Genomic DNA, 56,579 nt, shown 5'->3' with positions numbered 1-56,579 from the left:
AGCCAGTTGCACAGGAATGCCTGATACATTTTTTAAAGCCCAGTTTCTGATCTCATCTTCCTCGTTGGGCCAGGCCATACCCGCCCATATGGTGAGGTAGCGACTCGAGAGCGGATCATCCGAATAGAAAAGAAATCCGCTTTCCGAGACTGGTGTACTCACATAAATGATGCTCCATTGGTCGAGGCGGAAAGAGCGCAGTACCTCAACGGACGGTACGCGCAGCAGCTGTCTGGTGATCGCAGGTGCAAGCACGGCCTTGCGGGCGGCGGTGATGTCACGATTCACGCTGTCGCAGGGTGCCGCGAGACAGGTTGAACAGATCAGTGCCATGGTGGCAAAAAGCATCCGGTACATGAATTACCCTGCAGTTAGCAGCTCGGTTCGCGCGCACGTCGGTAGCGGAGGCGATGGGCTCCGCGATGATGTCGGACGATTCACTGTTCGCCATCTTTGCGGGCTGCGTATGGGTGAAGAATTTCGCGCGTCCGGTGTAAGTCGACGTAGCGACCGATCCCGTTGACGGAGGAAGAACAACGCAGGTTGCGCTCCGGCAGCACGGGATCACTTGATGCACGAAGTAAGTATCGTCGAGATCAGCGTCGCGCCACATGAGGTTCGGTGGCCGTTGAGCGCGACGGCGCGTCCCTCGGTGTGCAGGTACGGGTGACCCTCGACGATCACGCATTCCTCGTGCCCGGGTATCGGGCACGTGCAGCGATCGCCCACGCGCGCGACACCGCGATCCATGACCTTTGATAGTTCGCTGCCCGTGACCACTACACCACCGTGACTTGTTTTATCGCCCACGCGGATAACGCCTTGCATTGTGCTGCTCCATTCAGATAAAAAATATCGATTCCTGGCAGAGTCCAGCTCCGCCTGCCTTTCGCCAGCAGGGTAAACGGTCCTTCCAGTGCACTGCCTGCCCAGCCAGCTTCGCGGCATCGGGCGGACTCACCATCATGATGCTCGCGGTGCCGTCCGGACTGCGACTGACCGTTGCGCTAGCCCCGCCGTCGAAGTAGCTACCAATCATGCTCAGTCCGAGCTGGCCCATCTGCGAACTGACACCGGCATTGCCGATCCGGTAACCAATGTCGTAGCCTTCGCGGACATCGCTCAGCTCCAGACCGGCTGCATTGCCCATCAGCGCTTGGGTAAGCGATCACCCATTCGCAATTACCGATGGTGTCGTAGAAGATCCGCTGGGGCTTTTCTCCTTCGGGCAGCGTCGCCAGTGCCTGCTCCCAGCCTGTCTTCAGTGGTCGCCCGTTTTCATCGGTGAGCCTCACCTCGACCGGACGGTGCATGTAACGGTCGAACTGCCAAGTCGTCCAGCGCACCCGCATGTACAGCGACGGCGTGAAGTGCCCCGGACCCTTGTTGCTGATCGTCTTCCAGAATGCGGGGGCCACAGCCGCCCTGTTGCGAGCGAAGGTCGTGAGAGCATCATGCCGATCGCTGCACGCACCACCGCGATGCCATCGGTGCGCAGTTCAGCCCCTTCGCCGCGCTTTTCTCCGTGTCCATCGGCGCTCGGATGCGTCAGAAAACCCAGATTCAGCTCGCTCGCTGCGTGATCGCTCGCGAGCTGATCCGCCCGGCGAGTCGTCAAAGCGCAACTGGTCCCCGCGCAGGCACCTGACCCCCTTCGTCTTCTTGTCAGACAGAGACCGGTTGACGGGCAACTCACCTGTATGACCGAAGGTCGCGGGCTTCTTCGGATCGCCGCGGACGAAATCCAGAATGACCTCCATTCCGGCCTGGGGCAGTGAACTGTCACCTTAGTCCAGCTCAGCCCAGACACTGCTCACACGTACGAATGCACTGTCGGCGTCGGTGCCCTGTGTACCCACCCCCTAGGCATACGTGTGACCGCCCGAATCCAGCACCTAAAGCTGGACCTTGATACAGCCGTTTCATCGCAATACGCATCTTCGTTTTTTGAGCCGACCACAATGGCGGTCAGCAGGTGAACCCGCGGCAGATCGACTCGCGGGTTGTAGGCGGGTCTGAGCGCCACACCGCGCTTTACGCACGTGAATGTGTTTTCGTAATGGCATGCAGCGGCATCGTCAGTAATCGCGCTCCCAAGCTGATGCTGCCGGAACCGCGCCCACGCGCGTTCGCTGAATGCCTTCGGCAGACTGTTCTCGCCGATATGGTGCAGGCGGGTCACGAAAAACTGCCCGTCCTGCGGCGACTGTCAGTCGAGCTCAGGGTAATCACTCAATCCAAACCAGTGGCCGACCGCGAGATCCCGTACGCTGCCGGCGCCATCAATACGCGCGGCGTTCATCTCGTGCGCAACTATGCGCGCACGGGAGAGGCGTTGATAGTCTGCCCACGAATCGCCCGCGCGTGCATGCGTGACATCCCATTGATCGGATGCAGCGCGCCCCGGTCGGTGACCAGTTGTACGCCAACTGGCCGGCCGATAAAGGCCGCGAGCGGCAAACCCGCGCGCGATGATAGGCACGTGGCCTTCGATACCGGTACACAGGCCCCCGTTGACGTCGAGCCGTTGCGAGATCAGCACCCACCCGAGCGTGTGGTGGGAACGGTGGACATCGCCAACGCCACCCCAGTTCAGGCGAAAGGGTCGACTGGCCTCACTCCGCGTTAGTAGAGCAAACGCACCCGGCAGATCGTTGGGATTCACTGGTTATCGGTTCCCTCTGAGACACAACGAAAACACCCGCTCCCAAATCGTCGGATAGTGGTCTACTATTTATAGCGCAACCCGACCAGCAGGGAAATGGGATTTGTCTGAGATTACCTGCGAACTGATTTCGCGCAAGGCGATTGCCTCACCAATCGCACCTCGCATACTGCGGCCGATGCGAAGCACACAAAAAAACCTCATCCACTCGTCAGAATGAATGAGGCCAAAGTCGTGTCTACACAAGGGGCGCGTAGAGTCCTCCGGTGCCTGCCATGTCAGCCATAACCCGGCACACACCGTGTCCCGTGTCCCAACAGGAAGTCAAAGACCTACGCTGGGCGCAAGGATAGTCCGACGCATGAACCTGGACAATGCGCATCGCGACTGTGCCTGTCGCAGATCAAGATAATGGCCTGATATGGGCATTCCGTACAAAAAAAGGCCGCATCAGCTTGTGACTGATACGACCCAGATCTCACCGTGAAAGAAAATCATGATGCAAGTGTGAAGCGTACGCTGCCCAAAGGCCTTCCAAGCGTGGCCCAGCATTGCGCAAGGCCGGGCGACAACGCTCCACACCGGACAATCTATTCGTGAGCAGGCGAAACCGCAACCGGTGTCGCCGTACCTGACGCAATTCAACTACGCGCATCTGCCGGTCCGGTGATTGCAGCACGCGAAGCATTCGTGGAGACGAGTCCGGCAGGTGATCCGATAGGATGACGAAGTGGATCTGAATGAGCAGTCGATGCACTAAATCCATGACGCGGCCGACCTGTCTGGATGGTGAGCAACTGCTCCATCAAGGGGATGGCGACCGGCCGACACAGGGCGGAGTGCAATGGTGACAGGAAGCAAAGCGGGCAAAGTGTCGGATTTTCTGCAATCGGCAGGACCGGTCTCGCTATCGCGATCAGCAACGAATGCGGTCGCTGTCAGCCAACATCGTATCGCCTTCGATTCGGTGCTGCTGCCGATCCTGTCCGGGCGCTATCAGCGCGAGGGCAATCAACAGGCACTGGCCATGCTCGCGAAGATCTCAGCCGTCGCCAAGCAAAGCAAAGCAAAGCAAAGCAAAGCATCCATTTTCCCGGACACGACACGTTTCGCGGCAATCTGAACCTCATAGATCCCGAAGTCCTGCTAGCCGACCTCGGCATCCTCTGACGCATTGTAAATTTAAAGCATTCTCAAAAGTATTAGGCTTTGGTTGTGGAGCCCCAGAGAGGCGCAAATAGATGGGGCGAACTAGGTGGCGATCGGGGCAAGCGAAGCGCAACGCGGCAAGGTCATGCGATCATTGTCGCGCTGCGCTAACGGCCAGATAAATTCCTTTATCCGATAATGCCTTCCACGCCTGCAAAAGCTGCTCCCAGAATGTTATCAGCCGCTGCGCGGACTGTGCCGAGCACACTGTCAAGACCGTCGAAAGTGTCGACATAAGCACTGGCGACTCCGCTGCAAACGCCGATCAGCAGCATCAAGGCTAATGCCTTATGGATTTTTCATGTCAAACCCTTGCAACAATGTTGTGTTGAGTAGCTGGTTTGACATCACTCTGTATTCCGAAGCGGAGTAATGCCGCATCTGTCAGAATGATCTAGGATGTCTTGTGCGCTCGCGGTAGTCCTGAATAGAGTCTAGGGCCCTCTGTGTAGCGAATCAGCCAACCCCATTCTGTATCCGGCAGTTGCCGTCAGGAACCTGCACGCCGACACACGGTGGCCATCCATCAGCTTGCCGATACAACCGAGCAGATGACACGACCGTTTTCGATGAGCTGGATACGCGCGGGAGGCGCCTTCAATTTCGGGATAGCCACGAGCAGGCTGTTTGTGACCAAGAAACCTGCGGTCGCTAACGGTGCCCGATACTGGTAATCCACGCTCAGAATGCCTTCGTGTAACGTCACGCGGCGAACGTCCTGCGAGCGTGCATCGCCAGTGGCTGCCGGCGTGACGCGTGCAACCAGCAGGATCTGCTGACGCTCAAAGAATGCATCCGGAGGGGCAAATCGTTGCTGCGGCCGGAACATCACAGGCGCCGGGTGCATGATGGCCTGCCATTCGGACGGCGTGCGCATCAGTTCGCACCTGACGGGTTGCCTTGAGTCGTCCCAGTAACTGACGAAGGAATGGTATTGCGAGGGATCAAGCCGTTCAAATGGAACAGTCTGGCTAGCCCCTCCTGCATCCCAGCTACGGATCGACGCAGAGTGCCCCGCGAACCCGTGGACGCACGCGCCCAGCATCAGGAGGAGTGAGGTAAGCGCGAGGCCGATTGATTTTCCGATAAGGGTCATGCCTGTCCGGTCGTTTCTGAGGTTGGAGACTGATGCGCTGTGCGTGTTATCGCGACAGCAGTGTCGATGCGCGTCACAACACGGCTGCGACCGGCCCCGCGACGTGTAGACGTTGCCGGTCAGGGTGACGTGTCTGTACGGCATTCTCGCCGCCGCTATGAAGGCCGCTGCCTTGCCCGGTTCGCTGGGTGAGCAGGACACGACGCTTCCACCCATCGGGCGAGCCCTGTTGGGTAGTCGTAAGGATTCCTATGGTCACGAACAGGTGCAACCCTGCCGGAAGCGGATCAGTAAGGATTCTGGTGGCGGGTCATGTGCAGCACGTCGCACGCAAACACGGCGGGAATTTTCAGAACGCCGCACCACACATGCCCAGCGATAAGAATATCGCGTCGGCAAGCCCGAGGGAATGGGAAAATTCTGGCACCCGGATGATGTCTGCGGACTGACTCATCCAGCATTGAGGGTATTGAGCAACCGCTCATTCACCTCTGCGCGTTCGAATGTCCGGGGATCGAAGGTCCACCGAGCCGGTTGATCAGCTCATCGCGACGGTGGCTACGTCGATCCGCAAGCGTTCGGAGCATATCTGCATAACCCCATGGCCCGCCGCAATCTTCTGGTGGACAGGCATTGTTACCGGACACGCAGCGTGGATATCGGATCTTTGCCCTTGCGGCCAGTGCTTTTTCGATCATCATCGCATGTTCCCAGTTGTCGCCGAAGTCGCACACATACTGCAGCGTGTCGCCTAGCTGGCATATCGCCGAGAGTGTTGCCGCGAAGTTGTACCGTCCTCCGAAAGCGAAATCGTCCCGGAAGGCGTAAAGGTGAGCCTGCTGCCAGCCCATGGTGATCTGAATGATCTCATGCAGGTGTGACAGGGTGACCGAAGCGTATGTATCGATACGACGCCAGACCGCTGGTTTCACATGCAATAGCACGATTCTGATCCGCCAGATTGGCGTGGCGTGTTGTCATCGCTTTCAGTCGATGCCGAACAGCGCGCGGCCCCCGCCACGCGCCTCGTCCTTCGGTGTTGCCTTAAATGCTTAAATGCATTTCGCCGTTTCAGTTGTCGGTTAAGTATGGTCTCACTCGCGTAACCAGCATTCGCAGTTTACCCATGGTTCGGCGCCGTGTCGGCAGGCAGGAGGCTGCACCTTGACCCAGATCAAAACAAAGCAACCTCTGGGCGAGAAACAGGCCGATTTGCGCGGATCTGTACCGCCATTGTGCCGTTGAGCGTGTCGACGACGGTCTCCCATTCGATAAACGGCCATTGTCCAATGGGAGAAACGCGTGACGTCGGGTCGCATTGATGCCGTCGGGCGGTACGCAGATACATAGCACGTACCACAGGACGACATTCGCAGGAGAACCATGGCGCGCGACGCACTGATTGCGCAAGGGCAGCACCCGTCGCTCGACGCGATACGTATCGCACTCGGCAATACAGGCTCAAGAACGACCATTCATCGTTATCTGAAAGGAACTGGCAGTTCAACTTGCCGCACGCTTGCATGAGGAAGTGCAGGCAGTGATCGAGGCACAGGTGGCCGATGCCCTGTGCAGCAGCACTAGGCTCATGCAGAGATCGCAAGCTTAACCAGCGACTTGGCAACGTTGCGCGCGCAACTGGATGACGCCAATGCCGCCGTCGCAAGCGAGCAGCCCGCACATGCACAAACGCAGAGCGTATTACAGCAGCAGCACGATCCTGATGTCGAGCGCCTCATGCAGCAAGTGCGCGATCTGACTGCGCGACTCTCCGAACACGACGGCTTGCGTCGTTCGATCGAGGAAAAACTGCAGCATTCGCACGAGGCGCTCGAGCACTACCGCACCGCCGCCTGGGAGCAGCGCGAACACGAAACACGCCGGCATGGGCAGCAGGTCCAGCACGAGCAGGCTGAACTGCGCCAGGTGAAGCAGACGCTGGTCGTCCGGCAGAACGAAATCACCCGGTTGAACAGGGACAACGCGCGACTCATCGCCGAAACCGGCGTCGCGACCAGGTATCTACGTGAGCAGCAGGCGCACAGCGAGCAGTTGCAGAATGCGTTGAACCAGGCGCTTGCCGACCACGCTCGCGCCGGGTACGATGCACTGCAAACAACGGCGAGGACTCAGGCGACTGAACTGACGCAGATGCGCGAGACACGTGAATCGCTGAGCGCAGCTCTGGTGAAGCTCACGGTGCAGTTCGACGCGTAGCAACAGTTTAGGGACTATCGCATCGTCTTCGAGCGCGAGCGCTTCCGCAAGCCAGAACCAATACCCGAGAACGGCGAAATCGCCGTTGCAAAATCCAGCAAAAAACCGCATCCTTGAGGCCGTTCGAATCCGCGCTTGACTCCAGTTCCAACTGGCGCCATGACGATGATCCGCGACACCGTTTTAGGGGCGCCCAGTTTTTTGACTACCGGAATTCTTCAATTATTCAAACAATATGACCGCCAATCGGGGAAACCTTTACGAGGTCAACGAAAATGAAAAGAAGAATGACGAGTGTGGTTCTGAAGCCCACCCTGCTTGCTGCATCCGTTCTACTGTTAATCGGCGCATCGTACAGGAATGCACAGGCCTATCCAGCATGGGGGCCCGATACCGACTACTCCGCTGGGACAATCGTCACCTATAACGGCCAGAACTATCAGGCAATCCTGAATCAGACCGATTATTCGAGTTCCGGCTGGAATCCAACGATGTCAAGTCTATGGACACCGGTCGGAGCGAGTTCAAGCGGCGGCGGCACGTCCACAACATCGCCTCCCACATCGACCGGTTTGTCCGGCAGTTGCCCTGCCAACTGGTGTGCGAGCACGGCCTATACTGAGGTATGAACGGGATATTATACTCGCCGCGGATTCTTCACCTCAGCTTCGATTCTCATGCAGGCGTCGTATGCCTCCTCCATGAGAAGATCTCGCTGCTTCCCTTGCCAATCATCGAAGGAAATGAGGGATGCCATCATTAGGCAACGGCGGGTGAAGTCGTCTTCCGACATAGCGAACGTGGGCGTTGACTCATTGATGTCCATATATAACTCCATTACTTGATCGATCAAGCGCAGTCTTTCAAGACCTCATGGCTTGGTTGATTGGGCATATTTAACTCCTTCCATGATGTGAAGGTAGCCTGGAAACGCGGATTGCTCCAAAATCTAGATAGCAGAGCTTGACGATACGCGAAAGCACAGCACTGCCCATGAAAGCTATCACATTCACGAGCAATGTGGGAAGTTGGTTCTATCTCAATAGTCAAGTCCGAACAATCCCAGGCGCCTTATGAAGCAAGGCTTTGCGATCTAAATGATGTTGAGGGAATTGCAGGAGGCAGGCATATTATTGAAATTTCCCAAAATCATGATGAAGCGCCACGCGCGGGCCAACTACTACCCCAACAACCTCAAGAGTGCTCAAAGCGCCCCTCGATCTCGACCATCGCCGCTTGCGGTGCATCCTCATAGCGTGTGGCAGTACAGCCTCCCGCGCAAACTAAGGCACACGACTGATTGGTCAACTCAAGTGCGATGCGCCGTCCCCGAAGGTACAGGGACAAATCCACTTTCGGCGTGAGAACATGCGCGATACGATATGCATCATCAGTAATCCGAAAAGGCTCATATCTGATTCTGGCGCCGACATGCTCGCAGAATCTCCCGAACGGCAAATCCGTCTCCCACACCCTGCAGGTTCTGCAGAACGCGCACATGATACGACTTTTCGCGAGGCAAGAGCAGCGCACGACTTCTATAAAGCGCTTCGCACGAGCGCCTGATCGCGTCAGACGCCATGCCGTTCTGGCTGCTCCTCAGCGATTGCAGGATACATTGATCGTAGCTCGGGTTGTCGGTGCCGAACGCCAGTGGCGAGACCAGCGTAATCAAGAGAAGCCGATAGACAAGGTTGCGCATGGATTCTGGGTGAAACGTAGATGGGTAACCAGACAATCCTTCATTTACACGAAACTTCATGTGAGAGGCCCTGCCCTCAAACGGCACGAAGTTAAGTGCGCTTGCGAACAGGGTATGAGCACGGGTGAACAAGTACGAGGTTTGAGGCTGATGGTAAAAGTGAAACCGACGTTGTTCGGGTTCGAGCATTGATCGCATTGATTTCATCCTCGGTCGGAGCAGTCGGTGCGCGACACCCGCCCCATACTTGCAGGCACACCGGGCGAGGATCATCGGGATACGATGCCTCCCAAGAGACCTCCAAGGAATCGCCTGATGGGAATTCCAAGACGAGGGAGTCTGCGACAAGCGGGACCAGATTGCCCGACGCGTCCAGAATATATGCCTTGATCCGCTTCGGATCGACCATATTTGCCACCAGTGGAAATAGGGATCGTGGTTACTGCCAAGCTGCTAGCAATTTCCAAGGCCATAAGCTATTCGACCATGTCTGGATCCCACTGGATATGGGAATCACCTCAAGTACAGCAGGAGTCCGAACGGCGCGCGTCAAGGTAGTTGCCACCTCATTCATGCAACCAAAGGCCGTTCCTGCGTGGCCGGCAAGCTGGGGGCGTTTGACGAAAGTAGCGGTTTTTTGCAAAAAACCGCACACGGACTATGAACTGCGCCTCGTCTATTTATTGTTAGAAGGCGCGGTGGCTTCTGGCAGCGTAGCTGAGTCCCCTCTGGTGCGTCTGGCAACTGTCGGATAGCCTGCACGAAAGATTAGCTCTGGTCGCGGTCAGTCGCACCTTTTGGTGAGCGTTTGTTGCTTCCCGCTGGAAAGATTTGTCTTGCATATGGCGTGACCGGGTCGGAGTCACCGCGCACATCGTGATACCCGAATCTGGAGGCTCATCGTGTCGCAGAAGCTACCTATGCTGGATCCGGTTGCCGCGTTCGTGGACGTCGGCAGCGAACACAAGCATGTTTCCATGGGCGGCAACAAGTCGGAAGTGTTCGGTGCCGTTACGTCACAGCCACACGCGTTGCGCGACTGACTGCTCGCACAAGGCGTACATTCGGTAACGACGGAAGCGACCGGCGTTTACTGGTTACAAGTTGTACGGTGTACTGGAAAGCGCAGCCTTGGAAGTCCGCATGGTCAATGGCAGGCAGACGCGCAATCTCCCAGGCAGGAAGACCGACATGGCCGATAGCCAGTGGGGAGCGACGCCGCACATGCACGGCCTCCTGCGCGCCGGATTCGTGCCGCCGACCGATATTCGCCAGCTACAGGACTACCTGCGCTTGCGCGCCGATCATGTAGGATCTGCGGCCGCCCGTGTGCAATTGATGCAAAAAGCCTTCGACCGCATGAATATCAAACTGCACGATGTCATATCCTCACTAACCGGTGTAAGCGGCCTGGCTGTGGCGCGTGTAATTGTCGCCGACGAGCGCCCCCCTGGGGTGCTGGTGGCGTTTTGCGACATCCAGTCCGTCGAAAAAAGGAACAGGCCGTCATCGAATCCCTACGTGGCACCTAGGCCGACGAGCACATCTTCGCGCCAAGCCAAGCATTGCAATCCTGAGACACTACCAGAAACTCATCGCCGATTGCGACAAGCGCATCACTGCGGCACTGGCATCACACGATGAGACACAGCCGCCGCTGCCTAGGCCCACCAAACAGACTGGCGTCAACGCCCTGGAAATTTCCTGGCTGCGCGAGATACTCGCACGGATGTGCGGTGGAGCCGATCTGACTAAGTTGCCCGCACTGTCCCAGTACGGCGTGCGACAACTTATCGGTGAAGTGGGCACCGATCTAAGCGTCTGGCCAACTGAAAAACACTTCACGTCCTTGGCGGGACTGGCCCCAGGCAGTGACGATATCAATAGTCCAGTAACCGGGCACCTCAACCCAAGGCGCTGTGCGGACGTGCTGACGTGTTCACCATCCGAACTCGGGCGGCTCGCCAAAACCCTTTTGCGCGATGCGCTTTTGAACAGCAGCGCGAGGGGAAGGCGAAAAGATAGCGCGATATGACGTCAAGCCGCGACGGCACGGTTGCTAGGGGCTAGCCAAGACTGAGGTCTGGTTTATCCAGAATGCCATCCATGAGCAGCGGGAGGTCGAGGTGTTCCGCTCAGGCGAAATCGCGATCGAAAACTGTGTGGCGCGAGCCGGATGTGGCAAGAGGTGGAGCCTGTCCGGAGATGATCGGAAAATTATCGAACGATTGCTGGCGCTAAACGATCGCTTCCTAGCGTCAATGCCGGCGCATAACCACCTGAACTCCTCAATAAACATCCCCTATTGCCCGGCGTTTACGGCGAGGTCACTTCCGAATGATTGCGACCACAAGAACGATGCCACCTATCAGTCCGACCACCAGGGCAATCCGGCCAACCCACAGCACGAAGCAATCGACATTTCTCTGCGAAGATGCAAACCGAAATAGCCATTTCATAATCGCCTCAGCCGGCTCGGACGTTGGATTCGAATAGCGAGTGCGGCCCTATAGGCCAGGTGGGTCTTTGTCTTCAGTCTGAGAATCGAGCCACGCTTTGGCAGCGAGCTTCCTATCCGCCGCATATTTCGCAACGGAAGCGTCGTCGATTTCGTAATCGCCGTTCTCAGTGGGAGTGCCGGTCAGAGCGCCACGCTCAACGAGAACCCGAACGTGCGGACGGCTTACGAAAAGGTACTTGGCTGCTTCCATAACGTTCATGTGCGCCTCATCGGTGTAGCATGTAGATGACGAATGCGACAGCGGACGCTATGCAAAGGACTGAGACGGTCCCGCCTAGCCAAATCGCGACGCGGTCAACGTTCTTCTGCGATGAGGCGAAGCGGAGGAGCCATTCTGAAAAAGGGTTGAGCCGCATCATCTTTTGTCTCGGTTGATTCGGATGCCGTATCGCTCGTCGTTACCGCGCATAAGAGTGCTTGGGTAGCGCGCCAGAGCAAAGTCCCGACCTTGACTTCCGCTGGAAATCGTCAGAAGCCACAGCGATTGCGTTCATTTGAAAATCTTGGGGGTCAGTATCACGAGAACGAGGACCACGGCGAGCAATGCGATGGCCCCGCCGAACCACTTCGCGACACCATCGATATTCTTCTGCGATGAAGCAAACCAGTCCCAAGCATAGACACAATCCATCGGCTCCGGGTCCTCGTCAATTAACGGGTGTGTCGAAAACGCGATACGTTTTTTGAACAGGCTTCGCGCAGGTTCCGGTATCTCCGGAAACCGCACATACGGGGTATTGCCAGAGGTGCGAACGGGAACTTCAAGTTGTTGGGGGCCAGGGGGCAACTCCTCCTTCCCTGTCAGCGCGACCGCAACTGCACGTGCTACCAGGTCCCATAGAGTCGAGGCGTAGCCTGGATAGTCGTGCAAGGAACCGCATATTTTCCCGTGCGGGTCCTCGCTCAGTTCGACCTTATAGTCTGCGAGGGAACCACTTTTAATTCGGCCAATCTTCGCCGTTGCCAATACCCGACTGCCGCTCTCGCGGCCGCCTGGCCATAATTCGACAGTTACTTTGAGCATCGACGCTGCCTCGGTCACATATTTCGGTTCAGGAATTTTCAAACCAGGAGCGCTATAGTTCGCGGATTCGACGTACCTAGCAAACTGGTTAGGAAAATTAGGTGTTACTGTCCTTGTGCACCTCGACAAGCCATTCCAGAATGCGTTGCTGTGCGCCTTTGTCACTGATGCCCAGCATCGAGTCCAGGAGCACGAAGTTTTGAGCCAGCTCACCAGGCTCCCGGCCAAAATGGTCGACGCCGTACACGGAATCATCGAGCGCCATCCAATGCTTCAAGCGCTTTCCGAACGCGTAGCAGATGATGATGTCGGTGCGGCCGGTGCCGTCTAGCAAATAGCTGAATCGGGGCTTCCTGCCTTGGGTGGTACCGACTACGCGTCGCGCCAGTTCCGCCGGCAGGTACGAAATCACCTTGTCCTCAGGCAGTTTCTGCAGCCACGACGTGGTCAGCACGATTTCTACGGACGGGTACGGTGCGAGCAAATCGACCAGAAGCTGGGCGAATTCGAATAGCGGCCGGCCAGTGTCCAGAGTAATCTGGCCAGCTTCATCGATGAGCCCGTGACCGGCGTGAAGTGTCCCGTCGTAATCGACGAATAGAATCGGCGTAGCCCTATCAAGTACAAGGCTCGTATTCGTGTTGCTCCTTGTGGCAGATGACCGGTTCATCGCAACGTCATACCAGTTAGCGCTATGGCCGACAGCCTGTAAAGCGTCTTCGGCGTCTCCCTTAGGCATCACCAGCATGGCAAGGCCAAACCCCGTCAGCACTTTGAACAGGCACTCGGTCCTGACCGATTTTCCATTCTCGATACGGATGAGTACGCCTGACGAGACACCAATCGAATCGGCGGCGTCGAGGACGTTGAGTTCGCAACTGATGCGCTTGTTCCGCAGGAGCCGTCCGAGCGTCTGCAGGTTGATCGCCAGTGGGTTGGGATTGGTGTCCGGCTGCGAAGAGGTGGCAGACATAGCGTCGACGTTTTCAGTGGCTAGTTCTCTGAGGCGTGCAGTCTCGGTAATTTTCACCAGCGCAGCACAGTTCGTAGACGCTGTGCGAGCCACGCCTGTTCGTCGGGCGATATCCAGCCCTTGCGCTCAACTGCCACCCGTGCACGTTCAAGTGTCTGGTCCGGCGAGTGCTGTGGGTGCGACGCCGCGTCTTTCCGAGCCACCGGAGCGAGCTGATTGACAAGGTCCTCGCAAATGAGCCAACGTTCGTACCGCTCCTCGTCCGTTTGCCCTACAACGTAGCACCCACCATGTAGCACGACGCCGAGTTTCGGCTGCATTCCTGACACCACTGCGGGCATCTTGTCGCGTGGAAAACCTTCGGGAACATCGTTGATTTCCATGTTCGCTCGCGTCTCACGATGGTCGTGCCGCCTTCATCCCCGGCCTCTCACCGGATGAGCCCAGATGCCCGGCAGCACCGAAGCGGACACGTCCAAATCTACGTCCAACGGAAAGTGCTTGAGCAGACCGGTCGCGACCGTTTGGACCTTGCCCGGGATCGTGACCTCGTCTGCTGCAGCGAGCATTCGCAAAAAGTCGCGCGTCTGCTCGACGGCTTTGGTGCGCTCGGTAGGTGTTGTCATTTCTGTCTTCCGGCAAGTAGCCATTCCGTTGCATCCGGTGTACGACACCACATCGTTGACCACGCACTATCGCCCCATACGTATCGGGCGTGTTCCGCCTAGGTATCCGGCCCACCCAGCCGGCAGACACGCCGATTGCGTCGCTTTTGTCGCGGCCGACGAAATGGACTGACTCTTCCGCCGTCTCAAGAATGCGCCATTGCAACGCGAAAACCGTAGGCTCATCGGTAGCCGATCCCACAGTCCAGATGGGCATCGCGATCTCCTGCCCAGACTCCGGAAAGCTGATGCACGGAGCGATTGGGATTTGACTTTTGCTCGTGCGAATTGCGTGCGTTTATACATACACACCAAGGCATATCGCAACTATAGATCTTCACTGAAAAAGTGCAAGGAGAATAGGCAGCAACGCCATCTCACGCCGCCGACGCCCCAACAAGAGCCGCTTCGTTCAGATCGGATGCGTCGAGAAAAAGTTGAGTTCCATTGAAGCGACAGACAGCAGCGCATTGGAAAAACAGCGCAGCCGAAAACATGCCATCGTCTATCTGAGTCGCAAGCGCCTCAGGTGGCAGGTTGACACCTATCTCGCCAAGACGACGGGAGAGCTTGCCCCAGTCAAGCCAGGGGTGCAGCGCCAATTCACCCTTCATTAATGCTGCCGCGCGCACCTCCCAAGGTGACTCGTCGCTTAGTGCGCGGGACCAATGCTCAGGGTACTCGCCGTGTGAAGCCATCAAAGCCTGAAGGAAAAAAGTGAAGCGAAAAGTTCCCCGCTGCACCTTCCCTTCTACAGAACGTGCAGACTCAGAGAGGCCCAACTTAGTTAACTCGTCTGCGAGTTGCGCGTAACTGACATCTCGTCGCGTCAGTGCAACGCGTACGGCGCGTGAGGCCAATCTGGCCCACGCGACATCGATGCTATCGCTAATTTTCCCTTGAAATTGTGCTGCCATGTACTATTTTCAGTGTGTAGAAACGCACGCGGTTCGCGCATAAGCCAAACATCGACACGAGAGCGAACCGAACGCAACGACCGCCTATTCTAAATCCGCCCCGCCGACCCCGTCCGGGGCGCTCCTCATTCGCGGCCCCTCAAGATACGCCTCGCAATGAATTCTGTGCTTTATCTGGGCGTGGAAGGCGTTCTGTTTACGTGGCGAGTGTCTTTTGCCTCGCCGCGTCACAAATCGGAGCGTCCGCCGCATCCGGGCATCCTGCTGCCCTCCATCATCACTGCCGTGCTGGAACATCCTGATATCGAGATTGTGCTCAATAGCTGGTGGGTCGCGGACTACGGTTACCGCAGGATAGTTCAGCTACTGCCCAGTGAAATAGCGCGCAGGACCATCGGCGCAACCATGCCGGGAAACCGGACGCACCGACGCCCAGCCGAACCACGAACTCGCGCGGATATTTTGCGCCTGGATATTGCCAGGCGAAACCCGCAGCACATGACGATTGTTGATGCGTTCCAGAGCGCAATCCCTTTCGAATACATGTCGCGAGCCGTCGCTGTATCAGGGAAACCGCGCTCAAACGCGAACGGTTTCCGCTCAGAACTCTGCCGCCTGCTCACCTCAGACTAGGCGTCACCTTGCAGCAGGCACCCACTGATGGATTAACGATGATGAACATCTACCCGAACTTCGACGGAGCCCTGCATTCTGATCAGGCCTTGTACGACAGTGATTGCATGCGGGCACCGTATGTAGGATTGCCGACAGTGACCCCAGAAAAATACGCTAAATTGAGAATAGCCCCAGTTCCCAGTCGATTTTCTGCACCAGCCGCAAACACTGGACCTATCAACGAACTGTCGCATTATCTGGCTCGCCTCGACCGTTTCCAGCAGTCAATCTGGCGCAGCGAGAGAAAAAAGGAGCCGCCCCTGACTCGACTTGGTGGAGCCAATTCGCGACCTGGTCGCGCAGATAAGTTACCAATACAACGGACGCATAACATCGTCGTGCCGCGTGAAATATCAACAGAATCATTTTGCGCAGGACGCGCGAGACGAATAGCACTTGCGAAAACGCAGGCGAATCAGGTAGGATAAAAAGAGAAACTTATATCTAACCACGAAATACTGCGTTTGTCAAGCGAGCGGTGCAAATACATCGCAGATATCCTTGACTGCTTAAATGGATGACTTGATGGAATAACAGAGGAAATTTAATCCCAGAACCACAACACTGGGTAGAACGGTCGTGTCAGGGATTGCGCCCCTGACACGCCGTATTTTGGTGGTGCACCCCAAAAGGGGCTCACGCGCCCTAACACGCGCGTAGGTTCTCACAATGGGTGCGCCGTGTCAACACACGCCTGTACAAAGGCAAACGAAAGGCAACCCATGAGAAAGAAGAAAACATCGGCGCGGTGCGGTTTCGAGCCCAAACCTTTGCGTCACCTCGATCTGACTGGAAAACCGCCCCCAGTACCGCAGCCGGCGCTGGTTGGCCCCCCAAGGCCGCCGACCCTTAATCCATGCAACGCGAGGTGCCACTCTCCACTAAGCCGGCCGTGCAGGGCAGCAGCAACTACCTCACTCTCCTCCACTGGCGGTGCGGAAACCGGTGCTCAGCACGAAGTGCCGCTCATCTGCCGCAACCCCGAGTTGCTTCGCCCTGCATTGTTGCACCGGGCTCCGCGCCGCAGCGGGAAGGAGGAAGCATGAGCAGGCGCGCGCAAACACCCAGCGGCACTGACGTCACTGTATTTGGCGACCTCCCCGGCGACAACGACAACCCGTTACTGGAGAGCGTACCTACCGTGCGAACGCTATCGATAGCGATGCGCCTCATTGTGGTACAGGAAACGCAGAACGTCATAGGCTGGTCCGTACAGGAGCTGACCGCGCACGAGGCTGCCAACTCTTTCGCCAGCGACGCGACACGCGCAAGCCTCTGCATCAACGCCATCACGCAGGTTCGCACGTCATACCGGGACCATTCAATCCGCGCAAATCACTTCCTGCACCGCAGCCTCGACGAGCGCAGACATGCGATGGTCTCCCGGTTCAGCATCGCACCGAGAGCAAAGCCCCGGGGTATCGCGGTTGCGCCCCCTCCCGGAACAGGCCGCAGAAGGCTGGCAGACATGGTGGCGTCGGCGCTCGGCAGCGAACCTCACGTCACGCGGACAGCGGCCGACACGAGCTTTACCGAATACTTTCAGCGCCCCGTCCTGCGGATGGCATGGCGCATCGACGGCAAGCTCTCAGGATTCACAAAAGAGTTCATTGCCGCGTTCGACGCGGCATTTCAAACCAGGTATGTGAGCGATACGCGTACTCCGCTCGTCCGTGAACGCAACATCGTCCCCGCGGTATGTCCGCTAGACAACAGGGATCTTCAAACCTGCAATGCTCCAGAATCTGCCCATGCCGCGACTGGGGCCGGGAACAATCCCAAAGCAGCGTCCACGCGCAGCTTCCGGCCTCGGAACGTCACCGGGCACGGGAACAAAGATCGCCTGGCAGGCCTAGGAGATGATAAATGAGCGCTTCCAACTTCCTCCCATCCACCAATGAGCCTAATCGCGATTTAATACTGCCGGACGATAGCAACCCGCTTCTCGCTAGCGTGCCACCCGTGCCAACACTTCGTGAAGCAATGCAGCTCACCGAACTTATTGATACCTACGAGGGCACTCCAATCTCATCTGGCGAAGAAATCACACAGCGGGTATCCAATGTCGCCGTCACAAATGCGGCTCGGGCCCGAACCGTAATGACCGTGCTGGAGCAGGTACGAAGCTCTTATCTTGACCGTGACCTGCGGGACCAAACGTACGTAAACTTCACGTTTACAGCAAACCTTGCCTTGCACAGGAAGCGCGACCGCCGAGGGTATGAGTTTCCGCTGGTATTTGGAATCGCGCCAAAAGCACGCCCCCGTGGAATCCTCGTCGCCGCGCCCCTGCGGATGGGTCGGCGCAGCCTCGCCATGACGATCGAATCGCTCTTTCGTCGCGAAGCCATCCCTATCAGAATTCCAGGTACCCGCTCTGGAGATTCGCGGTACCTGCAATTGCCAGTAATCCGCATCCAATGGCCAATAGATGGAAAGATACACGGCCTGGCGCGAAACTTCGTGGGGGCGTTTGATACCATCATGGGGACGGACTATGCACGACGTAGCCATACGCCATTCTTTCGCGACCGCGACATCATCCCTGCGTTGTCAGCGTTATCCATCGCAGCCAATCTCGGGCTTCTTATTGTCGAGCGGATCAACACGCTGGATGCGAGCACGCGTGCCGCGGAAACGACCTGGGATGGTCTGGCTCAACTCACCCGCATGACTGGAGTCCCGGTCCTGTGCCTCACAACCCCTGGGGCGGCCATCGCCGGACTGTCCAGGCTGCCCGGAGCACTCGGAGACCTGGCGCCTACCGGCGTCATTGAGATCCTTCCGTCGGCGAGTTACAAGGAGAAGCATTGGATCGACGTCTGTCGGTCGTTATACGATGCTACGGTGGGTTCGATCCGCCAGGACTCAATGCCCGATTGGCTGCCTGAGGCGGCGTATGAGTTGGCGCTCGGATACCCCGGGGTTCTGGCAAAAGCGCTGTCGTACATCGCGCTGGAACTGAACGCGCTGAAACTTGCAGCGTTCACGACAGACGTCTTTGTCACTTACGGAAAGAAGGCGCTCGCGCTTGATCAGAGCCATCTCAACGCGGTCAAGAGGATTCGTATGGGCGGCGGCGAGTTCACCCGCGCCAGTCTCTTCCGTTATGGCGACTGGTTGTCCTTCAGTCACCTCACATCGCTGCCACTCGGCGCCGAAATGGTTTAAGGAGCACAGCATGCTTAAGACCATGTTTCCGGCCGCACCACATGAGACCGCCTTCAGTCTGACCGTGACGCTAGCCGGCACCACGTATGACCCCGACATTCGCACTGTCGTCGCCATGGCATTCCGCCACGCAACGCCATTGCTACATACCGCCGCCTGTAGGCTGCAGCGCTTCTGTGAAATGTCGAACTACGTCTACGGTGGGCCACATGAAGTACTCATGGAACGAACGCTCTACCCACTCTACCTCTCCTGCTTGCCGACTTCGATGGGAGACAGGCTGGAGACGCAAGTCTGCTTTTCCAATGAAAACCGACTCTGCTGCCCCGCCCTGCCTTTGCCTACGCAGGGCGCAAACCGGTATGGCCTTGAATGCAAGGAGTGCAGTCGCATATCATTACGGGAAACAGGCCGCCGATGTTCTTTTACCGTTCACTGCATCCCCCTGCTGACAAGATGCCCGATACACGGCTGTATGTTCACTCTCGCTGATGAGTGTAGTACGTACGAAATCAGCATGCGAACGTCATACGGCTTATCCAGGTACAGAAACAGTCACCGCCTGGGAGAAATACTCTTTGGGCTCTCGCAAAGCACTCACAGCCAGTCTGCAACCGATCAAACAAAAATACTGCTACAGCAGCGTGGGTATATTCCAGAGCACGGTCGACATCGAGCCAAAGAGTTTTCAAAGGATTTTCTCAGTGCGCTATCAGGAGGCTTTGAAGATGAGCGACTCAACGTCTGGATCCATTCAGCCGGGATGTTGCCGCAGGCGCTGCGCTCATTGAGACTTCCCGAACGACCGGCTCATCCAGTCGCGATTGCATTGCTGCAACTGGCTCTCGAATCCGTTGAATATTCTCCTCCACTCACCGCCCATAAACAGGATCGGTCGCCAGGCAATAAAACTAGCACACTACGCCCCGGAAAAGATCGCCTGGAAGAGAAGAAAAGGCTATGGCTGGTGCACCTTTCGAATCATAAGGACTGCACGCGAAACCAGGCCCGGCTTCTGGCTGCAGCTTTATGGTCGTGGTTGTACGCTCACGATCCCGCGTGGCTCGAACAGCACCAGCGTGCGCCCCTGCCACGAACCTACCGCCGGCCAGGAATACAGGCGACCGAAAACATCCGCGCCCGTATAACCGCCAGCTTGCGCTCATCAGGTGACACAAAACTGCTGACACGCCCGAGATGGCGATACCGGGCAAGGATTAACTGCGGTTTGCCCGAACGGGTCTTCGATCGTCTCGTCACGCAACGCCCGTAGCTAGATAGTTCGTCAAGGATGAAGCAATCATATCAGTGCACTGCGCTGAGGCATTGGCACGTTCCTGCCCGATTTCTCTGAATGGATCAATCGCAATCGTGAACAACCAACCCAACACAAAGCTCCAACCTTATTTCTCCCTCTCATCCATTTGTCCCGGAGAAGCTTTTTCCGGTTATCTGGCGAGGCACCGATACATGACGCCGACCTATATCTGCAAAGAGGTCAGCGGCTTGAACAAGTCACCATCATGGATCTTCCCCACCAATCTTGCCAGGTACATTGAACTTCTAGGAGATCGGGTGGGTTCCGAAAATGATGTTCTCGCGAACAACACGTTGCTTCCCGGATATACCCGATTTCTTTTCCGAAGCGCGCGTGAGCAATTGCGACAACGACATCTCACGGAATCGCAATGGTCTTCGGCAACCGAATTAGGCATGACACGCATGTCTCGCCCCATCTGGAATCCCGCAGTATGCATGATATGCCTGCAAGATGATTTGACGCCGAATGGCACGCCATTCTGGCGTCGGGATTTTCTTTTTTCCCATACCCGCTTCTGCCCTCGACACGAAACTCCACTTTATGAGATGTGTGGCGCCTGCACGCACTCCTCACGGGTATCTGACGTTATAACTTCGCCGCTGGACAGTTGCATCTGTGGAAACCCGCTTAAAGCACGCACGCATACCTTGTCCGAACGCGCTCAGGAGATCGAGCTAGACATTGCGCGAGGATGGTCCACGCTGCTCGACAGCTCCTTTTGTCCTCGAATGCGTGGCATCCAGTTCGCGGACCTGCTGCATCAGGTGGCACGGGCACATGGGTTGATCTGGCGCGGCCGGATTCAACGTCGAAAGTATCAGGCATTGGTTTCCGATTCCGCAAAAGCAGAAGTCATCATGAGTCTGCGCATCCCCGTTAGCGGTCCGCTCATACACCGAGCGCTCGCGGGATTCGAATGTCCACGCAACCCATTTGTCTCCATCTTCATGCTTGTGGCCCTGTTTGGCAGTTGGGCAACGGCGGAGGCGGCTATCAGAGCCTACAAGTCCACATCTATCAATCCCCATGTACCTTTTGATGACGCGCAGCCCTGCGCGCCGCGAAGGAGATCGTCATATAACCACGTGCAGAGTATGGCAAAGTCAATCGCCCTGCTTCCCGAAGCCGGCCACCTATATAGCGAAATAAAAGAAGCTAATCCTCACCTTAGTCACAGCGAAGTCGTAAAAACCCTCCCCATGAGGTACCGTCGCGCAGCGACCAGGGAAAGCCTCGCAATGCATGGAGTGGATCTCGTCCCTGCGCGAAAAGGAGACGAATATCGTCACGCAGTGGACGAATCCCTAGCGTCCCACATTGAACGTAGGAAACTTGAATTCGTTGAGAAAAACGTCCCCTTTGTCATATCTTCTTCCCGGCTACTATCTGGCCACCCACGTGTGTCCCAAAGGACAGCAGTTCTGGCGAATTTTCCGAAGGCCGCCGCAGCACTCGAACGATGTGTCGAAACAAATGAGCAGCACTATCGGCGCCTCATCAAGACCGCCATACGGTCCGGAGCACTGGAGGGGCTTACTCCAGCAAGCGAACACATCGTTGACGAAATGGATCTGCGTCGACTGAATCTGCTCTGGGCACGGGTGAACCGCGACGATGAGACAAGAACGCCCTCCGGCGTCCAGCAAGCGGCCACGCACTCGTCTGCCAGTGTCCCACCTGGCAGGGCACACGATGGCGGGCTTCCCGATGACCTGTTCGGAACCACAAGCGAACCCGACGATGCCGAGATGCCGCGTTCCTGGGCTCAACCTGTCAGCAGGCCCCAGACAACACCCACTGCGTTACCCTTCTCCCTCCCCAACACGCCATACGTGCGAACGGATGATGTGCGTCCCAAGCCACCCTCCCCGCCGCGGGTTCGCGTTCCTCACCGCTCCCAGATTCGATCGACTCCGCCCTCTTTCTCCTTGCCTCCCATCCATCCTGACGAGCCGCTCTCTGGCTATCTAGCCCGCAGTTGCTACATAAAAAAGACATCATTCTGTATGGCTGTGACGGGATCTTACACCCTGCCGTCGTGGATTGTTCCCTCCCAGATCGAGGAGTGTGTTCGTCGCCTGGGCGATTGTGTTGGCTCTGTGGACGATGTCCTGAACAGGAATACCCTTTTTCCAGGGTACGTCCGATTTGTTTCGTCACACGCCGCAGATACCCTACGTCACCGACACCTTGTTGGGCCACAGTTCGCCGCGCCTTTTTGTATGAGCCCTGTACGCGGCGTACACGGCCACGCATGGAAACCAGCCATTTGCCTTTCCTGCCTGGACGAAGATCTTGGCCGAACGGGTACCCCGTTCTGGCGTCGAGAATTCCTTTTCACGGCCGTGCGATTTTGCGCCCGCCATGAAACACCTCTTTATGAGTTTTGCAGTGCCTGCGCGCATGCCCCGCGCGCGTCAATCGCCTATGCTGCGCCGCAGGGCATCTGCAATTGCGGAGGCCCGCTGCAAGCGCGCGAGCAGGCCATTTCAGAAATTGGTCGGGAAATCGAACTCGACATGGCACGGGCATGGTCCACTTTGTTAGATCACAAGTTCGCTCCTGAAATCCGGGGGCCGCATCTATCAAAACTGCTCCTTCGAGCAGCAAGTGAAAACGGCCTGGTGAATGACGGGCGGATCGAACTAAACAGATACCAGGATTTGATCTCCAACCCGGACCAGGTTGAAATAGCAATGAGGCTAGGGGCGTTCACGGGTTCATCACTCATTCAAGACGCCCTATCGGGCAAAGAATGTCCGAGAAATCCCTTTGTCACAATCTTCATGTTGAACACCCTCTTCGGTAGCTGGAAGGCTGCCAGGTCAGCAATTACATCGCAAGAAAAAGAAGAGAAACCTCGTGAAATCATAGTCAGCACGAGTGTCATTGGCGAGGCTGATCCGACACGCAAAAGAAAGAGCGATACTGCAAGACAACGTGCTAAAGCCTTAGCCCGACTGCCTGAGACCACTCGCCTTTATAACGCCGAACGCGAGGCGAATCCACATCTATCTCATTCTCAAATCGTAGAACGGCTGCCAGCGACGTGTCGCAAAGCAGCAACTCGCGACAATTTGCGACAGCATGGTGCCGACCTGGCACCGGCACGCATCGGCGCCGAATATCGTCTAAAAGTCGGCAAGTCCCTCGCGTCAACGATAGAGCGCCGTTGGAAAACGTTCATTGATATGGAGGTCCAATTCCGGATATCCATGTTCCGGCTATTGGAAGGTCTGCCAACCGAGCATTACCAAGGCCTCGCGGAAAAATTTCCAGACGCGGCTGTCGCGGCAGAAAGGTTCGCGGAGACATGGGAAGCATTTTTCAGAAGAGTCGTAAAGTCCGCAATTAGAGCGGGAAAGTTGGCCGAGTTCGCGCCAGAAGATGAACACACCATCGAAGAGATGGAGATCTCCAAGGTCAAGCAACTCTGGAAACGAGTACGGAGAAATCGTGAAAATTCTTGAGCTTCCGCTTCCTTTCGTCACACCAAGACACGTCGCATTGCCGTTTCGCGATGCGTTCGGCGTCCCACACGGTGACCGTTACCTGCCGATGCGTGACGCATCGGAAATGAATATCGCGACGAGAGCGAGCTTCGGTGCCCTAAAGTTCAAACGGCCACATCAGGCACTTGCCCTGAACGAGATGAGGCCTCTTTATGCTTTCAGCTTCAACCCGTACGTCATTGACATCCGAGATCAGTATCCCGTCTACGATCAAAAGAAATACAACGAGGCGAGGATGCACGGTCGGCCAATGTCTGCGGAGGACGTGATGACATTGGACATCATTCTGACACTTGTCCTGCCGCCGGACTATCGTCTGCATTACCACGCAGTTTCCATCAAGGACGGGGCCGCTGAGTTCGACGATGCTACAAAGTCAAGACTACAAAACGAAGAAAAGAAAATCAAGGCTCGCGGCTGGACCTATGAACTACTTAGGGGCAACCAGTTCGACGTGCTGACCTGGGGGAACCACGCGGTAATGAAAACCTGGATCACAAATGTCGACGTCTGGCGCCACTACGACGAGGCAGCTACCTTCGCGCGCCGATTGCTCATCTGCTCCACTCGCGGAACGCTCGACGACATCATGAACCGGCATGCCAGACATCTGGGCATATCCCTTGACTGGTGCTACGAACTGTTCGCCGTCGCCACATGCTTTGGTTTCCTGTATCCCGACCAGCGGGAGCCCCTGCGTACGGATAAGCCGTTGCATCTGCTATGGAGAACGTGATGGCAAAGGCACATGTTTATGGAACGATCGCGCCAATTGTGGCCGATGAGGCGCTGGTCTCTCACCTGAGGGAACTTCAATACAACGAATGGCCCGCAGGGCTTGAACGCTTCAAGGCCTTCGCGTTGTCAGATGCGCCAGAGGATGCGATCCACATCGCTGTAGCCTGGAATCCGGCAACTCGCGCGCTGTATGTCCAGAAGAGGCAGAGCAACGAGGATGTACCGACGTCCCGCATGCCGATCAAGGTCTCCGTGGACGACAACCTGATATCGCGCGTGAAGCCTGTTGTCGGCTCAACACTTCCCAAGTGTATGCAAAAACCGCTCACCGAAGTGGAACCAGGCATGCTTAAGGGCCTAGATCAGCGCATGATGCTTATCAATGCACTAGTCATGGTTGATACCGTTGGCAGAAGCAAAGAGTCAGATTTCATCATCGACGACAACATCTTCTTTGACCCCGAATACAGGAACGATCGCATCCGGAAAATGCAGGCGGAGCTGGGCAAAGGCAAAGCCTTCCGTTCCAAGATGAACCTGCTGCTAACGAGGTTCATCTGGTACGGAGGCGGCCGGCGCTCGATGCTCGCCCTCACGCCGGAACAGGGGGGACCGGGAGCCAAGCGGCTGGCACCTGCCTGCAAGCCGGGCCGGCTATCTCACAAGGAGATGATGAATCGCGCTCGCGCCACCATGAATGGAAAGAAGACCTTCAGACGGGGCAGGCGCACCAGCAAAAATGACATCGAGAACATGACTGATTCGCTCACGAAGGAATGGGCGGGTGAGAAGGTAAGTCTGGCGACAACCCATCAGCGCATGATCGAGGAGCACTATCCCGATGTCCCCATCGAACAGGCACCCAGTTATGGCCAGTTGAAGTACCAGTTCGAAGATATCGTGGTCGCCAATAATCTGCGCGAAAAACGCTATGGATCAAAAGCGATGGCGCAGTACTTCGGACCGCGTACCGGAAGCTCGAGTGACCTGACACAGGGTGTGCTGGAAATTCTGGATACCGACGGTTTCAGGCCGAAGCTCCCTATCGGAGCACTCGTAGCGGGAAAACTTCAACCGGTCGAAATATGGATCATCTTTGCAGTATCCCGTCTCTCAGGCGCGATCCTCGGATATGAAATCACGCTCGACAGAGAGCGTGGCATAGCGTACCAGCGATGCCTCGCATGCTGCCTGCTTCCGAAGGACGAGCGCGTGGAAGCTCTTGGCCTACAACCGCTCAAAGGTCTCCTGCACGGAAACATCGATGGCATATTTACGGACAACGGCCCGGGGAAATCCAGAGCTGTGCGCAAGACCATCGATCAGAACCTTGGCGGGATCATGTTTAACCCGCCTGGTGAGCGAGGGGATCTGAAACCCTTCGTCGAGCGCCTGCACGAAACCATGATAACAATCATGGCCGAAGAGATTGCGGCGGCGTACACACGCCGCACCGACCGTCTCGAGAGAATCAAGCGTCGCATCCGTCGTATGAAGAAGCCCATCCCACTGGATAACTTTGAGCGCTTTCTGCTCAAGGCAATCAGCCACCTCAACTTGACGTCCAACAAGCGAAAGCTGCGCACGAAGGAAATGTATGATGCAGGAGTCGGGATCACTCCCGCTGCCATCCACACCTATCAACAAGCGCAGCGACGTGGCGAAGCAGCTCGCGTGAGAAGCCCGCAGGAGGTCTTCGACATCTTCTTGCCGTGGGATCGCGCTACCTGCAACCAGGGGATCGTGCTGTACAAGCAGGCCACATACTCGTCAGACGAATCAAAAGAGCTCGCCAGGCTGCACTCATTGGCTCCGAGCAATGACAAGTCTTTCAAGGTTGAAGTCAAGCGGATCGCCCGGTTATCCGACAAATTACTTTGCCGCGACGCAGTCGGCAACGTATTCGACCTTGAGATGACTGACGCAGACAAGCGACGCTTCGGGAGGGTCAGCTGGAAGGCGATGGAACTTGCACTGCTCGACGAGTCGCTACAAGAATCCAACCTGAAAAAACCTCGCGCCAAGTCCGCTGGCCAGCTTAAAAGCACAAGACAGGAAGAACTTGATGCGATCGAAAAGGGGCGTGGCAATGCCTTTGCAGGCGCGGTAGGCCGAACCACGAAGATAGCCCGGCAGAACGGTGCCGCACTTCGCGAAAACGACTTTGCGCAGGCACACCGTGCTGCTTACGGGCTGCGGCCCTCCAACGCGGCTCCCACTCCTGATCCGGCCACCATCAACGTCTGGGAGACAGAGCAAGTCGATGCGGAGGATCCTCTGGTGCTGGCGGCATTGAAAGCCGAGGAGGAGTTCCGGCGAACAGGATAAAGCTGCTGGCGTTGTACCGCGACCGCCCCCTTGCAGGGCCGACCGTTGGCGGTCGCGATTTCTCTTGAGGTTCCCCAAGGTCCCACTCGATAAGCAAACCTGGATAGATTTGACCCAGCGTCGGAAACTCGGAGATTGCTGCCTAAGACGCCTGGGTGAATCAAATACTATTGATCAATAGTCGTGAGTCCACGACCACCCACCATATCAGCTGATTGCACTCCTTCAGCATCTTGCCGAATCTTCAACCCGTTCTTCGCCCACATAAAACGCCGAATAACCGGAAGTCACGAGATTGTAAAAAAGCCAAATCCTGATCGGATTTGACCAACTCAGCTACCGCGCTCGGCGATGGATTTAGCTTGCGCGGCTTAGAGTCCCGCCCAGAGTCAGACCAGCGCGGCATCTGTATCACAATCTAATTGCCGGTGCAGATCAGTTCGCGAGAACACGAACGCAGATCGAGAAACGTGCAACATTGCTCGGCATGATACATGTTGCGCAGCCCAAAAAGCCCTGTGGGACGGGAGTCTCCAGTGTGTATCACAAAGTTTTCGCCCAGATGTACCACGAACTAATTGACCACGATAGCGGCTCATATCGGAGAACGTATCGCCCGGATGGTCGATTGCCGCCACCACGAAGCCAGCATCGGCAAGCGTCTCGGCAAGATCATGGTGGCCAAGGTACGAGCCACCGTGGCCATGCGAAATCACAACCAAGGGTAGCTTTTCACCGACAGTCGGACAGTTTCGCCGCCCGTTCAGGATATATGGTCCGATAGGCACGTCTAGTGCGGCCTCGGCGCATGGCGTCCACACCATCGCTTTTAACGCGGGGCCATTAGCGTCAGACGGAATTTGAAGGACCTGTATTCCGGCGGCATGTGCGATCGCGCTGGACAGGCAAAATAACAGGGTCGATATTAATGCTTTCATGAGGTGCGGTAATTTCGACATCGGTTGGTGTCCGTTCGCTTTGCGGCGATTATCTCCTAATCGCCGATGATGTCGTTCATTGCCAGAACGGCCGCGAAACCGCATATCTACGAATCGATGCTACCGAGGCTCAAAGAGGACATGAATCGATTGGGTCCTGTTGAAAGTGTCCGGTTTGTAGGTGTTGGCAACCAAGGTTGGGACATATATCAGGTTATACACGATTCGGGATCGTCCACCTGGCGCATTCACCTCGCAGACAACGGCATTATCGATGGCTTGCTGGTGCAAGCAGGCCCCTGAATCGGTTCTGGAATCGAACAGGCTGAAACAGCCACAGGACGTACCACATCAACAAGCGGCAACTACAGGTCAATGACCAGTTCGTCAGAGTTTGCCCGCGACACGCAGATCATCAGCGATTTGCCGCACGTCTGCTCGTGTTCACTCAACACGTAGTCGCGGTGCTCGACCTCACCCGATAACACCGCCACCTCGCAACTGCGGCACAGTCCTTCCCGGCACGAAAACGGCGGACAGACGCCGTGACGTTCGAGGCTCTCCAGAATCGACTCGTCGGGTTCGACCACACATCGCATTCCGAGCCTTGCAAGCACAATCGTGAATGCCCGCTCGCGCCTATCGGCGACTTGCACCGGAGACGCGGTAAACCGCTCGAAATGCAGATTCTCGCGTGGTATGCCGGACTGCTGGCCGTGATGCGATACGGCGTCCATCAGTCCACCCGGTCCGCAACAATAGATGTGCTCGCCAGGTTTTACGTCGCTCATCAAGGTTTGTATTTCAGGCGCCCCACTGGTTAATTCGTCGTTGGCGTGCACATAAACCTTGCCAGCGAATGCGCGTAATTCGTCGAGGTATGCCGCGCACATCCGCGACCGCACGCAATAATGCAATTGCCAGGGTACGGCATGGCGGACACACCATCGGATCATGCTAAGGATAGGCGTGATGCCTATCCCGCCTGCAATGAAGCGATGAGATGTCGCCTCGCGTGACAGACCGAACAACGTGCGCGGCTCGCTGATCGTCAGCAAGTCGCCTTCCCGAAGCGACGTGTGCAGATAACTCGATCCGCCGCGCGACGTCGCGGACAGGCTCACGCCAAGACGATAACGGTCTGTTTCCACTGCATCGTTGCAGAGCGAATACTGTCGCGTGAGACCGCCGGCCAGATGAACATCGATATGCGCGCCGGGCTCGAACGGAGCAAGCGCCGCGCCGTCTGCGGCCTGCAATTCGATCCCCAGTATCCCTTCCGCCTCGCGCTTCAGTTGCGTTACTTTCACCTGGATCATCTCAGGCTCCTTGCACTGCTTCCGGTATCTGCTGTTTCTCTTCCTCAAGACGTTGATTGACGGCCCAGCGAAACTGGGACAGTGCGGCGTCGATACCGAACGGCATCATCCTGAAGTCAGGGTTCAGTGCGAGATTTTTCTGCTGAGCGGTGATGATGTCCCGGTCCTCGTCGAATGCATCGACAACCGCCTGATGGATCGCCCGCGTGACGTCGGGCTGATCAATCGCAAAGTTGTGCGGATGACCGAAGAAGTAGTGCGTGGAGTTTTCCGTTTCGGGCGTGAGTGCCTGGCAGCCACGGAATTCCGCTGCGTCGACACGCGCACCTTCTTGCGCGCCGGTACCGACCGGCGCCATGCCGGAATCCATTCGCAGAATCGCCGGAATCGTGAAGTCGTAGACATTCCAACGGTCCACCTTGCCAGGCCAGTTCTTGACGGCGGCGGCGAACGGAGGCGCATCCGTGTTCAACGTCCAGCGCGTGATGCGAACGCCGCCGTCGATCCGCTCAACTTTGGGCTGTACCTTTGCATAGTCTTCGGGGCCGCCCAGCGTGGTGGGATGCACGAACGGCAGATGCGAGAAGTCCAGCAGGTTGTCGCAGATCAGCAGGTAATTCACGTCGTAGTGAATGTAACCAGGCAAGCTGCGCCACTGCGGATCGTCGAGCCAATGGGTGTCGGGAATCGTCGCCGGATCGGCCAGCGAAGGATCGCCCGTCCAGATCCAGATCCAGCGGTGCCGCTCGACAACCGGGAATGTTCGAACTTTCGCTTGCGGCGGAATGCGCTGCTGAGCCGGCGCTTCAACACATGCCCCGGTGCTGTCGAATTTCAGGCCGTGATACATGCAGCGGACGCAATCGCCCTCGCGCCGCCCAACCGACAGTGGCGCGCCGCGATGACAACAACGATCCTCGAGCGCAACGACGCCGCCGCCTTCCTCGCGATACAGCAAAACCGGGATACCGGTAATGACGCGAGCGAACAGCGCTTCGCTTTCCACCTCATGCGACCAGGCGGCTACGTACCACGTATTCCTGATAAACATCCTTGTCTCCATCATGTGGGTGCGGCCTATCGTTGGCACGCTTGACCTCAAGATAGATTCGGCACCATCATGCGTCAAGCCAATGGGACTAATGCAAGGAATGCACGCTGTGCATATACGTGATCTCGATCTGAATCTGCTCGTGGTGTTCGATGCGCTGCTTCGCGAACGAAGCGTGACGCGAGCGGCATCCGAAGTGGGGCTGTCACAGGGCGCAATGAGCCATGCGTTGAATCGGCTGCGGGCGTTTTTTGAGGACCCTCTGTTCGTCAAGACGCCATCGGGCATGGAGCCGACGCCAAAAGCCACCATGCTTGGCGTCTCGATCGTTGAAGTCATGACGACCTTGCGTCAGGACGTCGTCTCGCAGGCGCGCTTTGATCCTTCGACAGCGCGGCGCACCTTCGTTCTCTGCATGACGGACATGGGCGAACTCGTCTTTCTGCCACCGCTCATCCGGCGGTTGCGCGAGGAGGCGCCGAACTGCACGTTGCGATCCGTACAAGTTCCGATCGAGCAGATCGAGGGGCTGCTTGCGTCTGGAGAAGTGGATCTCGCGTTGGGGTCGATCCGTGCCGCGCCCGATGATCTCTACCAGCAACAACTCTTTTTGCACTCTTTCGTCACGATGGTGAGCGTGCGAAACAAGGAGGTCGGCAAATCGATTACGCGTGAACAGTTCGAAACGATGCCGCAGATTGTCGTTTCACTGACTGGGCGCGCGGGTGCGGCTTATGACAGTGCGTTCGACGAGTACGGCATCCATCGAAATGTTTATCTGACGACGCCGCACTTCCTCGTCGTACCGCTATTGATCGACGAACATCCTGAACTGATTGCCACGGTGCCGCTGGAGCTTGGGAACGTATTCGCCAAGCTTGGGACCGTTAAGATTGTCCCGCCGCCGGTGCCGCTTCCACCGTTTGCACTTCGCCAGCTCTGGCATCCCCGATTTCACGACGAACCGGCCAATATCTGGCTCCGGCAACTCATCAAGCGCACGTTCGAGCGCTATCCCGACTTACCGGCAAGATAGCGGTCCCGTTCTGTTCAGCCCCGCCCCCCACGGCGACCCGCTCAGGCCGCGCCTGTCGTAAGGACAATCTTTCCAAAGTGTGTGCCGGAGTCGATCAGCTCGTGAGCGCTGCGGGCGTCGGCAAGTGCAAAGGTCTTGTAGACGACCGGCTTGATCTTGCCGCTCTCGATGTGCGGCCACACATGCTGCTCGAGTTCATGAACGATGGTCGCCTTATCCGCGGATGTGCGCGATCGCAATGTCGAGCCCATATGTGTCAGACGTTTTGTCAGCATCGGCACGAGGTTAAGCTCCTTCGCCGGCCCCTTGATCACGCCTACCTGGAGGATCCGTCCGTCCATGGCTGCGGCGTCGTAATTTCTGGCCACGTAGTCGCCGGCAATGATGTCGAGGATTACGTCGACGCCTCTTCCATCGGTAAACCGCTTCGTTTCAGCGACGAAATCTTCCTCGCGGTATTCGATCGCGAGATCCGCGCCGAGCGCGAGGCTGGCCTCCCGATGCGCCTGCGAGCCGACGGTCGTGATGATTTTCGCCGCACCGAACGCCTTCGCCAGCATGGTCGCCGTCGTGCCGATACCTGACGCGCCGCCATGGATCAACACCGATTCGCCGGCAACCAGCTTGCCGCGTTGGAACAGATTCAGCCACACCGTCATGAACGTTTCAGGCATAGCGCCCGCTTCGACCAGCGTCAGGCCTTTAGGGATATGCATTGTGTTGCAGGCATGCGCAACGGCATATTCCGCGTAGCCGCCGCCGGGAATCAATGCACACACCAGTTCGCCGATCCGGAATTGAGACACGTCGGCGCCAACGGCAACCACTTCACCTGCCACTTCCAGCCCTGGAATGTCCGAAGCGCCGGGGGGCGGATCGTACAACCCTTTGCGCTGGAAAACGTCTGGGCCGTTCACGGCAGCCGCGTGGATGCGGATCAGCACCTGGTCGGCGGCCGGCATCGGCACTGGGCGCGTAGCCGGCACCAGGACCTCAGGACCGCCGGGCTGTTTGATCTCAATGGCCGTCATGGTCGACGGCACACGATAAGTTGAAGCAGACATGGATACCACTCCTTCGATTGATGAGGCTCGATTGATCCGGTCGGATCACTTGGCGAGGAACTCTTGCGTTCAGTATAGGCATCGACATTGATGAATAAACGCAGCATTATTCATGTGGTGAGATGCAAATTTGCATCAGGAGGGTGGCACGATGAACTGGGACGACGCGCGGGTGTTTCTGGCGGTGGAGCGCGAGAAAACGCTCCGTGGAGCGGCCAGAACGCTCAATCTCGATCAGGCGACGGTCGGCAGGCGGATTGCGGCGCTGGAGCACGCCCTGCGTGCAACGCTTTTTCTGCGCACCTCTGAGGGTTACACGCTGACTGCCGCAGGCGAGGCCGCGCTGAGATCGGCGGAGAAAATGGAACACTCCGCACATGAACTCGTCAGACGAACTCAAGGCACCGATACGCGGCTTGCGGGGGATGTAAGAGTCACCAGCACCGACTCGATCGCGCTCGATTTCCTGCTTCCCGCCATCGAACGCCTGCATGCCGCGCATCCCGAAGTGCGCGTCCTGCTGGACACGTCGACGCGCATGCTCAATCTGGCAAAGCGTGAAGCGGACATTGCTGTCCGGTCAGTCAGGCCGGACAATCCCGATCTTGTCGCGCGGCGTCTGGCTCGCTGGCCCATGGCGCTCTTTGCATCGAGTGCCTATCTCGAGCAGCACGGCCATCCTGCCACTGGCTCTGCATTCGCGGGCCACGATCTTGTCGTCTATCAGGGAAACTGGACTGGTAATCGCTCACCGACTCTTGCCGGCGAACCGATTCACGCGGGTCGCATCGTGTCGACTTTCAATTCCAGCCTCATGCTGCGTACGGCGGTAAAGGCCGGCATCGGCATCGGTGAACTTCCGATACATCTGGCGGAACACGACGGCCTCGTGCAGATCTGGCCGGCACCCGCGCGTGGGGCGGTCTACGAGATCTGGCTCGTGACGCATCAGGACCTTCGGCATACCGCACGCATCACAGCAATGATCGACGGCATCGTCTCCGCGTTCGAAGATCACACAACCCTCACGAAATAGTCGTGCACGATGTCGTGCTGGCGAGCGCATACCTTCAGATCTTCGCCGCACTTCAACTCACTCACGAGTGACGCGTCTGCTGATGCAATGAATGAATTGAAGTTGACTGCGCAAGTCCTACCTAGTCTCGATCAAAGCGATCTCAATGGTACGTCATCGTAGACGACTGCAGCCTGGTCAGCACGCCGCGTTTGAATCGGAACCAGCCTTGCGAACCCTGCATCACGACTTCATCGCCTTGCCAGAAAACGCGCTTGATCGTCATACGCTTATCCGAACGCTGGACAAGTGGCGGATAGCGGTGAAAGTCATAAAGCGCTGAACCGGGGAAGAGATGAAGGTCCGTCTAGTCCCGATACCCGGGATCTCTCCGGTCCAGCTTGCGTCTGAGTGCTTCGAACTCAACCGTCCCTTCCGGCATGCGCTGCATGCCCTGGAATTCACCGAGATCGTTGCGCGATCGGACCGCCACCGGCGCGCTGATCAGGTTCGGCGTGCCGCAGGCCGCGGCATCCACCTGAATCTGACACGCCCGCTCCAGCCGGTATAGCCGCAGAAAACATTCCGGCACCGATGCGCCTGTCACCAGCAAACCATGATTGCGCAAGATCAGTGCTTTCGCCGAGCCGAGCGAGCGCACAATACGATCGCGCTCGTCAAGATAAAGCGACGCACCCTCGTAATCGTGATAGCCGATGTTCTCGTAGAACACGGTCGAAAACATCGAAATCGGCAGCAAGCCTTCCTTGATCGCGGCGATCGCCATGCCCGCGCGCGAATGGATATGCATCACGACCAGGTTGCGCTCGTCGTGCATCATATGGATCGCCGAATGGATCACGAAGCCCGCGTAGTTCACCGAGCTGTTCGCGCCCGACACCGCGTTGCCGTCCATATCGATCTTCACCAGGCTCGACGCCGTGACCTCGTCGTAGTTCTCGCCGAACGCGTTGATCAGGAAATGATTCTCTGGACCGGGAATGCGTGCGGTCAGGTGGCCGTAGATCTGCTCGGTCCAGCCGAAGTAATCGACCAGCCGGTATGCGGCCGCCAGTTCGACGCGCAGCGTGCGCTCCGCGTCGCTCGTGCCGTGCGCGTTGTCTCGCGTCAGTGGCAAATCATCCATCGTCGTCATCGGACTCGCAGACATATTCTCGCCTCCACCAAAATTGCGCCATCGTGGCCGCGCGTCACCCCGCTTTTCATCACACGGCGCGTTGCTCGACAGCGTGCTCGGCGCCGTGCCCTGCATCGCTCGACTCGTCGTCGCCGATCGGTGCATTGAGCCGGCGATCCTTCGTATCAGGTAAGCCGAAGGCCGCTACCAGCACGGCCAATGCGAGCAAGCTGACCGGATACCACAGTCCGAAATACACGCCGCCATTGGCCGCCACCATCGCGAAGGCGACGCTCGGCATGAAGCCGCCGAACCACCCCGCGCCGATGTTGTACGGCAGCGAAATCGCGGTATAGCGGATGCGCGTCGGGAACAGTTCGGTCATCCAGGCGCCGGCTGGCGTGTAGATCATCGCCAGCAGCGAAAGCAGATACGTCATGATGCAAATCAGCACGCCGCGATGCACGTGCGCCGGATCGGCCAGCGCCGGATAGCCGTTCGCCGCCAGCGCCTTCTGAACGTCCGCCTGGAATTGCTTTTCCCGCGCGGCGAAGGCGGCTTTCGGCATGCCGGTACCGTCGAACGCCTGGAGCTTCGTATTGCCAATTTGTAGCGACGCCATCGAACCAGCCGGCAATGTCTGGTTCTCGTACGACACCATCCGGCTCGCCAGATAGCCCTTCGCGATATCGCATGAAGAACTCAGCGCCGCCGCACTCACCGGATTGAACTGCAACGAACAATTGGCGGGATCGGCGGACACGACGACCGGCGCGGCGCGTTGCGCAGCTTCGAGCGCTTCATTGCCGTAGTGCGTCATCAAACGGAACGCCGGTTGCAACGTCAGAGCCGCGAGCAGCGTACCGATCAGAAAGACCGGTTTGCGACCCAACTTATCGGTCAGCCAGCCGCACACGATATACATCGGAATGCTCATTAACAACGAAGGCAGCATCACCCAGTTGATCGTGACCGGATCGATGCCGAGCGTGCGCGCCATGAAGAACTGTGAATAGAACTCGGACGTATAGGCGATCACACCGATCGCGGTATTGACACCGCAGGTCAGCAGAATGGCCGTGCGCAGATAACGCCATTCTCCGAATGCTTCGCGCACGGGCCGCCGCTTGTCGCGCGCAGCCGCTTTCATCTCTTCGAATACCGGCGATTCCTTCAGCTTCAAACGCAGCCACATCGAAATCCCGAACAGCACGATCGAGGCGAGAAACGGAATCCGCCACGCCCAGTCCGCCAATGCGCTTTCACCGGAAATCGTGCGAGTCACCAGCGTAGCCGACAACGCGAGAATGATCCCGGCCGGCGTCATTGCGCTCAGCCACGAGGTATCCTTGCCGCGCTTGGCCGGCTCGGAATGTTCGGCCACATAGACAAGCGCGCCGCCATATTCGCCGCCGACGGCAAGACCCTGCAGCACCCGCAGCACGATCAGCGTGGCAGGCGCATAGATGCCCCATGTTGCGTAGTTGGGCAGCAAGCCGACGAGAAACGTGGGCAGTGCCATCAGCATGATCGTCGCGACGAACGTGCGCTTGCGCCCGACCAGGTCGCCGATCATCCCGAACACGAGCGAGCCGAACGGCCGCGCGACGAAGCCCGCCGAGAACGTCAGCAGCGCGAAGATGAATGCTGCCGTCTCATTAACGCCGGAGAAAAACTGCTTCGCAATGACCGGCGCGAGTGCGCCATAAAGCAGAAAGTCGTACCACTCGAATGCCGTGCCGAGTGACGAACTTATGATCACCTTCCATCTTTCCCTGCCGGTGAAATCGGCGCGGGGGGATGCTGTACCCATGTGTCGTCGTCTCCGTATTGCCGGACACTCGCGGTGCCACGCCGCTGTGGCATGGCACCGCTCTGCCGGTATTTTTTCATCGCCTGTCTTTCGAACGCCGGCATGTCATGCCTGCCGCCCGATGCGCTCCGGCGCTGCCTCTTTATCTACCGCACGGTTTGTTAGTGCCCGAGCTTATAGACTCGCGTCGCGGTGTCGTGAAAAAGTGCCGCTTTTTCGCTTGCTGAAGCGCCTGAGGCGATCCGCTTATACGCGTTCCACATCACCGGATAGCTGCACATGCCCTTGTCGACCGGCGAATTGGTTTCGAACATACAGCGCTCAGCGCCGAAGCGTTCGATACACGCATCCATATACGGCCGCCACGCATTCGCCAATTCGCCGGACGAAGGCGGCAACGGCTCGCGGTGAAATTCGAAACCAGCGATCGCCATCGCAAGGCCGCCGAGCTTCACATACGCATTCGGGCACTGCGCGAGTTCGTCGATCGCCGCGAGCCATTCGCGGAACACTTCATCGCGGCGCCCGTGGTATGGACCGACGCCGAGCGGCCCGCCCAGATGGTTCATCACGATCGGAAGCTCCGGAAAGGCCCGCGCGAGGCTCGCCAGTTCCTTGATCTGCGTGTGATACAGCCACGCGTCGAAGCACAGGTTGAACGCACCGAGCCGGCCTACGCCACGGCGGAACGTAGCGTCGTTCATCAGGAACAGCGGAGGCGGTGTCAGCAGGCTCGCCTGGAACGACTCGTGACGCGCGACGATATGACGGATGCTGCGAAATCTGCCGCCGCCGGCATCGACATGCGCCTGCAGCACGGCGTCGACTTCGTCGCCCAAGGTCAGATCCGCATAGCCGACGATGCCCGCACAGACCCGCGTATTCACGCCGCGCCGCGCGGCTTCGTCGGCCACCGAGGCGACGAACTCAGTCTCGCCGACTGGCTTGAATGCATCCGGCCCGTCGTCGCGATAGGCATAACCACATTGCACGTAGACAGTGGCGGTGATGTTGTGGCCCGAACTGGTGTCGGCCAGCAGTTCGTCAAGCAGATATCCACCGTCGCGATCCCACAGATGGTGATGCGGATCGACAATCGGCAGGTCGGGTTCGATGATGTCTTCGCGCAGACGGTCCAGCCACGCGGGGTTCAACTGAACATGCTTGAAAACGGGAAGCTCGTTAGTCGACATGGGAAGTCCTCGAAAGCGTCGTGTGTCCTTGGGGTTCAGCCCGCGATCACCGGCTGATCGCCGACGATCGTCGTGCGGTGCATCACGCGCCGCTCGGTCGGCTCGAACGAAGTCACCTGATGCATCGTGCAACGGTTGTCCCACAGCACCACGTCGTCCGTCTCCCAGCGATGCGAGTAGACGAATTGCGGCCGCCCGGCGAATGCCGCGAGTTCCGCGATCAGCGCACGCGCCTCGTCGCGCGGCATGCCTTGTACGTCTTCGTTGTAGATCGGGCTGATATAGAGCGACTTGCGCCCGGTCACCGGATGTTTGCGCACCATCGGTTGCCACACCGGCGGCATCGCGGCGCGTTCCGCGTCGGTGAGCGGCTTGAGCTTGTTCTGTTTTTGCAGAAACTCGAAGTCGTGCAGAGCGCGGCGCCCTTCGACCTGTTTCTTCAGCGCGCCGGGCAGCGCATCGTAGACGGCGTACATGTTGGTGAACTGCGTCTCACCGCCGGTGCGGCTCACTTCGATCCCGTGCAGCAGCGCGCCGGTGCACGGCACGGCGCGATAGCTGCTGTCCGTGTGCCAGAACTGCGCGAGCGACACTTGCCGCGCGGTGGGATGATCAGGCGGCATCAGCGTGCCTTCCTCATCCACATTCGACACACGGAAGATTTCGCGCACGCGCTTCGAGCGGATGATGTCCTGATGGAAAATCTCCGGCTCGCCGAAGCTGCGCGTGAACTCCACATGCTGCTGGTCGTCCACGTGCTGCTCGGGGAACACCAGCACGAGATGCTCCATCCAGATATCGTGCAATTCCTGATAAGCGGCAGGGTCCAGCCGATGGCGCATATCGACGCCCAGCACTTCGGCGCCCAGCGCGTCGCCGAGCTTGCGGACCTTGAATCGATTGGCGGTACGGGTGACGGTGGAAGCATTCACGGCTTGAACTGACATGGTCTATGTCTCCTTAATTGGGTGGATGGTTCTCGTTCTAGTCGGCGAACGAGAAGCCCATCGCACGCGTGTAGTAGTAGATGCCGCCGTCCTGCACGATCAGGAACATCGCACGCTGATCGCCTTCGTTGTGATGTGAATGCACGGCCACCGGCGGCGTGATCGTAGTCGCCCATTGCGACCACGCCTTGCGTTTGCCGTCGATCATCGAGAAGCAGCCGTCGCCGCGAATGATCAGAGCGACCGCCATCGAGTTATGCCGGTGCGGACGTTGCGCGACACCCGGCGGCAACGAGTTCATCGCGACGGTGAGCGTCGGCAGCACGTTGCGAATCGCCTCCTGACGCTCCGACGAAAAAATCAGCGCCGAGCCCGCAATATCCTGGCCACGGCCGACGTCATAGATCAGCTCGATCTGGCGTTCGATTTCATCGGCCGGATAATGCACGACCGGGGTCGGCGCATCGCCGCCGACCGGTGCGCGCAGATGTTCGAACGCGAGTTGCGGCTCGTTCGTGACGATCCACAGCACGGCGTCGGCGCCTGGCGCCGCCCGATAATGATGCGCGATGCCGCCGGGCAGCACGAACACGTCGCCCGGATTCCAGTCGACCTGTTCGTCGCCGCAGATTGTCTGACCACTGCCGACCATCACATAGACGATCACGCCGCTCGCCGCGAAATCGGTATTCAGCGATTCACCGGCACGAATGCGCGCGTAGCGCACCAGCGAAAGCGGCGTGGTAGCCGGCACGGGAATCTGCAACTGCGCCGACAGATCGCAGTCGATCAGACCGGTCGGCGTATCGGGATTCAACGCGCGCGCCGGTTCGGCGGTGAAAGCATGGTCCGGCACGGGCGGCAGCTGGATATTGAACGCGTTGCCCGTGTTGAAATAACGCGCGGTGCGTTGCGCGGCGGTTTTCGGCGCGGCGGCGCGCTGCGCCGGCAAATCCGCGATCGACCGCGTGGGAGCGGCTGTTGACATGTCTTCCTCCAGTTTCATCAGCTTTTTCCGGCCGCGCGGCGGCGGACGGGCTTCTATCGTTGTGCCTTCACGTTAAGCGCCTGCGTGGTTCGGGTCAAACGGGAAGTTCTTGTCGATACTCATCACTTCCCCTTATCGAAGCCGCAGCAAAACGCGCTCACGCCGCCACCGGCTACTTAACCGCCAGTAACGCAACCGCCATCGCCTTGAGCTCCTTGCGCAGCACCTTGCCAGTCGGCGTGGCCGGCAGTTCGCTACAGATCTCGATGCGGTCGGGCGCCTTGTAACTCGATGCAAGCGCCCGGCAATGCGCGCGCAACTCCTCGCTCGTCACGGTCGCGCCCGGCGCCTTCACGACGAACGCGACGATCATCTCGCCACGCTCCGCATCGGGCACGCCGGCTGCTCCGGCGAGCGCGACGCCTTCGTGCTGCCGCAGAATTTCTTCCACCTCGGCAGGTGCGACGTTGATGCCGGCACGCTTGATCATCTCCGTGTTACGCCCGATGAACTGCAGGCTGCCGTCTTCCGCGATGCGGCCAATGTCGCCGGTTTGCAGATAGCCGTCCGCGGTCCGGCATTCCGCGTTCAGCGTTTCGCTCTTGCCGGTGTAGCCGGGCGTGACGCGCCCCGCCACCTCGATCATGCCGGGTTCCCCCTGCGCGACCGGCACGCCGCTTTCGGCATCGACGATGCGCAGCCGCACACCGGGCAACGGCGGCCCCTGACAGTGCTTGCGCTCGTCGAGCGGCGTGTGGTGCCACGTTACACAGCAGTTGCCGTACGTCTCGGTCTGCCCGTACACATTGCAGATTTCGCGGATGCCGAGCACATCAGCCGCCGTCGCGATGTCCTGCGCGCTGCCGATCGTGAGGCCGGTGCGCAGGCTGCGCGTGCGTTCGCGCGAGAACGACGGGTGCGTGACCAGCGCGGTGGTCGCCGCCGGCAGCGTGTACAACGCGGTGCATCGATGCCGCTCGATCAGATCGAGCGCGCCGGCCGGCTCGAAACGGCTTTGCAGCACCAGTGTCGCGCCGTGCGTGAAGGTCGCGCACATTGCGTTCGCCGAGCCGTACGACCAGAAAAGCGGCAGGCTCAGCAGCACGCGATCGTTGCGGGTATACCCCTGCCGCTCGCCGATATTGAAGCCGTTCTCGATCACATTGCCATGGGTCAGCCGAACTGCTTTCGGGAACGAAGTCGAGCCGGACGTGTAGAGAATGAATGCGTCGTCAGCCGCGCAGGCGCCGTCGCCGGGCGGCGGAAGCGTATCGAGCGGCGCGGCGCGGCGGCAGAGTTCGGCGTACTGCGAGGCACCCGCGAAGCCATCGCCGCCCACACAGACAAGCTGTTGCAACGCGGGATAAGTGGCGCAGAGCGCACTGCCGGAACGCACGTCGGCCTGCTCAGGAATCAGCGCGGCAAGATCGGCCGCGTAGTTCTGGTCACCGAAACGCTCAAGCGTAAACAACACTTTCAGACTCGCGTCGCGCAGCAGGAAATCCAGTTCAGCGCGTTTGGACCACGTACTGACTGGGACCACTACCGCACCGAGCAGCGCTGCGCCCAAGCAGATCTCGATCCACTCGACCCGGTTGCTGAGCAGCAGCCCGACACGGTCGCCCCGCGCCACGCCGAACGATTGCAGGCAAGCCGCGACGCGCCGTGCGCGGATTTCGAGTTCACGCCAGCTGACGTGCTCGTCGTTTGCGATCACCGCGGGCTGGTCCGGCGACTGGGCCGCCATTTCGCAGAGAAGATCGAACAGGTTTCTGCTTAAAGGTGCTCGCATCATAAAACTCATGTGATGAAGTGATTGCCGTTGTGAACGCATCCTGCCGATGCTCACGCTTCGATACCGTGGCGACTTATGAGCCCACGCCGGCGCCAGACGCCGCGCCCACCGCATTCAGGTCTTCGCGATAGGTTTCCCGCGACTTCAGCGCGACAACAAAACTGACGACACAGAACAACGCGCCGAACGCGATCACGTACTGCGCGTGCGGCACGCCGCCACCCGCGGCCAGCAGCGCCCCGCCGATCAGCGGCGTGAAGCCGCCGCCCAACGCACCCGCCAGCTGATAACCGAGCGACGCACCGGTGAAGCGTGTACTCGTCGTGAAGAGTTCCGTGATGAAGGCGCCGAGCGGGCCGAACATAAAACCGTGCGCGAGGCCGGCCAGTGCGAAACCAAGCACCAGCATGCCGCTGTCGTGCAGCGTCGCGAGATACATCAGCGCGGAAATGTTGGTCGCCATCAGCACCGCAGCGACCATGAACACCGGCCGCCGCCCGACCTTGTCGGACAGCCAGCCGCCGCAGAACATGCCGATCACCTGGCAGAGCGCCGCGGTGGTCGCCGCATTGAGCGCAATGACACGCGGGAAGCCGGCTTGCACCGCATAGGCGATGCTGAACGGGCTGATCAAGGCGCTGATCACAAACGGTCCCGACACCATCAACGCGGCCTGCAGCACCTGGCGCCATTGCGTGTGCAACACCTGGGCGAGCGGCAGACGTGGCGCCTTGCGCAGCGCTTCGTCCTTGCGTTTCTGCTCGAGGAACACCGGGCTCTCCGAAATGCCGAGGCGCATCCACAAGCCGATCGCAATCAGCAGCACCGCGCCGAGAAACGGCAGACGCCAGCCCCAGGACAGCAGCTGCGCTTCCGGCAAGCGCGACACGAGTCCGAACGCAGCCGTGCCGAGCAGCAGTCCCGAACACTGGCCCATGCCGATCACGCAACTCCACAAGCCACGCTTGCCTGGCCCTGCGTGTTCCAGCGTCATCAACAGACCGCCGCCCCATTCACCGGCCACCGCGAGGCCCTGCAGCATGCGCAGCGCCATCAGCAACAACGGCGCCCACAGACCGATCTGCGCGTAAGTGGGCATGATGCCGACCAGCATCGTCGCAACACCCATCAGCACGATGCTCGAGATCAGCATCTTCTTGCGGCCGATGCGATCGCCAAAATGACCGTAGATCACGCCGCCGAGCGGCCGGACCAGATAGCCGATCGCGATCGTCGCAAACGCAACCAGGGTGCCGCCGGTCGAACCCAGTTCCGGGAAAAACAGCACGTTGAACACCGACGCGCTGGCAATGCTGTAAATAAAGAAGTCGAACCATTCGACCGTGCTGCCCACATAACTCGACATGACGACCCGAATGCCCAGGCGGCGTTTGGCGCTGGCTGAAGATTCATCGGCCGGCGCCGCATAACCTGCCTGCAACGTGTGCTCACTGCTGTTCGCTGACATGACGCTCTCCTCGACATTCCTGCAAAAGCCGCGGCTGCCGAACTTTAGGTTCACGCCGCCGCGCGGATGGTTGGCACTCAGAACTTGTGGCGGATCGCGACGCGCGCGAGATACTGGTTGACACTGCTCGACGCGGCCATCGGATAGATTCGCGCGGTCTGTGCATCGCCTGCTGCGCGTTGATAGACGCCCATCAGATACACGTCGGTGCGTTTCGACAGGAAGTAGTCGAGCACCAGGTTGAACTGATGCCAGCGCGGTTGCTGGTCCGTCAGGTCGACGTTGCCGCGCGTGAACGTATAAGCGCCGCTCAGCCGCAGAAACGGCGTGAAGTAATACGAACCGTCGAATTCGAAATTATCGAAGCGCACGTTCGAGGTCGGCATCTCGTACAGCACATGCGAATACACAATCCCGAACATCGCGCCGCCCACGGTGTAGGTGCCCGCCGCCGAGGCGATCCATTCATTCTGCACGCTGCCGGCAACGAAGGTATTGGCCAGCGCCGCATAGTCGGACGTGGTGCCGCTGCCCGACCCGCCGACCGCGCCGTTGGTGCCGACGCCAGGATGATCGAGCTTGATCACGCCCGCGCCTAGCACCACCGCGCCATTCGCGTAACCGGCGCCGACGCTCCATGCGCTGTTCTGGTTGAAGCCGCCGGCCGTATTGCTGAACGCGTACATGGCTTCCGCAGACGCGCCGCCAAAGGTAGGCGTCTTGTACTTGATCGTGTTGTTGACGCGGTACGTGTCCTGCAGATTGTCGTTATCGAGCGGATGGCCGCCGTATGCGCCCATGAACGCAACGAGGCTGATCGGTTGCACGTAGTCGACTACCGGATCGTACTGACGTCCCATCGTCAACGTGCCGTAGTTCGAGGCAAGCCCGACATACGCTTGCCGGCCAAAAAGCCGGCTGCCCTGGCTCATCGTGCCATTGTTGATGTCGAAACCGCTTTCGAGCCGGAACACCGCTTTCAGGCCACCGCCCAGATCTTCCGTGCCGGACACACCCCAACGGCTGCCTTGCATCACACTGCTCGCCGCCGTGTAGTTGCGATGGCCACCCTGATTACTGTTGAATGTCAGACCTTCGTCGATCAGGCCGTACAGCGTCACGCTACTTTGCGCGTACACCGTACAGACCGGACTCGCCAGCAGTGCCGCCAGCAAAAACTTTTTCATTGCGTCGTCTCCATGATTTTTTTTGTGTAGCCAAGCTTGACGGGCGCACGAAACCCTGCCGCCGCGCAGGACGCGGCGATGCGTTTCGCACGCGAGTCAATGAATCATTCAGGCGATGCGGCTGCGCGACGAGCCGAACGTCCGTCGCGGCAGCGCCGCTATCGCCATGGGTCGATCATTCAGGCTCGAAGCGGAAGTCGAGCACGTCGCCGGTGCGATCTTCGGAGAAGCGAGTCATTACGCGGCGGCCGATTTTCAGCTCTTTCGCGGCGGCATCGCCATCGCTCAGATCGACGCCGGTAAAGAAGCCGCCAATCGACGTGTCGGCGCCATCCAGTTGTACATAACCGAATGCATACGGCGGATCGGGCAGGTTCTGGAACGGCTCATAGACGATCGTGAAGCCCGTGATCGTGCCACCGGGACCGACTTCGACCCACTCGGTGGTCGGCTTGAGCGTCTGGTCGGAAAACGCGCGCGGCGGCACCAGCACCTTGCCGGATTCCGCGCAGCGGCGACCGTAGATTTTCGCGTTGTCGCGAATCTGCACGTAGAACCAGCTGGCGGTTTCGCCGAGCGCGTGGTCGTAGGTGATGTTCCAGTTCTCTTTGCGTCGCAAAAGTTCTGTTGCCATGTTCGTATCTCCTCTCAAGCCTCAATGACCATCGTGCCGAAAATCTGGTGGTCGCCGCCGTTGCCGCTCGCGACGCCGCGTTTTGCCCCCGCTGCCTGATGGCCGCCGGCCCTGCCCCATACCTGCAATGCGACTTCGGCGGCGCGCACCATCGCCGTGACCGCGATCGCGTTTGTGCAGAGCGTGCCGCCCGATGGATTCACCGGCACCTTGCCGCCGAGTTCGAAGTAGCCTTCGCGCATCAGTTGCACCGACTCGCCTCGCTCGCACAACCTCGCGGCGTCGATCGAATGAAACTCGGTGTTGCTGAACGGCGAGTAAAGTTCGGCGACGTCGATCTGCGTGCGCGGATCCGTGATCCCGGCCATCTGATAGGCGCGATCGAATGCACGGCCCAGCGCAAACGCATCGGCGTGATCGGCGATCGGGTTCGACGCCATCCGGTCGCCGAGCCAGTAGGTCTCCGCGCAATGCGCGAGCCCTGTGATCCACACCGCGTCGAGACGGTTCTCGCGGATATAACGCTCGGAGGCCAGCACCATCGCGGCGCCGCCGCTCGATTGCGGGCAGCAGTCCATCAGCTTGATCGGCCACGAGATGCAGCGCGAGGTCATCACGTCCTCGATGCTCACCTGTTTGCGCAAATGAGCATTCGGATTGAGCGACGCGTGCCGGCGGTTCTTCACCGTGACGCGCGCCATGTCTTCCTGCGTCATCCCGTAGTGCTTCATGTAGCGCACCGCCGACATCGCCAGCATGTTGATCGTGCCGAGCGGCAGCTGACGTTCGTACGACGGATCCCAGATCTTGTTGAGCACAGTTTGGGAATCGCCGCATTCGCCGACCTTGTCCGCGCCGGCGGTCAAGACGACGTCGCAGGCGCCCGACGCCACGTGGTAATAAGCGGAGATCACGCTCGAAATGCCGGTGGCGCCGCCCGTGTTGATGCGCAGGAACGGCTTGTTGCGTGCGCCCACCGCATCGACGCCAAGACGCTCCGCATTGCCGATGCCGACCATCGCATCGGGCGACAGCGAATAGACGATCGCCTCGATCTGCTCGAAGTCGAGCTTCGCATCCGCCATCGCGAGCACGACCGCCTCGCGAACCAGATCCGGATAACTGGCATCGTCGCGGCGTGGCTTGAATGCCGATTGCCCGATGCCGATAATGCCGACGCGTTCCTGTCTCATGCCGCTCCTCCCTGTTCACGGCCGAGCACGATCGCCGCCTGATATTGCATTGCAAAGCCGCTTGCCGCATGCGCGAGGCCACAGCGCACGTCGTCGATCTGATGTTCGCCCGAGCGGCCGCGCACCTGATTGGCCACCTCGGCGATACGGATCAAACCGTTGCAGAACACGGGGTTGTGCGTGAGCACGCCGCCCGACGGATTGACCGGCAGCGCGCCGCCGCGCTGGAATTTGCCCGCGCGAATCTGCTCGGCCCACTGCTCGCGTGCACACAGTCCGAGCGCCTCATAGGCGAGCAACTCCGTGTAAGGCGTCGCGTCGGTCACCTCGGCAACGTCGAACTCGGCGGCCGGATTCGTGATGCCGGCTGCCTTGTAAGCCTGCTGCGACGCGCTTTCGAGCGCCGGCGCACGGCCCAGTTCGCGATCGCCGAGGAAACCGGTTTCCGTCGCCCAGCCCATGCCGCGCACCCACGCGACATCCACGATCCCGCGTTCTTCGATGAATTCCGGCGACGCCAGAATCATGGCCACACTGCCTGTCACCGGCTGCGAGGTCATCGATGGCGCAAGTGGCCAGCGCGCGAGCCCTGCTGCCGGCCGCGTCGTCGGTCGGGCCTGTTCACCGTGATGACGGTTCTTCGCCGCGACGCGCGCCGCAAGATCACGCACGCCGGACACTTGCGCTTCGAGCGTGGCGGCCTGCAACGCATGCGCGGAGAGTTCGTCGAGCGGCAGGATGCGATGGAAGTACGGATCGGTGCCGAGCCGTTCGGCTTCCGGGAGCGACGATGCCTCGGTCGGGCTCCACGACACCACCAGTTGCGTGCGATAGTGGCCCGATGCGACACGCAGCGCGCCCATCACGAATGCGTGCTCGGAAGCGGAAGGTGTCGACAGGATGTCGCGATCGACGCCACCCACCGGCCCGGAGGCCATCATGACCGAGATCGCGCGACCGTCGAACTGATCGTTCGAAGCGACCACGATGCCGTCGATGTCGTCGATCGTGAGACCGGCATCGGCGAGCGCCATCTGCACGGTGTCGTACATCATCTCTTCGAGCGAACGGTCCTGTCCCCCGATGACCGGGCGTATCGCGCAGCCGATGACGCCAGGCTGAACCTTGTAAGTCATATGAGAGTCCCTCTGGTTGATATCAAACAGTCGACCGGTGCCCTTCGAAGCAAGCCGCGAATGCCGGATCGGCAGTCGTCTTCGAGGGGCCGCGCACGGCGGGTGGCGCGCCGTCGATCCACGCGGGAAACAACACCTGTAAATCGTGATGCGGACCGAGGCGCAACAGATTGCGCGCGACGTGATGCGGCGCTTCGACGGCCTCGCTCAAATCGAGCACCCGCGTTACGCAGCAATCCGCCGCAGCGAAGCGGTCGATGCATTCGGCGGCGCTCAAGGTCGCGAAGAATGCTTCGAGCTCGCCGATCAGTTCGGTTTGCGGCAACGCGTCTTGATGCCGCGCCAGCCATGCCGGTTGATGTGCGGCCTCGCAGAACGCCCGCCAGAATTTCGGCTCGACCGCGCCGAGCACCACATGTCGCGCATCGCGCGTCCGGTACACGCGGTAGTACGCCGCACCGCCGTTCAGATAGGTTTCGTCCGTCTGCGGCGCGACACCTGTGGCGCCGAGGCCCGCCAGCGCAAACTGCTGCAGCAGCATCGGCGTATCGGCGAGCGCCAGATCGATGAAGCAGCCGGCGCCATCCGCGTCACGCCGATGCAACGCACCGAGAATCGCGATCGTTGCGAACAGTGCGCCGCTGACGTCGGTAATCGGCGGATCGAAATACCGCGGTGGGTTGCCGTTGCGATGCAAGACGCCGGAGGCCGCCAGATAGTTGGCGTCGTGTCCGGCCTCGTGCGCGGCGGGACTGCGTTGACCGTAGCCGGTGAGCGCGCAATAGACGAGCCGCGGATTGCGTTCGGCGAGCGTCGCGTAGTCGAGACGAAGCCGCTTCATCACACCGGGACGAAAGCCTTCGATCACGACGTCGGCCTCGTCGACGAGCCTCAGGAATGTGGCGACGCCTTGCGGCGATTTCAGGTCGAGCCGGCAGATCGTCTTGCCCGCGTTGATCGATGCATGAAACACGGGGATGCCGGCGTCGTCGCGCGGACCCAGCTCGCGCATGCCGTCACCGCTGGGCGGCTCGATCTTGATGACCTGCGCGCCCATATCGGCGAACAGCAACCCGGCGAGCGGACCAGGAATGTAGGCGGAGACGTCGAGTACCCGTACACCCTGCATGAATGAATTGAAGCGGGACATTCGCGCGCTCCGTCACAGCACGGCCGTCGGCGCGAGCGGACTGCCCGTCGCACCGACGATCGGCAGCGCGCTCGCCATCAGCAGGAACGTGCTGCGCTTGCGCGACGCAATCTCTTTCAGGCTCAGACCTTCGAGCAGCGGCACACCATAGTCGCGAATCAATCGCTGATGTACCGGGAACACCTGGCCTGCGGGAAACGGCAACACTTCGATTGCGTAGTTATCCGCACCGATCACCGCGACGTCACGTTGCGCGAGCCATAACGCCGCTTCCACGTCGATGCCCGGCTCGATATCGAATGAGATGTCCGTCACGTCCGCCTGGCCTTCGAGCCAGCCCGTGCGGATCAGCACCGCATCGCCGCGGCCGATCTCGATGTCGGCGGCCCCTGCGGCTTCAAGAAGATCGGCGCGGCTGATCGAGTAGTTCGGCGCAAGCGGCTTGCCGCGCAATTGCACGAAATCGAGCAGTACGGCACGTGTGACGATCGGCGGCATCTTGTCGACACCGAGCCGGGCGGCACCCGTCGTGCTGCGAACCGTGTTGCCGGAAAAGCCGTTGTAGAGTTCATCGTCGTACCATGCGTGGCACAACGCGTCGATGTGCGTACCGATATGCAAAGGCATCACGACGCTATCTTCGGAGAACTGGAATCCACCCGGACGGCGACCGCCAGCGGCATAATCACCGCCATCGCGATTCATGAAATGCTGCAGGCCACAACGGTGTTTCGGACCGGGCGTCTTCGCCGAAAGTGGTTGCGCGAGACTCACCACTTCGCCGGATTTCACGAGCGACACAGCGCGCCGCACTTCTTCCGGTCCGATCAGATTGAGTGCGCCGCGCTCATCCTCCGCGCCCCAGCGCTGCCATGCTTCTTTCATGTCCCGTTCGCCTTTGAATTTGACGTAGTCCGGTAATGTCGTCGTGTCGCTGCACAACGCTGTCTCCGTGAACACACGTTAAAAGGCTGACCCTATGAGGGTCAAACGGGAAGTTCTTGTCGATATCGATAAGTTTTGGCGTGACTACGCCGTAAGCGCGCAGCGGCGGGGCCTGGCTGCTTGCGACAGTTGGTGTTCAAAGGAAAGGGATCAGGGACAACCCTGTGCGGTGCGAGTACGTTGTTGCGCCGCGGCAGATGGGGTTTCAGGAAACGTGCGGACGTCCTGGTGAAATTCGCGGCTGATGCGCGAACGGCCGCTACGCCTACTGCATATCGATATTTGGCAAACGCGTGACGTCGACGACGATCTGGGCGATGTCGGCCACCGCGGGATCGATGCTTTCAGCACGCGTGGCGACGAAAAATGGCAGCGGCCGCAGTGGCGGATTGGCCGTCACCACACGCAGCGTGCCGGCTTTGATGTCGGCGGCGACGAGTTCGAACGGCATCATACAGATACAGATGCCGGCTCGCACCACGTTGAGCATCGTCGAAAGACTGTTGCAGTAGTTGATCGTGGTGGGCGTGGCAACTCCGTCGGCAAACCAGCCTTGCATGACCGCGAAAGTGCGCGCATCGCGCGATAAGGAAATGATCGGCAGCGCAGCCAGATCGCGAGGGCGCGCGCTGGTCAGATCGCCGAGCAGCGCCGGCGCGCCGACCCATACGAAGTTCATCGCGCCGATCGGCACGAGCTTGGTGTCCGGGTCGTCGACCGGGCCGCCCACCACCGCGATATCGATCAAACCTCGTTCCAGTTTGCTCAGCAAGTTCGCGTTCAGATTCACGTCGAATTCCACATCGAGGCCCGGATAGCGCTCCTTCAGGCGGTTGATGATGGTGATTAGCGAACGCATCGCGATGACCTCGCCGACGCCGATACGCACCAACCCCTGCCCGACCACGAGTTTGCCCGCCGCGACCCGCAGACGTGCCGCTTCGGCCACCACACGCTCTGCATGCGAGAGCAACTCACGGCCCTTGAGCGTCAACGTGACGGTGCGGCCGATACGCTCGAACAGCAGCACATCGAGCTCACTTTCGAGTTCACGAATCCGTGAGGACACGTTGGCCTGCGACGTATGAAGATATTCGCCGGCGGCCGCAAAGGTGCCCAGCCGGGTGATCCAGTAGAACGTCTCGAGCTGCTGTATGTTCATCGACCGCTGTCTCCTCGTGATTGACGCCCGCGCTTTCATTCGGGCGAAAGCGCCGTCCGCGCGTATCAAGCGGCATGATGCACCAACTGAAGGAAGTGGGAAGATCGAGCGAAGGCAGTGTTTTCCCGTAAGTGCCGTAAGCGATGTCGTACTGGCGAGCGTAGGCCTTCAGATCTTCGCCGCACATCAACTCACTCACGAGTGATGCGTCTGCTGATGCAATGAGTGAATTGAAGTTGACTGCGCAAGTCCTACCTAGTCTCGATCAAAGCGATCTCAATGGTACGTCATCGTAGACGACTGCAGCCTGGTCAGCACGCCGCGTTTGAATCGGAACCAGCCTTGCGAACCCTGCATCACGACTTCATCGCCTTGCCAGAAAACGCGCTTGACCGTCATACGCTTATCCGAACGCTGGACAAGTGGCGGATAGTGGTGAAAGTCATAAAGCACCGGACCGGAATCGGTCTGCACGAGCATGCGCGTGACGATGTCATTGGTGTCGTCGACGTCATCGAAATGCGTGAGCGTGCTCGCGCTGAAGCGGTCGAAAATTTCCTTGTCGAGCCGCCCCACGAAATCGCGGTCAACGCGCTCGAATTGCAGTTTTCCCGAGGGCGTGGCGAGCGGGCCGGACGCGCTGCTTTGAGCATGAACGCAAGTCGCGAAAGAGATAGCTGCGATCGCAGCGAGGAATAGTCGTTTCATGTTTCCTTTTAAATTCAGCGGTGTCTCCGACGACGGAGCACAACCCGCAATCGCTCCTTGGGAACATTGTCGTCAATTTTGGTCGGCACGTCGATTAGAACTCTAGCGACTTCTCTCAAGCAATAAGACTCGCAAGATCGTCCCACGCGAAGACGATGTTTTGCGATCGCCAGATCGGTCCCGGATCGACGTACTCTCCTGCTGGGCGGCCATTAAGCGCTTCATAAAAGGCGATCGCAGGCTCATTTCCCTTGACGACACTTAAAGCCGCTCCTTGATAGTGCATTTTTCTCAAATGAATCGCGAGTTGTACGAGCAACTCGCGGCCAATGCCGCGGCGTTTAAAGTCGGGATCGACATAAAGGAATTTGATCTCGCCGCGACCATCGAATATCAACTCCGAGGGTCCACCAGCAGCGCCGATTCCAACGATTCTATTGTCGATCTCGGCAATGAGCACAATCTGATGGCTGTCATTCGAAGACAGCTTTTCCTTCCACTGCTTGCCGCGACGTTGCTCATCGAGGGCGGCATAGGCTTCCGCTGGCGCAAGATTCCGGTAAGTGTGTCTCCAGACCTTTACATGAAAATCGGCGATCAATTGCGCATCTTCAATATTTGCGGACCTGATGGATATTCCCGTCATTTAAGGCTCTCTTGAGTGCGGAATTGCGCTGGTGAGCGCGGATGCGTACAAGGAATTGTCAACGATTGGAGCGGCAATGTCGAACGGCCGAAAGTGTCCGCACCCAGCCAAATGATTCCGTTTGCCTAAACACGCAGTGGGAGGGCCGTAGCAAAAAAATCCGTCGCGCGACGCACGCGTGCCGGTACAAACCGACGTTTGGGCCAGATGAGGCTGATGTCTCTGACCTCGTTTATAAATTCGCCGAGAACCGAGATCACGTCCGGATGCCGGAGTTCATCGGCAAGAGAGACCTTGGCGAACAGACCAATTCCAACACCGGCCAGAACACCCGCCCGGATCGTTTCGACACTGTTGGACGAAAGGTTTCCGCGAACGGGCACGCTGAATCGTCCTTCCGGTCCTACAAACGGCCAATTCGCCGACTCCACCAGGCCGCCATATAAAAGGCAATTGTGATCGACAAGCTCGGCAGGAGTCTTTGGTATTCCGTGTTGCTTGAAGTAACTGCGGGAACCGACGCATACGAGAGGGGTGCCGGCCACACGCCTGACAACCGCATCAAGATCGTTGACAGGGCCTACCCGGATCGCCAGATCGATCCGGTCTTCCACCATATCTCGTACGAAGTCCGAAAGAACAAGATCGACCTGAAGACCGGGATTGAGCGACAACAGCTCCGGTATGAGTGGAAGGATGTGAAGGCGGCCGAAAGTAGCGGATACGGCGATGCGGATCAGACCGGAGGCATTCAGCGTGCTGCTTGTCAGTTCGCTGTCGGCTTCATCCATCTCGTCAACGAGCGGTTTTGTCCGGTCGTAGTATCTCTGGCCCTGGTCCGTCAGGGTCACGCTGCGCGTGCTTCGATTGAATAGCATCACGCCGAGGCGCTTTTCCAGCGCGCCGACCGCCTTGCTGACGGCGGACTGCGAATCGCCGGTCCTACGCGCCGCGGCGGAGAAGCCGCCCGCTTCGACGACGGCGATAAAGGCGTTCAACTCCTGAAACCGATCCATTGCATTGCCCTCCTTTGATCCATTCCCTTGAAGAATAGATCTTATGAGAAATCTGCGGATTATCATTCCCGGCGACGGCAATTACGATGAACCTGTCATTCACGAACAGGCAGAAGGTCTCCATGCCCACTCTCGCAGGCAAGATTGCCGTCATTAGCGGCGGAACGACCGGTATCGGTTTGGCGACCGCCCAGCGGTTTGTCGCCGAAGGTGCTCACGTTTTTATTTTCGGCCGCCGGCAAGCACAGCTCGACGAGGCCGCCAAACTGATCGGACACAACGTCACCGCTATCAAGGCCGACGCTGCAAACCTCGACGACCTCGACCGTGTCGCTGCAGCGGTCAGAGACAAAAAGGGTGTTGTCGACATCATTGTGTCGAACGCGGGCTTTACGGAGCAGGCTTCGATCGACACCCTCACGCCCGAACATTTCGACAAGGCGTTCAACCTCATGGCCCGCGGCCCCGTCTTCCTGGTGCAGAAGCTGCTGCCGCTGATGACAGGTGGTGGATCGATCGTTCTGGTTTCGTCGGCCATGCATGTCATGGGCATTCCTGGCCACACCGCCTACGCGGCGACCAAGGCCGCGTTGCGTTCCTATGCCCGCACCTGGGCTGCGGAGTTCAAGGATCGCGGCATTCGCGTCAACATGCTCAGCCCTGGCGTAACCGACACCCCGATTCTCGACTCCCAGTCGGCGGCACGCGAGGATCTGGTGGCCATGTACCAGAGCATGGTCCCGCTCGGTCGACTCGCTCAGGCCGAGGAGATTGCCAACGCTGCGCTCTTCCTGGCGTCCGACCAGAGTTCGTACGTGACGGGAGCGGATCTGATGGCCGATGGTGGTATCGGCCAGGTCTGATAGCCGAGGGTCGCCGACCGGCCACGAAGGCTGCGAATGCCGCAAGGTGATCGTCTATCGGGTTTTTAGCTCGATTTGCGCATGTTGGTTCGTTGCAGACGATCATCCAATGAGTGACCCGTATCGGTGAGTCACGTGTCGCCGGTGGGAACGATTCCTGCCTCCTCTACCATCAGGATCACCGTTTTCTCGGGCGCTCGCGGACGATGCAACAGACCTTTACGTACAACAAACGCCTGTCCCGGCCTCAAATCCACGACCCGATCCTCAAGATCAATCAGGAAGTGCCCACTCACTACATAAAAAAATTCGTCCTCTGCTTCATGCTTGTGCCAATGATATTCGCCCTGCACGACACCCAGCCGGACGACTGACTGGTTCACCTGACATAGCGTCTGGTTGTACCAGCGATGGTTGTTTGCCGCGACGAGCGCAGGCACGTCAATGATTTCGCCGAAGGCGTGGAGGACGTTAAGGCGGGTCAGATACGGAAAGGCATCGGTGCTCACAGTGATCTCCTTGAACGTCGGTTCGTGTCGAACCTGCGAGCAACTCTAAGCGGTAACCGTTCAGTGGGTCTTGTACCGGACCGTCAACCTTTGGTACGGGAGCGATCTTCAAGCAACTGCGCGCGGTACGCGCCTGGCGTCAGTCCCATCCGGCGCCGAAAGACGCGCGTAAAGTGGCTTTGATCCGCGAAACCGGCGGCCTCCGCGATGGCTGCGAGCGAATGGCGCCCACTGGTCAATTGGGCGCGTGCGAAATCGAGCCGAAGCTGGCGCACGTATTCTCCGACGGTACAGCCAAAGTGCTTACGGAATTCGCGCGCGAGGTGGTCGGCGGAAACATGGCTGTCTGCAGCGATTTCATCCAGCGTCAGCGCCTCACGAAAGCGATCGTGCAGTAATGCTTCCACCCGACCAAGCCATCGACGTGATCCGCCAACCGTTGCAGCATGCGGCACGGACCGTTCGCAGGCCGCGAGAAGTTCGAGTACCAGCCCTTCGACGGCCAGCGAGGTAGCCGAATCCTGCTCACGGCACTCGCGGACCAGACGGCGCATGAACGACAGCGGAGCTCCGCTGGCAAAGTCATCTGGACGATCGAGAATCCGCGTCCGGCCACCCAGCCGCTGCAGCCACAAGGACGAAAATTCGACATGAAGTGCCTTGCCGCCGGCCCCGTACCAACAATTTGCATGCGGCACGCCCGCGGGAAAAAGCGTCAGTGACATCGGTCCGTCTTCGCCGTGGCGTGCCGGCCAGGATCGTGTGCCGCGGCCGTCCAGCACGAAACAGAAAAACGGATTGATATGTTCGTGCTGCGGGATGATCAGATCCGTTGCGAAATGGGTCTCCACGACTGAGATACCGTCATCCCCGTACTGCAAGGTGGTGGTGCCGAAGTAGTCACCCGGTTCAAGTACCCGTAGCATGGGACTGCTCCCAAAGAGACGTTGCAGTCGATTTTACACACCTCTATGGAATCGTTTGATGGGTGGTAATGGGCAGAACTTCAGCCCCTCGAACAACATCGCGATCGCCCCTTTATGGCCGGAGCCGGCAGCCTACTGACGAAGCTGGCCATGCAAATCCTGAACTTGCTCCGGATTTCCGTATTCCCCCCGGCTCGGATCGTCGGGTATGGTGAAAGCGGCCGCTGCCGGACACATTTTTTTCAGGCGGCCCACAATATTCCCATTCCTGAAACGTCTTCAGACGCATGGAACCGCCACCCACCCCGGACACGATGACCGATCGAGACAGCGACATCACCGCGACCGTGGTGCGTGAGCGCACGAGGCTCGTCAATTTTATCCGGCGCCGCATCCGCGATCCGAACGACGCCGAGGACATCCTGCAGGATGTTTTCCACGAATTCGTGCAGGCTTACCGCCTTCCCGCGCCGATTGAACAAGCGAGCGCGTGGCTGTTCCGTGCCGCACGCAACCGCATCATCGACCGTTTTCGCAAGAAGAAAGAGCAGCCGTTACCGGACCTGCCACAGGATGAGGATGACGACGGCAGTGAGTATCGCCTCGATCTCGCCCTGCCGGCGCACGATGCAGGTCCTGAAGCGCTCTACGCTCGCACTGTATTGCTCAAGGCCTTGCAGGATGCGCTCGACGATTTACCGCCCAATCAGCGCGAAGTGTTTATCGCGCACGAGCTGGAGGGGCGGTCCTTCAAGGACATGGCGGCGGAAAGCGGCGTCACGCTCAATACGCTGCTCGCGCGCAAACGCTATGCGGTTTTGCATCTGCGCGCCCGATTACAGGCCATTTATGACGAACTGGATATTTAGAGGAGTCGACGGATGAATTATCGAATCAGATGTGCGGGTAAAGCGCTGCTCGTGGTGGTCGGCATAGCCGTGCTCGGGTGCGCAGTCATGATTCTATGGAACTGGGTCATGCCGGCGTTATTCGTTGGCGCCCGTACGATCGATTTCGCGCATGCACTCGGCTTGCTGGTTTTGAGCCGCATCCTGTTTGGCGGATTCCGCGGACACGGCGGCTGGCGCGGGCGGCGGCACTGGCGCAAATGGGATGCCATGACGCCGGAAGAGCGGGAACAATTCAAGGCAGCAGGATGGTCACGTCCCACTCGGCCCACGGAAGAGTGAGCAAGCGCAAAAATTGAAGACCGGCTACAACCGGAACACGTTACCCGGGAGGACGTATGACATTAACTGCCACCATGCTTCTGCGGCGGCTTCACCAGCAGAGTCAGACAGAAGTGATAGCCCGTGCACGGGCACAGTTCCAGGGATCGAGCGAGGAGTTCCTGACACTCGCGGAGGAATACGACACGCTCGCACCTCGACTGCGCGGACGGTTTCTCGAAACGCTCGGATTATCGAGTGAAGATTTCGAATCCTCGCAAGGCACGCCTCTGTCGTTAGCCGTGTCTGCCGAGACAGGACGATTTTTGAGCAACATGGTGCTTTCGCACAAACCGGCTCGAATTCTCGAACTCGGCAGTTCCTGCGGCGTGTCCACGCTGTATTTCGCCGAAGCTCTTCGCACGTTGGGCCAGGGCACGGTTGTAGCGACCGAACTCGACCCTGCGAAGTGCGTACAACTTCGAACGCATGTCAGAACAGCGGGCGTAGGCGCCTACGTCGACCTTCGGGAGGGCGATGTCTTTCAGACCGTTTCCGAACTGGATGGCACGTTCGACATGGTGTTTATCGACGTATGGGCCAGCACGTATCTGGATCTGTTCAAGCGGATCGAACACCTGTTACACCCGGGATCCATCGTTCTCGCCGATAACATGTACACCGCCGAGGACGCCGTTCGGCCATACAAGCAGTACCTTGACGACAATCCGCGCTTTTCAAGCACGACGCTGGACTTTGAATCGGGAGTCGAATTTACAGTCGTCGTTTCTTAAGCTGACGTGAAGTATCATTTCCCCGATAGCGAAGCGTCGTTT

54 protein-coding genes and 3 pseudogenes (1 of these 57 running past the window's edge) are annotated in these 56,579 nt (G+C 58.9%); 19 read left to right on the top strand and 38 right to left on the bottom strand.

Translation table 11 applies throughout. The features are described 5' to 3' along the window. The 5 genes and pseudogenes from ACOSV0_RS21540 to ACOSV0_RS21520 all read right to left on the bottom strand — a co-directional run. On the bottom strand, positions 1-357 hold the 5' portion of the coding sequence (locus ACOSV0_RS21540; protein WP_434113394.1) for a hypothetical protein. It extends 42 nt beyond the left edge of the window; 357 of the gene's 399 nt are visible here — the first part of the coding sequence; its start codon is at positions 355-357; its stop codon lies beyond the left edge, outside the window. A gap of 207 nt (positions 358-564) precedes the next feature. Beyond that, positions 565-828, bottom strand: coding sequence for a PAAR domain-containing protein (locus ACOSV0_RS21535; protein ID WP_434113393.1), 264 nt, complete (start codon positions 826-828; stop codon positions 565-567). Between the two features lie 13 nt (positions 829-841). Next, positions 842-1,313 (bottom strand): annotated as a pseudogene (locus ACOSV0_RS21530) (hypothetical protein). Then, the gene (locus ACOSV0_RS21525; RefSeq protein ID WP_434113391.1) at positions 1,292-1,696 is read right to left on the bottom strand and encodes a type VI secretion system Vgr family protein; all 405 of its coding nucleotides are present in this window, start codon (positions 1,694-1,696) and stop codon (positions 1,292-1,294) included. The pseudogene ACOSV0_RS21530 and the gene ACOSV0_RS21525 overlap by 22 nt, the downstream one beginning before the upstream one ends. Before the next feature lie 513 nt (positions 1,697-2,209). After that, positions 2,210-2,665: a contractile injection system protein, VgrG/Pvc8 family gene (locus ACOSV0_RS21520; protein WP_434113390.1), complete on the bottom strand. Its 456-nt coding sequence runs from the start codon at positions 2,663-2,665 to the stop codon at positions 2,210-2,212. Positions 2,666-3,509: 844 nt separating this feature from the next. Here ACOSV0_RS21520 and ACOSV0_RS21515 point away from each other — a divergent pair. Then, complete coding sequence (locus ACOSV0_RS21515) at positions 3,510-3,788, top strand: hypothetical protein (protein ID WP_434113388.1); 279 nt, start codon at positions 3,510-3,512, stop codon at positions 3,786-3,788. A gap of 214 nt (positions 3,789-4,002) precedes the next feature. Here the strand turns inward: ACOSV0_RS21515 and ACOSV0_RS21510 are convergent, their stop codons facing one another. The 3 genes from ACOSV0_RS21510 to ACOSV0_RS21500 form a co-directional block, all read right to left on the bottom strand. Next, a complete protein-coding gene (locus tag ACOSV0_RS21510) occupies positions 4,003-4,152 on the bottom strand; it encodes a hypothetical protein (RefSeq protein WP_434113386.1) in 150 nt (49 codons plus the stop codon). Between the two features lie 248 nt (positions 4,153-4,400). Continuing rightward, on the bottom strand, positions 4,401-4,751 hold the full coding sequence (locus ACOSV0_RS21505; RefSeq protein ID WP_434113385.1) for a hypothetical protein: 351 nt from the start codon (positions 4,749-4,751) through the stop codon (positions 4,401-4,403). Between the two features lie 704 nt (positions 4,752-5,455). Continuing rightward, positions 5,456-5,914, bottom strand: a complete 459-nt coding sequence (locus tag ACOSV0_RS21500) for a plasmid pRiA4b ORF-3 family protein (protein ID WP_434113384.1) — start codon at positions 5,912-5,914, stop codon at positions 5,456-5,458. A gap of 439 nt (positions 5,915-6,353) precedes the next feature. Between ACOSV0_RS21500 and ACOSV0_RS21495 the strand changes: the two genes are divergently transcribed. The 3 genes from ACOSV0_RS21495 (at position 6,354) to ACOSV0_RS21485 (ending at position 7,816) form a co-directional block, all read left to right on the top strand. Next, a complete protein-coding gene (locus tag ACOSV0_RS21495) occupies positions 6,354-6,497 on the top strand; it encodes a DNA-binding protein (RefSeq protein WP_434113382.1) in 144 nt (47 codons plus the stop codon). A 90-nt stretch (positions 6,498-6,587) separates the two neighbouring features. Then, positions 6,588-7,187 carry a hypothetical protein gene (locus ACOSV0_RS21490; RefSeq protein ID WP_434113380.1) on the top strand — a complete coding sequence of 200 codons (600 nt, stop codon included), beginning with the start codon at positions 6,588-6,590 and terminating at the stop codon, positions 7,185-7,187. A 275-nt stretch (positions 7,188-7,462) separates the two neighbouring features. After that, a complete protein-coding gene (locus ACOSV0_RS21485; RefSeq protein WP_434113378.1) occupies positions 7,463-7,816 on the top strand; it encodes a carbohydrate-binding protein in 354 nt (117 codons plus the stop codon). 779 nt (positions 7,817-8,595) lie between these two features. Here the strand turns inward: ACOSV0_RS21485 and ACOSV0_RS21480 are convergent. Further along, positions 8,596-9,087 (bottom strand): VF_A0006 family four-cysteine protein, encoded by a 492-nt coding sequence (locus ACOSV0_RS21480; protein ID WP_434113376.1) that lies wholly within the window; start codon positions 9,085-9,087, stop codon positions 8,596-8,598. 704 nt (positions 9,088-9,791) lie between these two features. On the opposite strand from ACOSV0_RS21480, the gene ACOSV0_RS21475 reads away from it, so the two are divergent. Then, positions 9,792-9,932 carry a hypothetical protein gene (locus ACOSV0_RS21475; protein WP_434113375.1) on the top strand — a complete coding sequence of 47 codons (141 nt, stop codon included), beginning with the start codon at positions 9,792-9,794 and terminating at the stop codon, positions 9,930-9,932. 88 nt (positions 9,933-10,020) lie between these two features. Continuing rightward, positions 10,021-10,533, top strand: a complete 513-nt coding sequence (locus ACOSV0_RS21470; RefSeq protein WP_434113373.1) for a hypothetical protein — start codon at positions 10,021-10,023, stop codon at positions 10,531-10,533. Between the two features lie 1,367 nt (positions 10,534-11,900). Here the strand turns inward: ACOSV0_RS21470 and ACOSV0_RS21465 are convergent. The 5 genes from ACOSV0_RS21465 to ACOSV0_RS21445 all read right to left on the bottom strand — a co-directional run bounded on the left by ACOSV0_RS21465 (position 11,901) and on the right by ACOSV0_RS21445 (position 14,989). Beyond that, positions 11,901-12,476 carry a hypothetical protein gene (locus ACOSV0_RS21465; protein WP_434113371.1) on the bottom strand — a complete coding sequence of 192 codons (576 nt, stop codon included), beginning with the start codon at positions 12,474-12,476 and terminating at the stop codon, positions 11,901-11,903. 55 nt (positions 12,477-12,531) lie between these two features. Then, complete coding sequence (locus ACOSV0_RS21460) at positions 12,532-13,407, bottom strand: HAD domain-containing protein (RefSeq protein ID WP_434113369.1); 876 nt, start codon at positions 13,405-13,407, stop codon at positions 12,532-12,534. A gap of 53 nt (positions 13,408-13,460) precedes the next feature. Then, positions 13,461-13,790 (bottom strand): hypothetical protein, encoded by a 330-nt coding sequence (locus tag ACOSV0_RS21455; RefSeq protein WP_434113367.1) that lies wholly within the window; start codon positions 13,788-13,790, stop codon positions 13,461-13,463. 33 nt (positions 13,791-13,823) lie between these two features. Beyond that, the gene (locus ACOSV0_RS21450) at positions 13,824-14,033 is read right to left on the bottom strand and encodes a BPSL0761 family protein (protein WP_434113365.1); all 210 of its coding nucleotides are present in this window, start codon (positions 14,031-14,033) and stop codon (positions 13,824-13,826) included. 416 nt (positions 14,034-14,449) lie between these two features. After that, the gene (locus ACOSV0_RS21445; protein WP_434113364.1) at positions 14,450-14,989 is read right to left on the bottom strand and encodes a DUF6471 domain-containing protein; all 540 of its coding nucleotides are present in this window, start codon (positions 14,987-14,989) and stop codon (positions 14,450-14,452) included. Positions 14,990-15,145: 156 nt separating this feature from the next. Here ACOSV0_RS21445 and ACOSV0_RS21440 point away from each other — a divergent pair, with 156 nt between their 5' ends. From ACOSV0_RS21440 to ACOSV0_RS21410, 7 genes are all read left to right on the top strand, one after another. Continuing rightward, positions 15,146-15,622, top strand: coding sequence for an HAD domain-containing protein (locus tag ACOSV0_RS21440; RefSeq protein ID WP_434113362.1), 477 nt, complete (start codon positions 15,146-15,148; stop codon positions 15,620-15,622). A 1,084-nt stretch (positions 15,623-16,706) separates the two neighbouring features. Continuing rightward, a complete protein-coding gene (locus tag ACOSV0_RS21435) occupies positions 16,707-17,534 on the top strand; it encodes a hypothetical protein (RefSeq protein ID WP_434113361.1) in 828 nt (275 codons plus the stop codon). Further along, positions 17,531-18,835 carry a hypothetical protein gene (locus ACOSV0_RS21430; protein WP_434113359.1) on the top strand — a complete coding sequence of 435 codons (1,305 nt, stop codon included), beginning with the start codon at positions 17,531-17,533 and terminating at the stop codon, positions 18,833-18,835. The genes ACOSV0_RS21435 and ACOSV0_RS21430 overlap by 4 nt, the downstream gene beginning before the upstream one ends. 517 nt (positions 18,836-19,352) lie before the next feature. Next, entirely contained in the window at positions 19,353-20,108 is a 756-nt protein-coding gene (locus ACOSV0_RS21425; protein WP_434113357.1) for a hypothetical protein, read from the top strand. 197 nt (positions 20,109-20,305) lie between these two features. Next, positions 20,306-23,626 (top strand): TniQ family protein, encoded by a 3,321-nt coding sequence (locus tag ACOSV0_RS21420; protein ID WP_434113355.1) that lies wholly within the window; start codon positions 20,306-20,308, stop codon positions 23,624-23,626. Next, positions 23,613-24,404 (top strand): hypothetical protein, encoded by a 792-nt coding sequence (locus ACOSV0_RS21415; protein WP_434113353.1) that lies wholly within the window; start codon positions 23,613-23,615, stop codon positions 24,402-24,404. The genes ACOSV0_RS21420 and ACOSV0_RS21415 overlap by 14 nt, the downstream gene beginning before the upstream one ends. Then, entirely contained in the window at positions 24,404-26,734 is a 2,331-nt protein-coding gene (locus ACOSV0_RS21410; RefSeq protein ID WP_434113351.1) for a hypothetical protein, read from the top strand. Before ACOSV0_RS21415 ends, ACOSV0_RS21410 begins: the two co-directional genes overlap by 1 nt. A 590-nt stretch (positions 26,735-27,324) precedes the next feature. Here ACOSV0_RS21410 and ACOSV0_RS21405 read toward each other — a convergent pair. The 3 genes and pseudogenes from ACOSV0_RS21405 to ACOSV0_RS21395 all read right to left on the bottom strand — a co-directional run. Then, a pseudogene (locus tag ACOSV0_RS21405) lies at positions 27,325-27,672 on the bottom strand (dienelactone hydrolase); the annotation flags it as partial. Between the two features lie 365 nt (positions 27,673-28,037). Continuing rightward, positions 28,038-28,991, bottom strand: a complete 954-nt coding sequence (locus ACOSV0_RS21400) for a PDR/VanB family oxidoreductase (RefSeq protein ID WP_434113349.1) — start codon at positions 28,989-28,991, stop codon at positions 28,038-28,040. 1 nt (position 28,992) lies between these two features. Continuing rightward, positions 28,993-30,042 (bottom strand): Rieske 2Fe-2S domain-containing protein, encoded by a 1,050-nt coding sequence (locus tag ACOSV0_RS21395; protein WP_434113347.1) that lies wholly within the window; start codon positions 30,040-30,042, stop codon positions 28,993-28,995. A 100-nt stretch (positions 30,043-30,142) separates the two neighbouring features. On the opposite strand from ACOSV0_RS21395, the gene ACOSV0_RS21390 reads away from it, so the two are divergent. Then, positions 30,143-31,078, top strand: coding sequence for a LysR family transcriptional regulator (locus ACOSV0_RS21390; RefSeq protein WP_434116046.1), 936 nt, complete (start codon positions 30,143-30,145; stop codon positions 31,076-31,078). 41 nt (positions 31,079-31,119) lie between these two features. On the opposite strand, the gene ACOSV0_RS21385 is transcribed toward ACOSV0_RS21390, so the two are convergent. After that, positions 31,120-32,142 carry an NAD(P)H-quinone oxidoreductase gene (locus ACOSV0_RS21385; RefSeq protein ID WP_434113345.1) on the bottom strand — a complete coding sequence of 341 codons (1,023 nt, stop codon included), beginning with the start codon at positions 32,140-32,142 and terminating at the stop codon, positions 31,120-31,122. 151 nt (positions 32,143-32,293) lie between these two features. On the opposite strand from ACOSV0_RS21385, the gene ACOSV0_RS21380 reads away from it, so the two are divergent. Next, positions 32,294-33,178 (top strand): LysR family transcriptional regulator, encoded by an 885-nt coding sequence (locus tag ACOSV0_RS21380; RefSeq protein ID WP_434113343.1) that lies wholly within the window; start codon positions 32,294-32,296, stop codon positions 33,176-33,178. A 142-nt stretch (positions 33,179-33,320) separates the two neighbouring features. Here the strand turns inward: ACOSV0_RS21380 and ACOSV0_RS21375 are convergent. The 18 genes and pseudogenes from ACOSV0_RS21375 to ACOSV0_RS21290 all read right to left on the bottom strand — a co-directional run. Then, positions 33,321-33,503, bottom strand: a pseudogene (locus ACOSV0_RS21375) (hypothetical protein); the annotation flags it as partial. A 21-nt stretch (positions 33,504-33,524) separates the two neighbouring features. After that, the gene (locus ACOSV0_RS21370; RefSeq protein WP_434113341.1) at positions 33,525-34,328 is read right to left on the bottom strand and encodes a class II aldolase/adducin family protein; all 804 of its coding nucleotides are present in this window, start codon (positions 34,326-34,328) and stop codon (positions 33,525-33,527) included. A gap of 55 nt (positions 34,329-34,383) precedes the next feature. Continuing rightward, positions 34,384-36,108, bottom strand: a complete 1,725-nt coding sequence (locus ACOSV0_RS21365) for an MFS transporter (protein WP_434113339.1) — start codon at positions 36,106-36,108, stop codon at positions 34,384-34,386. A 161-nt stretch (positions 36,109-36,269) separates the two neighbouring features. After that, entirely contained in the window at positions 36,270-37,301 is a 1,032-nt protein-coding gene (locus ACOSV0_RS21360) for an amidohydrolase family protein (RefSeq protein ID WP_434113337.1), read from the bottom strand. Positions 37,302-37,336: 35 nt separating this feature from the next. Further along, positions 37,337-38,248: a TauD/TfdA dioxygenase family protein gene (locus ACOSV0_RS21355; RefSeq protein WP_434113335.1), complete on the bottom strand. Its 912-nt coding sequence runs from the start codon at positions 38,246-38,248 to the stop codon at positions 37,337-37,339. Positions 38,249-38,285: 37 nt separating this feature from the next. Next, a complete protein-coding gene (locus ACOSV0_RS21350) occupies positions 38,286-39,236 on the bottom strand; it encodes a cupin domain-containing protein (protein WP_434113333.1) in 951 nt (316 codons plus the stop codon). A gap of 172 nt (positions 39,237-39,408) precedes the next feature. Next, on the bottom strand, positions 39,409-41,031 hold the full coding sequence (locus ACOSV0_RS21345; protein ID WP_434113332.1) for a class I adenylate-forming enzyme family protein: 1,623 nt from the start codon (positions 41,029-41,031) through the stop codon (positions 39,409-39,411). A gap of 73 nt (positions 41,032-41,104) precedes the next feature. Further along, positions 41,105-42,499, bottom strand: coding sequence for an MFS transporter (locus ACOSV0_RS21340; RefSeq protein WP_434113330.1), 1,395 nt, complete (start codon positions 42,497-42,499; stop codon positions 41,105-41,107). Positions 42,500-42,576: 77 nt separating this feature from the next. Then, the gene (locus ACOSV0_RS21335; protein ID WP_434113328.1) at positions 42,577-43,686 is read right to left on the bottom strand and encodes a porin; all 1,110 of its coding nucleotides are present in this window, start codon (positions 43,684-43,686) and stop codon (positions 42,577-42,579) included. A gap of 175 nt (positions 43,687-43,861) precedes the next feature. Continuing rightward, complete coding sequence (locus ACOSV0_RS21330) at positions 43,862-44,320, bottom strand: Zn-ribbon domain-containing OB-fold protein (protein ID WP_434113326.1); 459 nt, start codon at positions 44,318-44,320, stop codon at positions 43,862-43,864. Positions 44,321-44,334: 14 nt separating this feature from the next. Beyond that, positions 44,335-45,513 (bottom strand): thiolase family protein, encoded by a 1,179-nt coding sequence (locus ACOSV0_RS21325; RefSeq protein WP_434113325.1) that lies wholly within the window; start codon positions 45,511-45,513, stop codon positions 44,335-44,337. Further along, complete coding sequence (locus tag ACOSV0_RS21320; protein ID WP_434113324.1) at positions 45,510-46,649, bottom strand: thiolase family protein; 1,140 nt, start codon at positions 46,647-46,649, stop codon at positions 45,510-45,512. The genes ACOSV0_RS21325 and ACOSV0_RS21320 overlap by 4 nt, the downstream gene beginning before the upstream one ends. 22 nt (positions 46,650-46,671) lie before the next feature. Next, on the bottom strand, positions 46,672-47,799 hold the full coding sequence (locus ACOSV0_RS21315; RefSeq protein ID WP_434113322.1) for a CaiB/BaiF CoA transferase family protein: 1,128 nt from the start codon (positions 47,797-47,799) through the stop codon (positions 46,672-46,674). Positions 47,800-47,811: 12 nt separating this feature from the next. Then, positions 47,812-48,684: a cyclase family protein gene (locus tag ACOSV0_RS21310; protein WP_434113320.1), complete on the bottom strand. Its 873-nt coding sequence runs from the start codon at positions 48,682-48,684 to the stop codon at positions 47,812-47,814. Between the two features lie 325 nt (positions 48,685-49,009). Beyond that, positions 49,010-49,906, bottom strand: coding sequence for a LysR family transcriptional regulator (locus ACOSV0_RS21305; protein WP_434113319.1), 897 nt, complete (start codon positions 49,904-49,906; stop codon positions 49,010-49,012). A gap of 276 nt (positions 49,907-50,182) precedes the next feature. Further along, positions 50,183-50,614: a hypothetical protein gene (locus tag ACOSV0_RS21300; RefSeq protein ID WP_434113318.1), complete on the bottom strand. Its 432-nt coding sequence runs from the start codon at positions 50,612-50,614 to the stop codon at positions 50,183-50,185. 115 nt (positions 50,615-50,729) lie between these two features. Further along, complete coding sequence (locus tag ACOSV0_RS21295) at positions 50,730-51,260, bottom strand: GNAT family N-acetyltransferase (protein ID WP_434113316.1); 531 nt, start codon at positions 51,258-51,260, stop codon at positions 50,730-50,732. Between the two features lie 125 nt (positions 51,261-51,385). Next, entirely contained in the window at positions 51,386-52,276 is an 891-nt protein-coding gene (locus tag ACOSV0_RS21290; protein WP_434113314.1) for a LysR family transcriptional regulator, read from the bottom strand. A gap of 122 nt (positions 52,277-52,398) precedes the next feature. Between ACOSV0_RS21290 and ACOSV0_RS21285 the strand changes: the two genes are divergently transcribed. Next, the gene (locus ACOSV0_RS21285) at positions 52,399-53,139 is read left to right on the top strand and encodes an SDR family NAD(P)-dependent oxidoreductase (protein ID WP_434116045.1); all 741 of its coding nucleotides are present in this window, start codon (positions 52,399-52,401) and stop codon (positions 53,137-53,139) included. A gap of 131 nt (positions 53,140-53,270) precedes the next feature. Here ACOSV0_RS21285 and ACOSV0_RS21280 read toward each other — a convergent pair whose 3' ends face one another. Both ACOSV0_RS21280 and ACOSV0_RS21275 read right to left on the bottom strand, forming a co-directional pair. Beyond that, the gene (locus ACOSV0_RS21280; RefSeq protein WP_434113313.1) at positions 53,271-53,648 is read right to left on the bottom strand and encodes a cupin domain-containing protein; all 378 of its coding nucleotides are present in this window, start codon (positions 53,646-53,648) and stop codon (positions 53,271-53,273) included. A gap of 83 nt (positions 53,649-53,731) precedes the next feature. Beyond that, entirely contained in the window at positions 53,732-54,373 is a 642-nt protein-coding gene (locus ACOSV0_RS21275; RefSeq protein ID WP_434113311.1) for a helix-turn-helix domain-containing protein, read from the bottom strand. 488 nt (positions 54,374-54,861) lie between these two features. Here ACOSV0_RS21275 and ACOSV0_RS21270 point away from each other — a divergent pair, with 488 nt between their 5' ends. Genes ACOSV0_RS21270 through ACOSV0_RS21260 form a run of 3 tightly spaced genes read left to right on the top strand, consistent with a single transcriptional unit; the run spans position 54,862 to position 56,537 of the window. Beyond that, the gene (locus tag ACOSV0_RS21270) at positions 54,862-55,443 is read left to right on the top strand and encodes an RNA polymerase sigma factor (protein ID WP_434113309.1); all 582 of its coding nucleotides are present in this window, start codon (positions 54,862-54,864) and stop codon (positions 55,441-55,443) included. A 12-nt stretch (positions 55,444-55,455) separates the two neighbouring features. Continuing rightward, on the top strand, positions 55,456-55,764 hold the full coding sequence (locus tag ACOSV0_RS21265) for a hypothetical protein (protein ID WP_434113308.1): 309 nt from the start codon (positions 55,456-55,458) through the stop codon (positions 55,762-55,764). Positions 55,765-55,820: 56 nt separating this feature from the next. Continuing rightward, on the top strand, positions 55,821-56,537 hold the full coding sequence (locus ACOSV0_RS21260; protein WP_434113306.1) for an O-methyltransferase: 717 nt from the start codon (positions 55,821-55,823) through the stop codon (positions 56,535-56,537). The last annotated feature ends 42 nt before the right edge of the window (positions 56,538-56,579 follow it).

Source organism: Paraburkholderia caffeinilytica (assembly GCF_051027425.1).
GTDB lineage: Bacteria > Pseudomonadota > Gammaproteobacteria > Burkholderiales > Burkholderiaceae > Paraburkholderia > Paraburkholderia caffeinilytica_A.
This window is presented reverse-complemented; position numbering and strand designations above follow the sequence as displayed.

What these genes read in the sequence shown, in the direction of transcription:
- ACOSV0_RS21435 (WP_434113361.1), top strand. Translation starts at nt 16,707, where the DNA reads ATGAGCAGGCGCGCGCAAACACCCAGCGGCACTGACGTCACTGTATTT.
- ACOSV0_RS21395 (WP_434113347.1), bottom strand. Translation starts at nt 30,042, where the DNA reads ATGTTTATCAGGAATACGTGGTACGTAGCCGCCTGGTCGCATGAGGTG.
- ACOSV0_RS21355 (WP_434113335.1), bottom strand. Translation starts at nt 38,248, where the DNA reads ATGTCAGTTCAAGCCGTGAATGCTTCCACCGTCACCCGTACCGCCAAT.
- ACOSV0_RS21425 (WP_434113357.1), top strand. Translation starts at nt 19,353, where the DNA reads ATGCGAACGTCATACGGCTTATCCAGGTACAGAAACAGTCACCGCCTG.
- ACOSV0_RS21295 (WP_434113316.1), bottom strand. Translation starts at nt 51,260, where the DNA reads ATGACGGGAATATCCATCAGGTCCGCAAATATTGAAGATGCGCAATTG.
- ACOSV0_RS21410 (WP_434113351.1), top strand. Translation starts at nt 24,404, where the DNA reads ATGGCAAAGGCACATGTTTATGGAACGATCGCGCCAATTGTGGCCGAT.
- ACOSV0_RS21270 (WP_434113309.1), top strand. Translation starts at nt 54,862, where the DNA reads ATGGAACCGCCACCCACCCCGGACACGATGACCGATCGAGACAGCGAC.
- ACOSV0_RS21360 (WP_434113337.1), bottom strand. Translation starts at nt 37,301, where the DNA reads ATGTCGACTAACGAGCTTCCCGTTTTCAAGCATGTTCAGTTGAACCCC.
- ACOSV0_RS21310 (WP_434113320.1), bottom strand. Translation starts at nt 48,684, where the DNA reads ATGAAAGAAGCATGGCAGCGCTGGGGCGCGGAGGATGAGCGCGGCGCA.
- ACOSV0_RS21365 (WP_434113339.1), bottom strand. Translation starts at nt 36,108, where the DNA reads ATGGGTACAGCATCCCCCCGCGCCGATTTCACCGGCAGGGAAAGATGG.
- ACOSV0_RS21370 (WP_434113341.1), bottom strand. Translation starts at nt 34,328, where the DNA reads ATGTCTGCGAGTCCGATGACGACGATGGATGATTTGCCACTGACGCGA.
- ACOSV0_RS21260 (WP_434113306.1), top strand. Translation starts at nt 55,821, where the DNA reads ATGACATTAACTGCCACCATGCTTCTGCGGCGGCTTCACCAGCAGAGT.
- ACOSV0_RS21390 (WP_434116046.1), top strand. Translation starts at nt 30,143, where the DNA reads ATGCACGCTGTGCATATACGTGATCTCGATCTGAATCTGCTCGTGGTG.
- ACOSV0_RS21315 (WP_434113322.1), bottom strand. Translation starts at nt 47,799, where the DNA reads ATGTCCCGCTTCAATTCATTCATGCAGGGTGTACGGGTACTCGACGTC.
- ACOSV0_RS21385 (WP_434113345.1), bottom strand. Translation starts at nt 32,142, where the DNA reads ATGTCTGCTTCAACTTATCGTGTGCCGTCGACCATGACGGCCATTGAG.
- ACOSV0_RS21300 (WP_434113318.1), bottom strand. Translation starts at nt 50,614, where the DNA reads ATGAAACGACTATTCCTCGCTGCGATCGCAGCTATCTCTTTCGCGACT.
- ACOSV0_RS21275 (WP_434113311.1), bottom strand. Translation starts at nt 54,373, where the DNA reads ATGTCACTGACGCTTTTTCCCGCGGGCGTGCCGCATGCAAATTGTTGG.
- ACOSV0_RS21325 (WP_434113325.1), bottom strand. Translation starts at nt 45,513, where the DNA reads ATGAGACAGGAACGCGTCGGCATTATCGGCATCGGGCAATCGGCATTC.
- ACOSV0_RS21285 (WP_434116045.1), top strand. Translation starts at nt 52,399, where the DNA reads ATGCCCACTCTCGCAGGCAAGATTGCCGTCATTAGCGGCGGAACGACC.
- ACOSV0_RS21340 (WP_434113330.1), bottom strand. Translation starts at nt 42,499, where the DNA reads ATGTCAGCGAACAGCAGTGAGCACACGTTGCAGGCAGGTTATGCGGCG.
- ACOSV0_RS21335 (WP_434113328.1), bottom strand. Translation starts at nt 43,686, where the DNA reads ATGAAAAAGTTTTTGCTGGCGGCACTGCTGGCGAGTCCGGTCTGTACG.
- ACOSV0_RS21290 (WP_434113314.1), bottom strand. Translation starts at nt 52,276, where the DNA reads ATGGATCGGTTTCAGGAGTTGAACGCCTTTATCGCCGTCGTCGAAGCG.
- ACOSV0_RS21535 (WP_434113393.1), bottom strand. Translation starts at nt 828, where the DNA reads ATGCAAGGCGTTATCCGCGTGGGCGATAAAACAAGTCACGGTGGTGTA.
- ACOSV0_RS21350 (WP_434113333.1), bottom strand. Translation starts at nt 39,236, where the DNA reads ATGTCAACAGCCGCTCCCACGCGGTCGATCGCGGATTTGCCGGCGCAG.
- ACOSV0_RS21450 (WP_434113365.1), bottom strand. Translation starts at nt 14,033, where the DNA reads ATGACAACACCTACCGAGCGCACCAAAGCCGTCGAGCAGACGCGCGAC.
- ACOSV0_RS21265 (WP_434113308.1), top strand. Translation starts at nt 55,456, where the DNA reads ATGAATTATCGAATCAGATGTGCGGGTAAAGCGCTGCTCGTGGTGGTC.
- ACOSV0_RS21305 (WP_434113319.1), bottom strand. Translation starts at nt 49,906, where the DNA reads ATGAACATACAGCAGCTCGAGACGTTCTACTGGATCACCCGGCTGGGC.
- ACOSV0_RS21480 (WP_434113376.1), bottom strand. Translation starts at nt 9,087, where the DNA reads ATGCGATCAATGCTCGAACCCGAACAACGTCGGTTTCACTTTTACCAT.
- ACOSV0_RS21455 (WP_434113367.1), bottom strand. Translation starts at nt 13,790, where the DNA reads ATGGAAATCAACGATGTTCCCGAAGGTTTTCCACGCGACAAGATGCCC.
- ACOSV0_RS21460 (WP_434113369.1), bottom strand. Translation starts at nt 13,407, where the DNA reads ATGTCTGCCACCTCTTCGCAGCCGGACACCAATCCCAACCCACTGGCG.
- ACOSV0_RS21430 (WP_434113359.1), top strand. Translation starts at nt 17,531, where the DNA reads ATGAGCGCTTCCAACTTCCTCCCATCCACCAATGAGCCTAATCGCGAT.
- ACOSV0_RS21330 (WP_434113326.1), bottom strand. Translation starts at nt 44,320, where the DNA reads ATGGCAACAGAACTTTTGCGACGCAAAGAGAACTGGAACATCACCTAC.
- ACOSV0_RS21505 (WP_434113385.1), bottom strand. Translation starts at nt 4,751, where the DNA reads ATGCGCACGCCGTCCGAATGGCAGGCCATCATGCACCCGGCGCCTGTG.
- ACOSV0_RS21445 (WP_434113364.1), bottom strand. Translation starts at nt 14,989, where the DNA reads ATGGCAGCACAATTTCAAGGGAAAATTAGCGATAGCATCGATGTCGCG.
- ACOSV0_RS21440 (WP_434113362.1), top strand. Translation starts at nt 15,146, where the DNA reads ATGAATTCTGTGCTTTATCTGGGCGTGGAAGGCGTTCTGTTTACGTGG.
- ACOSV0_RS21515 (WP_434113388.1), top strand. Translation starts at nt 3,510, where the DNA reads ATGGTGACAGGAAGCAAAGCGGGCAAAGTGTCGGATTTTCTGCAATCG.
- ACOSV0_RS21380 (WP_434113343.1), top strand. Translation starts at nt 32,294, where the DNA reads ATGAACTGGGACGACGCGCGGGTGTTTCTGGCGGTGGAGCGCGAGAAA.
- ACOSV0_RS21420 (WP_434113355.1), top strand. Translation starts at nt 20,306, where the DNA reads ATGACGCCGACCTATATCTGCAAAGAGGTCAGCGGCTTGAACAAGTCA.
- ACOSV0_RS21495 (WP_434113382.1), top strand. Translation starts at nt 6,354, where the DNA reads ATGGCGCGCGACGCACTGATTGCGCAAGGGCAGCACCCGTCGCTCGAC.
- ACOSV0_RS21320 (WP_434113324.1), bottom strand. Translation starts at nt 46,649, where the DNA reads ATGACTTACAAGGTTCAGCCTGGCGTCATCGGCTGCGCGATACGCCCG.
- ACOSV0_RS21400 (WP_434113349.1), bottom strand. Translation starts at nt 28,991, where the DNA reads ATGATCCAGGTGAAAGTAACGCAACTGAAGCGCGAGGCGGAAGGGATA.
- ACOSV0_RS21345 (WP_434113332.1), bottom strand. Translation starts at nt 41,031, where the DNA reads ATGATGCGAGCACCTTTAAGCAGAAACCTGTTCGATCTTCTCTGCGAA.
- ACOSV0_RS21485 (WP_434113378.1), top strand. Translation starts at nt 7,463, where the DNA reads ATGAAAAGAAGAATGACGAGTGTGGTTCTGAAGCCCACCCTGCTTGCT.